Annotated in this window: 66 protein-coding genes, 1 pseudogene and 1 riboswitch (1 of these 68 running past the window's edge); of the genes and pseudogenes, 9 read left to right on the top strand and 58 right to left on the bottom strand. The window is 39.4% G+C overall.

Annotated features, from left to right (window positions below):
• From DESACI_RS23340 to DESACI_RS22790, 15 genes are all read right to left on the bottom strand, one after another.
• On the bottom strand, positions 1–477 hold the 5' portion of the coding sequence (locus DESACI_RS23340; RefSeq protein WP_014825131.1) for a pentapeptide repeat-containing protein. The gene continues 411 nt to the left of window position 1, outside the view; only the first 477 of its 888 coding nucleotides appear in the window; the start codon lies at positions 475–477; its stop codon lies beyond the left edge, outside the window.
• A gap of 827 nt (positions 478–1,304) precedes the next feature.
• A complete protein-coding gene (locus DESACI_RS22855; RefSeq protein WP_207643923.1) occupies positions 1,305–2,201 on the bottom strand; it encodes a replication-relaxation family protein in 897 nt (298 codons plus the stop codon).
• A 7-nt stretch (positions 2,202–2,208) separates the two neighbouring features.
• Positions 2,209–5,349, bottom strand: coding sequence for a DNA translocase FtsK (locus tag DESACI_RS22850; protein WP_014825129.1), 3,141 nt, complete (start codon positions 5,347–5,349; stop codon positions 2,209–2,211).
• Between the two features lie 14 nt (positions 5,350–5,363).
• Positions 5,364–6,287 (bottom strand): transglycosylase SLT domain-containing protein, encoded by a 924-nt coding sequence (locus DESACI_RS23335; RefSeq protein WP_014825128.1) that lies wholly within the window; start codon positions 6,285–6,287, stop codon positions 5,364–5,366.
• On the bottom strand, positions 6,247–6,501 hold the full coding sequence (locus DESACI_RS22840; RefSeq protein WP_014825127.1) for a hypothetical protein: 255 nt from the start codon (positions 6,499–6,501) through the stop codon (positions 6,247–6,249). Before DESACI_RS22840 ends, DESACI_RS23335 begins: the two co-directional genes overlap by 41 nt.
• A 30-nt stretch (positions 6,502–6,531) precedes the next feature.
• Complete coding sequence (locus DESACI_RS22835) at positions 6,532–8,373, bottom strand: VirB4 family type IV secretion system protein (RefSeq protein WP_148271450.1); 1,842 nt, start codon at positions 8,371–8,373, stop codon at positions 6,532–6,534.
• A 22-nt stretch (positions 8,374–8,395) separates the two neighbouring features.
• A complete protein-coding gene (locus DESACI_RS22830) occupies positions 8,396–9,037 on the bottom strand; it encodes a hypothetical protein (protein ID WP_014825125.1) in 642 nt (213 codons plus the stop codon).
• A complete protein-coding gene (locus DESACI_RS22825; RefSeq protein WP_014825124.1) occupies positions 9,015–9,377 on the bottom strand; it encodes a hypothetical protein in 363 nt (120 codons plus the stop codon). Before DESACI_RS22825 ends, DESACI_RS22830 begins: the two co-directional genes overlap by 23 nt.
• A gap of 9 nt (positions 9,378–9,386) precedes the next feature.
• Positions 9,387–9,650 carry a hypothetical protein gene (locus DESACI_RS22820; protein WP_148271449.1) on the bottom strand — a complete coding sequence of 88 codons (264 nt, stop codon included), beginning with the start codon at positions 9,648–9,650 and terminating at the stop codon, positions 9,387–9,389.
• A gap of 8 nt (positions 9,651–9,658) precedes the next feature.
• Positions 9,659–11,080: a hypothetical protein gene (locus tag DESACI_RS22815; protein ID WP_014825122.1), complete on the bottom strand. Its 1,422-nt coding sequence runs from the start codon at positions 11,078–11,080 to the stop codon at positions 9,659–9,661.
• A 53-nt stretch (positions 11,081–11,133) separates the two neighbouring features.
• Positions 11,134–11,484, bottom strand: coding sequence for a hypothetical protein (locus tag DESACI_RS22810; protein WP_014825121.1), 351 nt, complete (start codon positions 11,482–11,484; stop codon positions 11,134–11,136).
• A gap of 279 nt (positions 11,485–11,763) precedes the next feature.
• On the bottom strand, positions 11,764–12,117 hold the full coding sequence (locus DESACI_RS22805) for a hypothetical protein (RefSeq protein ID WP_014825120.1): 354 nt from the start codon (positions 12,115–12,117) through the stop codon (positions 11,764–11,766).
• Between the two features lie 68 nt (positions 12,118–12,185).
• Complete coding sequence (locus DESACI_RS22800) at positions 12,186–12,548, bottom strand: HU family DNA-binding protein (protein WP_014825119.1); 363 nt, start codon at positions 12,546–12,548, stop codon at positions 12,186–12,188.
• Positions 12,549–13,178: 630 nt separating this feature from the next.
• Positions 13,179–13,538, bottom strand: a complete 360-nt coding sequence (locus tag DESACI_RS22795) for a hypothetical protein (protein ID WP_014825118.1) — start codon at positions 13,536–13,538, stop codon at positions 13,179–13,181.
• Between the two features lie 228 nt (positions 13,539–13,766).
• Positions 13,767–14,159 (bottom strand): hypothetical protein, encoded by a 393-nt coding sequence (locus DESACI_RS22790; protein WP_014825117.1) that lies wholly within the window; start codon positions 14,157–14,159, stop codon positions 13,767–13,769.
• 57 nt (positions 14,160–14,216) lie between these two features.
• Positions 14,217–14,301, bottom strand: a riboswitch (cyclic di-GMP riboswitch).
• Between the two features lie 359 nt (positions 14,302–14,660).
• On the opposite strand from DESACI_RS22790, the gene DESACI_RS22785 reads away from it, so the two are divergent.
• On the top strand, positions 14,661–14,867 hold the full coding sequence (locus DESACI_RS22785) for a helix-turn-helix transcriptional regulator (RefSeq protein ID WP_014825116.1): 207 nt from the start codon (positions 14,661–14,663) through the stop codon (positions 14,865–14,867).
• Between the two features lie 59 nt (positions 14,868–14,926).
• Here DESACI_RS22785 and DESACI_RS22780 read toward each other — a convergent pair whose 3' ends face one another.
• From DESACI_RS22780 to DESACI_RS22730, 10 genes and pseudogenes are all read right to left on the bottom strand, one after another.
• Entirely contained in the window at positions 14,927–15,601 is a 675-nt protein-coding gene (locus DESACI_RS22780) for a hypothetical protein (protein ID WP_014825115.1), read from the bottom strand.
• 2 nt (positions 15,602–15,603) lie between these two features.
• Complete coding sequence (locus tag DESACI_RS22775) at positions 15,604–15,915, bottom strand: hypothetical protein (protein WP_014825114.1); 312 nt, start codon at positions 15,913–15,915, stop codon at positions 15,604–15,606.
• On the bottom strand, positions 15,912–16,115 hold the full coding sequence (locus DESACI_RS22770) for a YgiT-type zinc finger protein (protein WP_014825113.1): 204 nt from the start codon (positions 16,113–16,115) through the stop codon (positions 15,912–15,914). The genes DESACI_RS22775 and DESACI_RS22770 overlap by 4 nt, the downstream gene beginning before the upstream one ends.
• 114 nt (positions 16,116–16,229) lie before the next feature.
• The gene (locus tag DESACI_RS22765) at positions 16,230–16,601 is read right to left on the bottom strand and encodes a DUF6075 family protein (protein WP_014825112.1); all 372 of its coding nucleotides are present in this window, start codon (positions 16,599–16,601) and stop codon (positions 16,230–16,232) included.
• Between the two features lie 333 nt (positions 16,602–16,934).
• Positions 16,935–17,828, bottom strand: coding sequence for a hypothetical protein (locus DESACI_RS23330; RefSeq protein ID WP_014825111.1), 894 nt, complete (start codon positions 17,826–17,828; stop codon positions 16,935–16,937).
• Positions 17,829–17,901: 73 nt separating this feature from the next.
• Positions 17,902–18,090: a hypothetical protein gene (locus DESACI_RS22755; RefSeq protein ID WP_014825110.1), complete on the bottom strand. Its 189-nt coding sequence runs from the start codon at positions 18,088–18,090 to the stop codon at positions 17,902–17,904.
• Positions 18,091–18,191: 101 nt separating this feature from the next.
• Positions 18,192–18,708 (bottom strand): annotated as a pseudogene (locus DESACI_RS23950) (DUF932 domain-containing protein).
• Between the two features lie 857 nt (positions 18,709–19,565).
• Entirely contained in the window at positions 19,566–19,796 is a 231-nt protein-coding gene (locus DESACI_RS22745) for a hypothetical protein (protein ID WP_014825109.1), read from the bottom strand.
• Positions 19,797–19,799: 3 nt separating this feature from the next.
• Positions 19,800–20,180, bottom strand: coding sequence for a hypothetical protein (locus DESACI_RS22740; protein ID WP_014825108.1), 381 nt, complete (start codon positions 20,178–20,180; stop codon positions 19,800–19,802).
• Between the two features lie 440 nt (positions 20,181–20,620).
• Complete coding sequence (locus tag DESACI_RS22730; protein WP_014825106.1) at positions 20,621–22,015, bottom strand: primase C-terminal domain-containing protein; 1,395 nt, start codon at positions 22,013–22,015, stop codon at positions 20,621–20,623.
• A gap of 680 nt (positions 22,016–22,695) precedes the next feature.
• Between DESACI_RS22730 and DESACI_RS22725 the strand changes: the two genes are divergently transcribed.
• The 7 genes from DESACI_RS22725 (at position 22,696) to DESACI_RS22695 (ending at position 28,196) form a co-directional block, all read left to right on the top strand.
• Positions 22,696–22,917 carry a helix-turn-helix domain-containing protein gene (locus DESACI_RS22725; RefSeq protein ID WP_014825105.1) on the top strand — a complete coding sequence of 74 codons (222 nt, stop codon included), beginning with the start codon at positions 22,696–22,698 and terminating at the stop codon, positions 22,915–22,917.
• On the top strand, positions 22,917–23,801 hold the full coding sequence (locus DESACI_RS22720) for a ParA family protein (protein ID WP_014825104.1): 885 nt from the start codon (positions 22,917–22,919) through the stop codon (positions 23,799–23,801). The genes DESACI_RS22725 and DESACI_RS22720 overlap by 1 nt, the downstream gene beginning before the upstream one ends.
• Positions 23,774–24,406, top strand: coding sequence for a hypothetical protein (locus DESACI_RS22715; RefSeq protein WP_014825103.1), 633 nt, complete (start codon positions 23,774–23,776; stop codon positions 24,404–24,406). The genes DESACI_RS22720 and DESACI_RS22715 overlap by 28 nt, the downstream gene beginning before the upstream one ends.
• Before the next feature lie 512 nt (positions 24,407–24,918).
• The gene (locus tag DESACI_RS22710; protein ID WP_014825102.1) at positions 24,919–25,662 is read left to right on the top strand and encodes a Cthe_2314 family HEPN domain-containing protein; all 744 of its coding nucleotides are present in this window, start codon (positions 24,919–24,921) and stop codon (positions 25,660–25,662) included.
• A 241-nt stretch (positions 25,663–25,903) separates the two neighbouring features.
• Positions 25,904–26,593 (top strand): hypothetical protein, encoded by a 690-nt coding sequence (locus tag DESACI_RS22705; RefSeq protein ID WP_014825101.1) that lies wholly within the window; start codon positions 25,904–25,906, stop codon positions 26,591–26,593.
• 266 nt (positions 26,594–26,859) lie between these two features.
• Complete coding sequence (locus tag DESACI_RS22700) at positions 26,860–27,114, top strand: hypothetical protein (protein ID WP_014825100.1); 255 nt, start codon at positions 26,860–26,862, stop codon at positions 27,112–27,114.
• 377 nt (positions 27,115–27,491) lie between these two features.
• Entirely contained in the window at positions 27,492–28,196 is a 705-nt protein-coding gene (locus DESACI_RS22695; protein WP_014825099.1) for a tyrosine-type recombinase/integrase, read from the top strand.
• A 132-nt stretch (positions 28,197–28,328) separates the two neighbouring features.
• Here DESACI_RS22695 and DESACI_RS22690 read toward each other — a convergent pair whose 3' ends face one another.
• From DESACI_RS22690 to DESACI_RS22680, 3 genes are read right to left on the bottom strand one after another with little or no spacing between them, the layout of a single operon-like run.
• Positions 28,329–29,114 (bottom strand): adenylate/guanylate cyclase domain-containing protein, encoded by a 786-nt coding sequence (locus tag DESACI_RS22690; RefSeq protein ID WP_014825098.1) that lies wholly within the window; start codon positions 29,112–29,114, stop codon positions 28,329–28,331.
• A 42-nt stretch (positions 29,115–29,156) separates the two neighbouring features.
• Positions 29,157–29,759, bottom strand: coding sequence for a Pycsar system effector family protein (locus tag DESACI_RS22685; RefSeq protein WP_014825097.1), 603 nt, complete (start codon positions 29,757–29,759; stop codon positions 29,157–29,159).
• Positions 29,760–29,773: 14 nt separating this feature from the next.
• Positions 29,774–30,493: an adenylate/guanylate cyclase domain-containing protein gene (locus DESACI_RS22680; protein ID WP_014825096.1), complete on the bottom strand. Its 720-nt coding sequence runs from the start codon at positions 30,491–30,493 to the stop codon at positions 29,774–29,776.
• 178 nt (positions 30,494–30,671) lie between these two features.
• Here DESACI_RS22680 and DESACI_RS22675 point away from each other — a divergent pair, with 178 nt between their 5' ends.
• Entirely contained in the window at positions 30,672–31,541 is an 870-nt protein-coding gene (locus tag DESACI_RS22675) for an ATP-dependent DNA ligase (RefSeq protein WP_014825095.1), read from the top strand.
• Positions 31,542–31,904: 363 nt separating this feature from the next.
• On the opposite strand, the gene DESACI_RS22670 is transcribed toward DESACI_RS22675, so the two are convergent.
• From DESACI_RS22670 to DESACI_RS22535, 30 genes are all read right to left on the bottom strand, one after another.
• Positions 31,905–32,669, bottom strand: a complete 765-nt coding sequence (locus tag DESACI_RS22670; protein WP_014825094.1) for a type II toxin-antitoxin system PemK/MazF family toxin — start codon at positions 32,667–32,669, stop codon at positions 31,905–31,907.
• Positions 32,670–32,777: 108 nt separating this feature from the next.
• Positions 32,778–33,002 (bottom strand): MerR family transcriptional regulator, encoded by a 225-nt coding sequence (locus tag DESACI_RS22665; protein WP_041276761.1) that lies wholly within the window; start codon positions 33,000–33,002, stop codon positions 32,778–32,780.
• Positions 33,003–33,253: 251 nt separating this feature from the next.
• Positions 33,254–33,412 (bottom strand): hypothetical protein, encoded by a 159-nt coding sequence (locus tag DESACI_RS24675; protein ID WP_014825092.1) that lies wholly within the window; start codon positions 33,410–33,412, stop codon positions 33,254–33,256.
• 888 nt (positions 33,413–34,300) lie between these two features.
• Positions 34,301–34,564 (bottom strand): hypothetical protein, encoded by a 264-nt coding sequence (locus DESACI_RS22660; RefSeq protein WP_014825090.1) that lies wholly within the window; start codon positions 34,562–34,564, stop codon positions 34,301–34,303.
• 57 nt (positions 34,565–34,621) lie between these two features.
• Positions 34,622–35,659: a phospholipase D-like domain-containing protein gene (locus DESACI_RS22655; RefSeq protein WP_014825089.1), complete on the bottom strand. Its 1,038-nt coding sequence runs from the start codon at positions 35,657–35,659 to the stop codon at positions 34,622–34,624.
• A 62-nt stretch (positions 35,660–35,721) separates the two neighbouring features.
• The gene (locus DESACI_RS22650) at positions 35,722–35,988 is read right to left on the bottom strand and encodes a hypothetical protein (RefSeq protein ID WP_014825088.1); all 267 of its coding nucleotides are present in this window, start codon (positions 35,986–35,988) and stop codon (positions 35,722–35,724) included.
• 64 nt (positions 35,989–36,052) lie between these two features.
• Entirely contained in the window at positions 36,053–36,838 is a 786-nt protein-coding gene (locus tag DESACI_RS22645) for a hypothetical protein (protein ID WP_014825087.1), read from the bottom strand.
• A gap of 76 nt (positions 36,839–36,914) precedes the next feature.
• Complete coding sequence (locus tag DESACI_RS22640) at positions 36,915–38,243, bottom strand: FtsZ/tubulin family protein (protein WP_014825086.1); 1,329 nt, start codon at positions 38,241–38,243, stop codon at positions 36,915–36,917.
• Between the two features lie 12 nt (positions 38,244–38,255).
• Positions 38,256–38,552, bottom strand: coding sequence for a hypothetical protein (locus DESACI_RS22635; RefSeq protein WP_014825085.1), 297 nt, complete (start codon positions 38,550–38,552; stop codon positions 38,256–38,258).
• Positions 38,553–38,814: 262 nt separating this feature from the next.
• Positions 38,815–39,528, bottom strand: a complete 714-nt coding sequence (locus tag DESACI_RS22630; protein ID WP_014825084.1) for a hypothetical protein — start codon at positions 39,526–39,528, stop codon at positions 38,815–38,817.
• Between the two features lie 198 nt (positions 39,529–39,726).
• Positions 39,727–45,459 carry an RCC1 domain-containing protein gene (locus DESACI_RS22625; protein WP_014825083.1) on the bottom strand — a complete coding sequence of 1,911 codons (5,733 nt, stop codon included), beginning with the start codon at positions 45,457–45,459 and terminating at the stop codon, positions 39,727–39,729.
• A gap of 16 nt (positions 45,460–45,475) precedes the next feature.
• Positions 45,476–46,300, bottom strand: coding sequence for a hypothetical protein (locus tag DESACI_RS22620; RefSeq protein WP_014825082.1), 825 nt, complete (start codon positions 46,298–46,300; stop codon positions 45,476–45,478).
• A 14-nt stretch (positions 46,301–46,314) separates the two neighbouring features.
• Positions 46,315–47,397 (bottom strand): cell wall-binding repeat-containing protein, encoded by a 1,083-nt coding sequence (locus DESACI_RS22615; RefSeq protein WP_014825081.1) that lies wholly within the window; start codon positions 47,395–47,397, stop codon positions 46,315–46,317.
• A 16-nt stretch (positions 47,398–47,413) separates the two neighbouring features.
• Positions 47,414–48,202 (bottom strand): SurA N-terminal domain-containing protein, encoded by a 789-nt coding sequence (locus DESACI_RS22610; RefSeq protein WP_041276760.1) that lies wholly within the window; start codon positions 48,200–48,202, stop codon positions 47,414–47,416.
• 176 nt (positions 48,203–48,378) lie between these two features.
• Complete coding sequence (locus DESACI_RS22605; RefSeq protein WP_014825079.1) at positions 48,379–48,783, bottom strand: single-stranded DNA-binding protein; 405 nt, start codon at positions 48,781–48,783, stop codon at positions 48,379–48,381.
• A gap of 49 nt (positions 48,784–48,832) precedes the next feature.
• Entirely contained in the window at positions 48,833–49,060 is a 228-nt protein-coding gene (locus DESACI_RS22600; protein WP_041276759.1) for a hypothetical protein, read from the bottom strand.
• A 71-nt stretch (positions 49,061–49,131) separates the two neighbouring features.
• A complete protein-coding gene (locus DESACI_RS22595; protein WP_014825077.1) occupies positions 49,132–49,539 on the bottom strand; it encodes a hypothetical protein in 408 nt (135 codons plus the stop codon).
• A gap of 12 nt (positions 49,540–49,551) precedes the next feature.
• On the bottom strand, positions 49,552–49,782 hold the full coding sequence (locus DESACI_RS22590; RefSeq protein ID WP_014825076.1) for a hypothetical protein: 231 nt from the start codon (positions 49,780–49,782) through the stop codon (positions 49,552–49,554).
• 112 nt (positions 49,783–49,894) lie between these two features.
• A complete protein-coding gene (locus DESACI_RS22585; protein WP_014825075.1) occupies positions 49,895–50,221 on the bottom strand; it encodes a DUF4258 domain-containing protein in 327 nt (108 codons plus the stop codon).
• A gap of 567 nt (positions 50,222–50,788) precedes the next feature.
• On the bottom strand, positions 50,789–51,247 hold the full coding sequence (locus DESACI_RS22580; protein WP_014825074.1) for a prepilin peptidase: 459 nt from the start codon (positions 51,245–51,247) through the stop codon (positions 50,789–50,791).
• A 24-nt stretch (positions 51,248–51,271) separates the two neighbouring features.
• Complete coding sequence (locus DESACI_RS22575) at positions 51,272–51,772, bottom strand: hypothetical protein (RefSeq protein WP_041276758.1); 501 nt, start codon at positions 51,770–51,772, stop codon at positions 51,272–51,274.
• Positions 51,747–52,172 carry a hypothetical protein gene (locus DESACI_RS24390; protein ID WP_148271446.1) on the bottom strand — a complete coding sequence of 142 codons (426 nt, stop codon included), beginning with the start codon at positions 52,170–52,172 and terminating at the stop codon, positions 51,747–51,749. The genes DESACI_RS22575 and DESACI_RS24390 overlap by 26 nt, the downstream gene beginning before the upstream one ends.
• 3 nt (positions 52,173–52,175) lie before the next feature.
• Positions 52,176–52,388 carry a pilus assembly FimT family protein gene (locus tag DESACI_RS22565; RefSeq protein WP_014825072.1) on the bottom strand — a complete coding sequence of 71 codons (213 nt, stop codon included), beginning with the start codon at positions 52,386–52,388 and terminating at the stop codon, positions 52,176–52,178.
• A 19-nt stretch (positions 52,389–52,407) separates the two neighbouring features.
• Positions 52,408–52,641: a hypothetical protein gene (locus DESACI_RS22560; protein WP_014825071.1), complete on the bottom strand. Its 234-nt coding sequence runs from the start codon at positions 52,639–52,641 to the stop codon at positions 52,408–52,410.
• Positions 52,642–52,688: 47 nt separating this feature from the next.
• Positions 52,689–52,817, bottom strand: coding sequence for a hypothetical protein (locus DESACI_RS25620; protein ID WP_014825070.1), 129 nt, complete (start codon positions 52,815–52,817; stop codon positions 52,689–52,691).
• 25 nt (positions 52,818–52,842) lie between these two features.
• Positions 52,843–53,712, bottom strand: coding sequence for a hypothetical protein (locus DESACI_RS22555; protein WP_014825069.1), 870 nt, complete (start codon positions 53,710–53,712; stop codon positions 52,843–52,845).
• 11 nt (positions 53,713–53,723) lie between these two features.
• Positions 53,724–54,782: a hypothetical protein gene (locus DESACI_RS22550; protein WP_014825068.1), complete on the bottom strand. Its 1,059-nt coding sequence runs from the start codon at positions 54,780–54,782 to the stop codon at positions 53,724–53,726.
• Complete coding sequence (locus DESACI_RS22545; RefSeq protein WP_014825067.1) at positions 54,770–56,062, bottom strand: ATPase, T2SS/T4P/T4SS family; 1,293 nt, start codon at positions 56,060–56,062, stop codon at positions 54,770–54,772. The genes DESACI_RS22550 and DESACI_RS22545 overlap by 13 nt, the downstream gene beginning before the upstream one ends.
• Entirely contained in the window at positions 56,008–56,841 is an 834-nt protein-coding gene (locus DESACI_RS22540; protein WP_014825066.1) for a CpaE/TadZ family protein, read from the bottom strand. Before DESACI_RS22540 ends, DESACI_RS22545 begins: the two co-directional genes overlap by 55 nt.
• Positions 56,798–57,505 (bottom strand): hypothetical protein, encoded by a 708-nt coding sequence (locus tag DESACI_RS22535; RefSeq protein ID WP_041276756.1) that lies wholly within the window; start codon positions 57,503–57,505, stop codon positions 56,798–56,800. The genes DESACI_RS22540 and DESACI_RS22535 overlap by 44 nt, the downstream gene beginning before the upstream one ends.
• Between the last annotated feature and the right edge of the window lie 166 nt (positions 57,506–57,671).

Genomic DNA, 57,671 nt, shown 5'->3' with positions numbered 1-57,671 from the left:
GCAACGGTTAAAAGTACATTTCTCGAAAAGTACATTGTCAAAAAAAGCCTTATAGAAATAAACACGATCAAATGTGACATTCAGAAACGTCACATTATCAAAGCATGCGTTTTCAAAATGACTGTTAGTTATAGTTAAATCCTTAATCACTATTTCACTGACTATCTCATAAATCATTGAATTCCTATCAGAAAAATACATCCCTGGACAACAAAGGTTTTCAAATTTCACAGGTTTTCCTTCATGACTTTCAAGAAACTTTTTAAACAATTCTCCCTGGCCGGATGGAAGAAAGAATAGCCACTTATACTTGTTGTCCGAAGACAACTCAGCCACTTTCCTGTTCAGAAGATCTCTTTCATTAGCCACTTCTTGAAGTCCGCCCTCAGTATGAATTAGCTTATCTCGTAATCGCTCTAATTCCTCTTTCAGCTCGTTACGCTCTTGACGCATGGTTATTCGATTAAATATATTCACGGACTCAGACCTCCTATGTGATTATAAGTACTCCACTCCCGTTGACAGAATGGGTAAAGCCTGGAGGATTTAGTCCGAAGGACCGAGGCGACTAGCCGAGTCCGAAAGGGTTTCTGCTTGCTCACTCAAATACGTAACCTGCCCCCGTCGTTCCTGCTCTCGTCGTTCCTGCTCTCGTCGTTCCTGCTCCCGTCGTTCCTGCCCCCGTCGTTCTTGCCCCCGTCGTTCCTACCCCTCGTCGTTCTTGCTCCCGTCGTTCTTGCCCCCGTCGTTCCTGCCCCCGTCGTTCCTGCCCCTGTCGTTCCTGCCCCCGTCGTTCCTGCCCCTGTCGTTCCTGCCCCTGTCGTTCCTGCCCCTGTCGTTCCTGCCCCTGTTCTCCTACCCCCTACCCCCGTTCTCCTACCCCCGTTCTCCTACCCCCGTCTTCCTACCCCCGTCTTCCTACCCCCGTCTTCCTACTGTTCTTGCTCATCTTTGTCCTGGGTTCTGGGTCTCCCCTTCGCCGCCCCCGTGATCTTGGTCACTGTTTTCTAATTGGTATATATTGGTATCTTATTACTGCCCGTCCCTCATCCTGCTTAAATTAGCGGTCGAGGAAGGGGGGTTCCAGTTGGCACAAGTGGAACCCCCCTTCCTCGACCGCCGCCCCCGTTGGATGAGGGATGGGCCGACCCCAGTCATACCAAGGGATTCAGCGTTTAAACGGGGGCGGCGAAGGGGTCCAACGCAAAATCTTAAATGTCCGTTCATTTATAAAAGACTTATCTTAAGAGGACTAAACTAAAAGGACATAACATAATCGGACTAATCATAAACGGACATGGCGGTCAACCGCCATGTTTAAGTAAAAAAGTAGCAGCATCCATTGGAGAAGCCTGAAAGTCGGTACTTGATCTATCGGGAACCCCAATAAACTTTATAAAGTCTAATAAAGCACTATCTTTCACAAGTAGTCGTGCAAGTGGTAGTAACGATCTTTCATCTCGATCAGGATAAGTATCACTTATACGTCCGACCATGACTACAAACTCTTTTCCTAAACGACCATCATTTTTGGCTATCAGCCGTAATGACCTCCAAACGTTCATTTTTTCACGAAAACGTCTTTGATTCGCTGAACGTTCTAATTCCAGGAGCCAAGTAATTTTTTCACCTTCCTGACTTGGCCAATCTAAAACTGCATCCGGATAATAAAATCGTGATTTTGAATCCGATAATTTTACATCAAGAGCAGCAATAGCTTCCCCTTCAAAAAACCACTCCCCCCCATTGCTTAAACAACGACTTCCAAATTCTGCTACCAAAATAGAATGCTGCATGGTCAACTGACTGGGAAGATGAATATTGGTTTCGTCAAACTTATCCTTTTTTAGCCGGTCCATGTAAATAGGTAATCGCGTATGCTCTAAAATCTGAACTCCCCTGGAAGTTACTGCCCAAATCCAGGGGAGACTTCCCATTTTCGCTTTAGCCCTGGGCCTTATCCGCGCTAGAAGACCATAATCCCACAGAGTGTTTAGTCTCCTTCTACAAGCCCGATCAGCGTCTTCACTCTTCCGATCAGTGTTTTGCCAAAAACATGCCGCAAGCTGCTGAGTCGTAATAAATCTAGCCCCCAATATCGTTGCAAGCATCTGTGCATCCCTAATCTGTAAATTTACAGGGGACTTGTCTTTATCCAATATGTTGATAATCGGAGTATTCGCGTTAGGACTATCAGACATATAAAGTTTAGGAATTAGCCAATTGTTCCATAGACTCGTGCTGAAGTTCATCGTCACTACCTACCTTGCTTGTTTTGGGTTTGACACTTTCACAACGTGATTGGAAATACGCGAGAGGATCAACTAACGTTTCTCTCTTAGCTTTCCATATAACCTTTTTAACTGCTGCCTTAACCGTTTCCTCCCCGTACTTTTCAACGCAACTTAAATAGTCTTTGTCAGTAATGCCAAGATGAGATAAATCATTAGTGTCGGATTGTATTATAGTTTCGCCTGACCCTTCAACTAATTCTGTTGAATGAGTTTCTTCGATTTTATCTGTTATCAAATCATTTTCTTGTCTTACTGCTTCAGGTGGGAAGTTTTCAAAGAAGATTTGGCGCGGTATGGCACCTTGATTGGGTCCAACAAAGCCGTGTTCTTCAAGTTTTTCCATAAGTTTAGTAGCTGCAGTATAACCAAGCTTTAATTTGCGCTGGAATAAGCTAATGCTGGCCATCTTCTCAACTCTAAGAATCTGGACAGCATCTGGAAGGAGATCGTTAATTTTATTGTCGTTATCATTAGGTTCTTGTTCTGAATTTTGTTGCGGTTCAAATGCTTGAGCTATCGATGTCGTTGCAACTCTCATGATCTCTCTCGTAGTGGCTGGTTTTGTGGTATGTGCTTTAGCATCAACTAACCATTCAGGAGGACAAGTCCCCCATGGTAATTTTGCATCTCTATCTTCTTCGGAAGTCTCTGGTAAAGGAATTGTCTCTCCAATAAACGCTGGTTTTGGTGCCCCGTTACTAAGAATACGGCATATAACTCTATAATCCGGAAGGTTGAATCGATCATCTGGACCAATACTTAGTTTATCTTGCATCTCAGCATCCGGTGAAATTAAGTTTGAGTAAATCCTCGCTAAAAGTTTCGCATAATCCTCAGTCTCCTCTATCTGATTAGATCTGAATATGAAGAGATTTTGGATCAGTTCTACCATGGACTCCCTCAGTTTTTCATTTTCAACTTGTTTAAGAAATTGTAGACCAACTGATGATTGTAAACCATAAGATCGACCTTCTGCCATAGCTACAGATATAGCTTCACAGACCATTCGGTGAATCTCATCCACAAGAACAGATGTTTTTAACAGCCCGGCCAAAGATCCATTACGTCTAATTGTATCCCATACCGCAGTAATCAAAAATGTACCAATGAGGTTGGACTCCATTTCATGGAGATATGCACCAGGTTCTAAGTTAACAATAAGAATACCCTTATCTCTGATCAGGCGACCAAGATCCAAGGATTTGCTTGGTGCTAAATTTTGCCTAACAATGTCATAGTCATTAAACTCATTCAACTTGTTGAGTGGTGCCGAAAGGTGTTCAACAATAGCCCTGGCGTTCTCTTCATAGTCGTTAGCTTTAGACCTTAGCCAATCGGAAAGAGGTCCGTTAACCATATCTGCATAACGGCCCCAAAGTGCCGGATTTTGGAGAAAAGAAACAACTGCCGAGAATCCTTCTGCTGCCTGGTTTGTGTCTAAAATAAAACGCATAGCGTGGCGAAGGTAATCTGATGAACGCGGCCCTATGGCCTCTTTTCCCCATCGTTGAATCATCCCATCGAGAATACCTGAAATTTGAACGTTCTTATCTACTTCCTGAAGAAATGGATTCCATCCCCAATCATTATTAGGTCTCGCAAGTTTCCACGTTGCTACCTTTCTTCCTTCTGGTACAAAATCTCTCATTTCATCAGCGAATAAACCTTTGGGATCAATAAGAATTACTGCTTTATCCTGTGTGAAATCATATTTGGCAACTTGCTTAAGGACGGTTGTTTTTCCTGTTCCTTGTTGTCCTATAACCAGGATGTTGTTTTTTCGGTCTTGTTCTAACAGTTCTATAGGTCCATAATCATCCTTTAGTGGAGTACAACCATTGGAATTCCTTGTTAAGCCTACTATGCCCGGAGCTCTGCGAATGGGGGACCTGGTTAATCCTTGAGCCCTAAGTCGAGCTGAAGGTAGCTGCCATATGGTCGATAAAAAAGTACCATTAAGAAAAAACCTCAGTGCGAAAGGCATGAAACCAGGCATCCCGGATTTAATGAGATTAAGAACCCATTTCTTTCTGACGATAACCATATGATAAAGCCATTGGTTTTCGGCATCTGATGATGATAGCGCACCCCAAAGCGATTTGAGATCATCCGTCGAAGGAGCAGCAATGCGGATATCTACTCTCCACCAGCTGCGGCCAGCCTGCTTTATAACACCCTGGAGTTGAGCCTGGTCTCCTATGCTCAAAGTCGGATCGGCACGATCGATACCAGCAAGGGCATTCAAGCTACGTTGGTGTTTACGCTGAATTTCCATTACTTTATCGGAATATCGATCCGGAAGAGGTTTTAATGCTAAGTCCAAAATAACCGGCTCATGAAAATTATCCATTTGGCTTAATAAATCTTCTGTTACTGAATCTGTATAATCCCGATAACTCCTGAATGCAAAAAGATCCGTTCGCTTGCGTGGACGCACCACGGCTACGACTGGTTGATCGGGAAAGACAATTGTAGAGTCATATGGCTCGACACGAACGGAGGTCCATGTTGCTTGAAGGCTTGCCGTAATATTTTGAAAGTATTTATCTGATGTACGTAATAGTAGAATTAACTCACCGTCTGGTTGTCTATAAAGCGCAAGGTTCATAAGATTATTTCCAAGGATATACCGAAGATAACGGGTACTCAGAATTTTCGCTGCAGTATCAAAAAAAGCCCCTACTTTTAGAGGGGTTGCTAGGTCATCCCTGGAAAGTAGAATACGGTAAGTCCTCATTTGTTTCCTTTGCCGTTGCCGCCAATAGAAACGCCAGATTAGATAAATTGTTAACAACGTTAGCATATAGGGAATCATCTTAATAACTGCATGTAAATATGGTATGTTCAAAGAACCTATACTCATTGTAGGAATATGTGGATGAAAAGGCGGTAAAGGCTTGCTGTTCATTAATGATTGAACAAAAAGGAATGTATTAAACTTAGGATCTAAGTAATGGGGTAAAAACACAAGCAAAAAAAATAAAGCAATAATAATTAAATACTTTTTCTCTTGATGATCCAAAAAAGGACTATGCGGTTTTGGTAAATCCGACAAAACTTTACCCCCCTTTATTTAAGATAAAGTGATGTTTCATCTCCCCCTGATGAAGTAATAAGGACACTATCATTTGTAGATAACTCAAATCCCAAAGTATCAACATGATAAACAAGCGATTCTTTAGGTAATCCTGCAATATCACCTGATTGAGGATAAACTGTGACAGGGCCAAAGCTCCCATGGGAACCTTTTATTGTGACATTTATAGAGGATGGATTATCCTCTCCTATTCGATCTCCCTTTATAACGATTGTTGTAGAATGTACCCCACCACCATTGTCAATCGCATACATCGTCCTTGTTTGAGTTTGATAAGTTGCCTCACCTACCGATAATGTCAAAGAATTACTGTCAAACTGAACAAGATGAGCTAACAAAGGATTAATATCTAACATATTATAAATATTAGTTACTCGTTCAAAATAAGTTGGGTTGTATTTCATTCCATTCTCTGGAGTTCCACCATTATAAGCGTACAAGGCAGCACCAATATCATGATATTTTTCATAATTGGCTCCTAAAATTTGTGTTCCTACTGTGATATTTCTAACTGCATCATATGGATTGTCTGAAAGTCCATATGCAGGCCAGTTATTTGAATTGATTTGACATAAACCAGCATCGATTGTTCCATCGCTATTCTGATTTGAGGCTAACCAATTCCCTTTACTTTCCCATGCTATATCCGATATAACCCATAAAGGAGGAAGCCCATGAGCTTGACTTTGAGCGTTAATTATTGGCAAATACGCCATAGTATTCCCAATATTATCAGTAGGATCTGTTGAATCGCTAGAATTACCTCCAAAAATGACTACTACAAGAATGATAAGGCTAAATAGGAGTACAAAAGGAAGTGTAAGGATGATTCCTATGAGCTTGCCAATAGGAATATTATCTGACGACAGTTCCTTCACTCCCTCTTCGATATTCACTGTCTAGATCAATTATCATTGGATTTACTGATTTATTTTCTTCCTGGCAAGACTCAAGTCTTAATTGATCCTTACAAAAACAGTTCATTCCCCTCCCTGCTTTAGCGACAATAGCCCAGTTTTGATTATCACGAGGTTCAAATTTATGAAACATAACCTCTTTATCTCCACTTGATAACCCTCCACATCCTAGAAAAACACCATCATTACCCATCCTTTTCATCCTCTCTTTAATAAAACCTAATTAGTCCTCCTCAGCATCATCATCCGTTTTTACCGCCGCCTCTAATTCTGGCGGGAAGAACGATTTAAAATGAAATACTTGTCCATCCTCTAATAAACAAAGAATATGACCAACCGGAAAATTAGCTGCCGGTACCAATAGTTGAGGGTCAATCCCCACGTTTAAAGCTGCCTCTCTCAAATCAACAGCCGGTTGGCTTAAGAAAAACTTAGCAGAAGAGTTATTCCAGATAGGCCGCGTATTCTCATGCAAGGCATCCATGGCACTCTGCGATATTGCCGTAACACCAACATGAGCTTTCCGGGCTTCACGATATTCCCGAACAACCCACATTGACATTACCGGATCATTAAAAAGATTATGTGCCTCATCAATAAATAAAGATTTCTCCTTGATGTTTCTATAAGCCCCAAAGAGAGTTATGCAATAGTCCATAACAATAGCATAGGCAGCTCGTGCAAAGGGGCCAGGAACCGACACCAAATGATTAATACCAAATCCTACTACAGGATTATTAACGTTAATCGTAGTTTGGCCGTCAAACATATTACTGGTGCCGCCTTCAATATACGGTTCCAATGCCTCTGCAAATTCCGAAAATCCCTTATTAATAAATTCTTTGTGAAGATCCGATAATATCGGCCATTTGTGGTTCGGTACCCATTTTATACCGTACAATTCATCCTCTTCCGAGTGGTAAACTGATGCCCAATTATCCTTCGTAAAACCACAATGCCCATACACAGAAATAAGACACTTCTCTATTCTGGCCTCGGCCACAGCATCATTCGTTGAAATCCCTAAAAACGTTTTAATAATTGGCTTCAAAATACTGATTCTCAGAGCTAACGGTCTTCCTTTGGCTTGAGTAGGGTCTTTTTTCTTTCGTAATTGCCTTGGATCAGGAGGAATTACAAAAGGATTTATTTTAACGTCAACCCCTGCGCCAAGCGTCATATAATTGCCGTCTAATTGATTAACAATAGTTCGATACTCTTCACTTGGAGAAGGATCAAGATAAATCAAAGGTCGCCCTAGTATATGTTCTTGAGGGGAATATTCTTTGATAAATAGACTTTTTCCAGCTCCCGAATCCGCAGATACATACCAATGTTGATTTTTATGTTTCCAACGGTTAATTGAGAAGGGATTTTTTGTCCTTTGATTAATTCCTAGGGGAATACCGCCTTCCTCAAAGTGATCTAAATTTGTAAATGGAAAAAGAGAAGCTAAAGAATTCGTCTCTAAAAGCCTCATGGCAAAAAGAGGTCTGCCACCAGGCATACCTCCGCGATACGTGTCTGCTTGTTCCCAATCAGGAGATATCATTTCGGCCGATTTTTCTCTCGCTTTTCTCTTGACTTCTGCTTTAACAGAAGGAAGTTTAGAACGTTCAACATCTTGAGTATAAGTGAGCAAACTTACTGAGACCCTAAAAAATTTAGTAGCTCCTCTATTAACAGCTTCACGAAGATTTTCTGCGTCTTGAATCCGTCTTTCTAATTCCGGATCTCCCACACCTTTCTTTTTACTTTCTCTATAAGATGAATTTTGAAGCCTTATTGATTTTCCTAACTGTTTAAGCGTTTCAGTCGTCTGCTGTGGAACTGCCTGAATTACCAAAGAAGAAGAATGTTCCGGTAAAAGTTGATCTGTAAATCCCGGCACCCCCATTGGAGGCCAAAACCCTAATTCAAACGGTTGGATGATATTATCGCCTATTTCAATATCATTAGGATTTATGCTTACACCATCTACTACAAACGGATCTCCCCGACGACTTAAAGGCAAATTGGTTTTTACTTCATACTTCGATTCTTTTGCTTTTTTAAAGTTTCGCAAAAGATTAACGCGGGATATCAAGTTAATCCACCTCCCAAGGTAACTTCTTATCTGCTTCAACTTGCGGTCTCCGCATTTCCCCAATGGCCAAAAAGGAAAGAAATGCGGCAAGGTCGTCTCCTTCTAACCTTTCACCACCTAAGCGAAGTTCTGAGGCTGCCTGAGAAATATTGCTAATAGCACTGTCCAAAATAGAAAAGGCATCCAGTTCTCCCAATGTTTCGTTTTTCTTTCGATTTTTTGATTTCGGCGGTCTTACAGTGACAACAATCCCACCCCATCGCTGAAACAAATTTCCTTTAAATAGATCCGAATAATAGTTATACCACCACCAAGCTACATCAGAAGTATTCAATCGCCCTGCATTAGCCTGTGTTTCCGCAGCACGATTATAGCGGTCAATAAGTTCTTTAAAATCTGATGGATATTGCAACAAAACAAATTGAAGAGTCAGTGAAGGATCAGGATCACCGGCGAACGTTCCATTTAAAAGTGTTGCAAAGTTTACTATCAGCTTAGCTGCTTGATCCTCAGACAAAGAATGAGATGGATAAAGCGCCGCATTAACGACGCTTGTCCATGAATTTGGGCCAGTTTGATATACATCCGATCTCGATGTTGGAGACAATTGAATAAATTTATTACCGTAAGTCTTTTTTGCCAACCCTCACCAACTCCATATATTCTTTTTCCGTAGAATACCAGGTAGATCTATATTGTTTTTTTAACAAAAACTGATAATTCAGTCTGGCTAAAAGTCGCTGCCATCCTCTCCGAGCATTCACAGGTGTTTTCCACACCAGCCAGTAGGATGCGATAACTCCCGGGAGCGCAAATAGAACAGCAATTTTGGGACTTCCCGTATGAAGACGCAAAAACAAAATTCCTGGTGAAATTAACACCAGGAAAGCAACTAAATCATTCATTTCAACACTCGCCGGGAGTCCAGGAAGAATCGGAGCTTTGGAAGCATCCGAAGGAATAGGAACAGGAGGTAATTTCATTAATTTTTCCTACCTCCTTTTACCAAAATAAAAATCTTTCAGATGTTGAGGACCTGTAAAATGTTCTGTCTCTTTCTTACCAAAATAATGATCATTTAAGTGAGCTGGACCAACAACTTTTGTACCACCTTGTACAATAAGTTCTGTTGGCGATAAACGAATGACATTAGAATCTACCCCTTCGTCAACTCGACCATAACGAAGAGATTCGTCCCCATAACTAGAATAGCCACTTTGATAATCTTCCCAGTCTTTATCCTTGAAGCCCATCATATTACCCCCTATTTCTTAATATACGGATTAGGGATACTTGAAGACCTTAAAACAGGGCTAGTGGAAGTAGAAGAACTTGCTTCAGTAGAATTATTAGTTTGATTTGTTTCATATTCTCTACCATAACCAAAAGACCGGTAGGTATCAGAAACATTCTGAAACGCATTATCTAATATCTTTGTATCAACTGTAGAAATATTACGTGCAGCTCTTGTAAAGTCTGTCGTAGCTGAACGTGTTAATCCTTTAGCCGCCAAATACGAAGGATTTTGGTTTATGGCAATTTCATTTGCTATTGCTGAACCAACTCTAGCTTGTGCAGTATACGGATTCTGAGCCATTGCCTTCTCACTTAATGCCTGTGCTTCTCCTATTTGATTAATTATACCTTGACTTTCCATTCTTCCCAAGACCCTATTTGCTTCATTTGCAACTTGCAAAGCCCTACCAGCCTTGGAAAATTCCCCAAATCCCAATTCACCGGCAAATTGTTTGGCTGCCAGCTGCATTCCGGGCGGTACTACGTTAGCCCCCAAACTCTTCCCTACAAACATTCCCATACCGGCTGCAAGTGCAGAATGATCCGACGTAACTTGATATCCGTTAATCATGCCCCTCAAATATGTATGGGCTTTGGTACTGAGGAAGAGAATGACAACACCTGTCGCAAAATTGATAATCGCCATATCAGGAGAGTCAAAAATATTGGGATTCCATATATCAGTACCCGCCTGATTACCCCCACCAGTCATTACAAAAAACCCAAGGTAAACAAACAAGGCCATAATGGATTGTGAAAAAATAACACTTCCCATTTCTTGAATTAACCAACTTATACTAACCATTCTTTTGTTGAATACAGGCAACATAAATGCTACAGGAGTAAGCACAATCATACCGGCTAACTCACCATTACGACGCAGCCAAACAACAATAGCTATAATGACCGCTATTAAAAAGACTACAGCAAATACAACCAGTCCCATTAAAGGACCTAAATTTGAGGCTGTCACTACTAGAACTGTAGGCAACGTCCAAGCTCCAGCTGTACTTGGAGAGATATTGTTAAATTCTCCGATGATCGCACTTACAATCATATTGTTAAGTGGGACAAGGACATCCATAAAAACATACCAGCCGAAATAGCCCATAACAATAGCGATAAAGGCTCGACCTACAATATCTTGGACTGAATCATCATTATAAGCAGTTAGTCCGGAACCAGACAGCTTGATAAAAGCCCATATGCTACCAACTGTAACAAACGTGACCGATACATTCGCAACTTTATCGTAAATTTGATGCAGACTTTGGGGCAATTGAGCCGGAGCCAATATTAAGTTTGTCAACACCCAAGATACGAAATGAAAAAATGGGTTTAAAATCGCCGACGAAATTTGATAAATAAGTGTTGCGATGATTGAAAGCAATGGTTTACCTCCTTTCGAGGAAAGGCTTATTGCCCTTCCTCTTCAGGTTCGTATTAATGGCCTAATGGTGATGTAAAAATACTTATGATACTTCCACCCAGAAAAGCAGAAACGGTCCCTTTTAGAGCCCTTTTTTGCCATTTTTTCGCTGTTTCCTGGGCTTCCACTTCATCAGCATGTGAATGCCAAATAGACGCAGCAATCCATGCGGCTCCACCAACAGGCGTTGCAATAGTCAAAAGCTTACTGCCTAATTGATTACCATAATTAACAATATCACTGGCACCATCAGCCAGGGCTAAACATGGTGTTGACAATAAATATCCAGCCACAAAGGCCGCAACATATAAGGAAACTTCGCTTAACAATCGACCAAAACGCTTTCTAAATTGAGCCTTCTTCATTAAGAATCTCCCTTTCATGTATACTTTTATTTAATAAAAAGCTTTCCTCCTTCTTGAATTGCTTTAAATACTTGTGGAAGTGATTCCAACATCCTTTGAATAACATCGGGCTTCAAATGAAATAGAACCTCAAAAAACACTACTACAAGAAGCGCAATAATTTATAACACCACCTCTTTCAAAGAACTTAAAAAAGTTTCAAATATCACCTCCCTAATAAAGTTAAATAAAGGCATTCATTAAGAACAAATTGTCCTAATGAATGCCTTGTAGCAAGCGTTATAGGCAAGGAAAACGCAAACCATGTTTGTCATTTATTCTTGCATTTTCCCTACTTGCTCTACTTTCAGTTAAACGCTGCCCTCCTATTCTTTTCGCCCATGCATCATTGCATTTCGCTAAACCACTCAGCTTAGCAGCTTTAAAAGGCACTTGAGGCATCGGGGAATCTCGGCCAGTAAAGATGGGATCTCTATAATCAATATATTTCTGTTTTGGCTTAACTACCGATACATTATGCTTACTCGCTAAATTACGAATATGACCAGGAGTTTTTCTATAGGTCTTAGCTACTTCATCTACAGAGCAGCCGGCTTTCAAGTCACGTAAAATAAAAAAAGTCTCCCCATTCACAATAACCCCTCCCCTTTGGGCTTTTACCCAAAGGGAAAAAAAACCCCCGCTGCAGAAGCAGCGGGGGTTTAATCCTGACTTTCTTTTTCTTTAATTAGGCGCTCTATAAGCATCGGTGCACGAGGATCTTCATTAATCAATGCTTTCCAAGGTTTCGAAAAAAAAGCCACAGCTCTTAATTTTGGTTCAATTATAAATTCTGAATCAGACAATTTCGTAGTTAGGCGTTGAGGATCAGTACGTGTAATACTAGCATATACATATCCCATTGCACCTGGTAGAGGTATCTTTTTACCATCCATAAATCCGTTCTTCGCTATTTGCTCATAAGCATCTAAAAACTTACGGACCTCATTAATAGTAAAGCCTGTGACCTCGGCGATATCGGATATTAATTGAGATTGTTGAAGGGCACGAGGCCTTTTTGCCATGCTTTATCCTCCAAATATTCTGAATTTATTTCTGCGTTTCTATATTAGGATATCACGAAAATATATGTTAGCCAATAAAAAACACCTCCGCTTGAGAGGCATATTGTGGAATATTATGTCGAAAACTATTATAACTAACCTTTCCGGACATGCCAAATGGGGCGGCTGCTAATAGTCAGACGTCCACCGTTCTTAAGACATAAGTATTTTAAAATTCGTTTAGATTTAACTGACGAAATTTCAGAAGTCTCAATAAACTGTCAAAAGCAATAATCAATTGATTACCAGTCATTAATACCTCCTTTAAATCATCCAATTTATGTAAATTAAACATATTACTTATAATATTACTTATAATATCATTATAATATATGTAATATGTTTATTCAAGACTTTTCAAAAAAATAGCGTGCAAAACAATTCAATAACAATATCGCTAGTGGAATGAATGCTAAGAAGTTATTAGAAACTCTTCGTTGAATCGGATTATCCGATAGACCATAATAGTAATACCACCTTGTATTAACAAGGTGGTAATTCTGATAAAAGGGTAACCGTCCTATCTATAGTATCCCGTAAAAAACTGTGAGTATATTTATCGAAAAAACCCCATCGTCTTTTCGATGGGGTTTACTCTTTGAATTCCTCTAGTAAGGTTTCTATTAATTTAATGGTTCTAGGATCATTATGTATCAGTTTTTTCCACGGATCTGAAAATGTTGCCATTGTCTTAACTTTCGGGAGAAACTGTACTTCACCATTAATTAACGGGGAATTTTGAATCCTTGGTTTACTAGTAGTTAAAGTAGGATAAATATAACCAGCTCCACCTGGTAAGGGAACTTCCTTATTATTAAGAAATTCATTGCCTGCAACTTTGTACCAGGTTTTAAATATCTTACGAATTGTAGCTATAGGTATCTCACTTTCTTTAGCTATATCCGATACCATTTGGGCCTCTGTATAAACTTTACGTGATTTTTTTGTCATTCAGAAAGCTCTCCATTATATCGATTAATCAAAGAATTAATTAAATATAGTAATATTATAACCATTAACACATCTAAAATGATATATCTTTTTGAAAAGAACAAGATATATTTTTGTCGAAATCAGTGAAAAAATGCTAGAAATAGAAGAAAGTGTCCTTTAAATATTCGGACACTTGATGACATGCGAAAATAATTGGCTTTTGCCAATCATGATAAATGTATAAATTTATTGGCCTATTAAAGATTTAAGGCCATATTTTATTTGAATCCTCTTACCTTCGGTTACGGAGGATCTTTTATTTCCTTGGTTAAGTTGCCATGTCATATTTAAGGAGCTAAGAGGCCCGAACTTGCCAGCAGCTATAGGGACTCTTAGAAGTGCAATATCATTGCTTCCACATTTAAATAATTTAACCTTTTCGTACCGCCTAGCATCAAGTGTTTGTTTTCTGCGTTTTTTTTCATCTTCACTTAGAAGTTTGCGTTTAGGTAATCCAATTCCATGTCGCGTAGCTAATTTATGTACCGAACTTTCTCTCTTATTAAATTTTTTTGCAGTCTCTTCTATAGATGCACCATTTTCTAGATCACGTAATATTAAACACGTTTGACCATTCACACAGCATCCCTCCAATAAAGTAAGGAGTGGGTGCCAATGCATAAAATATTAGTTCCTTTTGGCAACCCGACTATCTTAGCATAAAAACCTTAGACTCGTAGTTTTGCGTCCTTATCTTTCGATAAGTTTGCCCTTTTCAATTCTTTGAACTTAAGTCAAAATTCAATTTTTCATTATATATAGTATATTATAATTATATCCTATTGTATATAGTTGATAGTATTTTTTGTGAACCATATTCATTTTGCAGTTTTTGCGACAATATTATAAATTAATTGGACCTAGATATTTTGTGACAAATCCCCCTGTTGAAACAGGGGGACTTAGTATTCCTTTATTATTTTAATACTCGGAAGGGACAATATTTTGTTTATCACTCTCGGCAATATCAGGACCATTATAATTCTCGCATTATTATTCGTCAACTATTATTCGCTATTTTTCGTGTATTTATCCTTATAAAATAATATCCAAAATAGTTGAAATAATGGATGGTGTAATTTGATTAATAATATTAAAGATATAAGAACAAAAAAAGGTAAAACGCAAGAAGAACTCGCGAGACAGCTAAATATCTCCTTGCGTTCTTACCAGTATATAGAAAATTCCAAACAACTTCCAAATGTACTTACTGCTTTAAAATTAGCTAAATTATTAAATACACGAGCTGAAAATTTATACACGATAGAACAGTGTGATTGGATTTAACAACATAGCCAAATAATTTTAACTACTTAACCTTCCTCAAAATATAAAAGTGCCTTATTTCAAAAAGCACTTTTACTTATATCAATAGAATTTAAGTAATCTTGAAATTCCTGTGGTTGCTCAAAGAAAACGTCCTTGCTCATATTCAAAGCATCACTTACAAGTTCAAGAACCTTTTCTATATTACCTCCAGCGCCCCTTTCGATGAACGCATACTGTGAATAACTTACTAAAGGTCTCTCATCAATAACAATATATTTATTATAAAAATCTTGTTGAGAACCTATTAAATTTCTCAGAGTTCTAAGGTTTTTAGCAGCTCTTTTATAGTCCTTAAAAACCGATTCTTTTAAATATCCACCTTCAATAAGAGCCGGCTCCACATAACGACGGATTGCCTCTTGAGTAAAAATCGAACGGTTAATCTTCTTAATACCCTTCCGTTTCTCATTGCTAATAACCTCATCAACCTGATTCGTCAAATCCGGATTCATATTTAATTCGAATCTTCGCTGCTTTTGATTTTCTGTAGCAACTAATCCTGTTTCGCTTTCTTTATCGTAAACAGGATTTACACTTATAGAAAAGTCACCGCTGGACAGCATTGACCCCCATATATCCTCGATAATCTTGTAAACATCTTTGTCATTGGCAGCTGCATACTGAACAATCGCGTCTTTTAGTTGCTTTGAATGCAACGAAATAGGAACTCGTACAAATATACTTTTGGCCACAATTATTCACGCCCTTGCTCAAGATCATTAACTAACTGTTTCGCCTCAACGTAGAGCTTTAGCCTCTGTTCTTTTAGATCCGGATCTTTTTCCCTCTGAAAATCCATGTAAGCTTCTCTCTTGAATTTTTTAAGTTCTTTCAGCCTTTTCTCAAAAACACGTTTCGGCTCTAAAATATCTGCAATTTCCTCGTCCAACTTTAAAAGCTGTGCTTCAGAAATTTTTACTTCAAAAACACTTTCGTTGAGTTTCACAGACAATATTATACCATTCGCATTGTTAAGCGAAAGATCTTCTGCAACCGGTACAGTCATCCTAACTCACTCCAGTCAACCTCTTTTTTGTGCTTTAGGCGATTTACATACCCCATCATTTTTTTAAGATCATCTTCAGCCACGTAGATTTCTCCGCAACCACAACGCTGAACAGGAACATTCGTTATTATACAGTCCTTTAGAGGATAACTGGTCCTTGCAGAAACTAATGAATTCGACCGGCAGCTTGGGCATTCCATAAATTGGCCTCCCTTCTATGCCATATTATAACATTGTGTAAACTATATAACAACGCGTTTAAAACTTCAATAAGGATATGAAAACCAGGTCTTCAAGGACCTGGTGACTTACATTTAAATAAACCATCGTAATTTTAGCGCAAAGATGGACGTTCGCTTTAATTTCTCATCCATTGAGTATGATCGATCCATTGTATCAACTATGCTGCCGTCTTCTTTGACCCACGAATTACCGGCCCACAAACTAAATGCCCAATACAAGGCAGCATAGTGACCACTTCCAAAATCGGTATCAAAGATTTTTTGCCATCTAATTTCGCGTCGTTCGGGTTCGACGTGTACCATAGCCTTAGCGCGTAACTCAGCGTCAGAGGTAATAATGTAAATGGGGGCTATCCATTCCTGATCCGTTTGCAATTTACCAGGACAAAGTGAAATAAAAGCCTTCTCGTGTTCTTGGTCATTAAACACTTTTGCATTACTCATAATTATCCCTCCTAATCTGTGCTTACTCTTTCTAAGCTATAACATTCCCGACGAATACCATTAAACACATCGACTAGATTCCAATACCTTTGAACTTTTTGCGACTCGTTAAGCTCTTTAGAAAGCATCACTCTGGAAATACATTCTTCCAAAAATAGCGTTTATACGGGCTGCTTTAGAATCAATTTCATAAACTGGAAGAGAAAGATCATTAAAACCAGCATCTATACTTAACGCTCGAAACAATTTGTTCATTATTCAGTGCTATAAATTGACTATCATTCATGTGAGATATGCCAAGGTGATTAATCATCCACAGTCCCCCTAAAACCCTTACTTACGAACTCGAACTAAGTGACCTTCCCCAATATAAATAGCTTCATCCCCACTATGAATCGAGACTTTACTCTTAGGGTCAAAGCTCCACTCATAACGACCGTTAATCCAACCATCACCAAACTTTACCTGGATGGCACTACCGGCATGAACCGGCACGCCCTGAACATAATGCCTATAGTTTCCCGGTCCCTCATGGCCGAGAATAATATTTCCTTCCACCCAACCCTCCGGAAGCGACGTTTCCTGAACCATTGGATCTTTCTCCTTAGTCCAAGTACGGCACTTTAAATTCATATCACCGGGAATAGGTTCAACCCAATCCGCCGCATAATAATCCCTACCAACCCAGTTAGATAACTGCTCTTTTGAAAAAAGAATCCGGACATTATCCATATAAGGAGCTCGCTCATACTCATTATTTGCTGTATGCCATCGTTCAATCTGATAGGCCCAAACAGCAGTTATAAAATCGTCCACACTCATATAGTTGACTACAGGCAAAGACTTAGCAAACTGCGCTCTCTTTTTCCCAACAGCTCCCTCTGTCAAATCTTCCTCCATCCGATCCTCATGACGATAATCACGATAAAGCAGGAACATGCACAAGTGATAAGAGAATATATTGATTTTGCCGGACATATGTTGATCAATTATGTATTTTAGTAAAAAGAGTCTGTCAGACTTCTTTTCCCTATCGAATCCTAAACTATAATCACGAAGCAAGCTTTTAAAAAAGGCAATCGGATAAATATATTCATCGTTTTTTTCATAACGAAAACTCTTCCGTACAATAACCGGCCAAACCGTTCCATAATAATTTCTTTTAGAGTTGACTTCTTCTAAAACTTTATCCAATTGAGCGATTCTATCCTCAATGACCATTTCCATCTTTAAACCTCCTTTGTGAATACATTATAGCATTTACAAGTGTCAAAATTCTGAAACAAAAGCTCAAAACTTCTTAAAACCCGGAACGCCTAAAAGCAAGCTTACAAAACGTTGTAAGAGATTCCGAAACCTGGGCAGCTGTCCGGTATTTTTTTATTTGAAGAGCCCTATCCAGCTCAAATTGATAAACCCTGATCTCATTTTTAAGCTCCTCAAGAGTCATTATTCTAGGATCTTTATAATACAGAACTTTCCCTTTCATCCAAACCCCTTCTTTCCCTGTACTCAACAAGAACTGGGCTAAAGATAACACTTTCCTCCCAGGAGGGGTCCGGGGCGTTAGCCCCGGACTTTACTGTCTATTTATGATTTCAATTTAGCCATTTCATCAGCCAAAATCCATAAAGCTCTATTTAACTTGACGTTGTTATCAATAGATTGTACAGGCCGTGTCGTAACTCTTTTACCTGACGCAGCTCTACCACGTTGCCCCCCTCTCATCAAATTTTCTTGTACTACGTTAAAATTCGTCCAAAGGTCCTTTTTATCGTCTTCATAACGCTTCGGAACAAGGAGCTGCCGAGACTGAATCGGCTTCTTGGGCCATGATTTGTGACATCTGGCGAAACCGTATCATATGCTTGGTAAACTCGCTTTTACCTTCAATTCGGCTTTTCGACTGACACGCAAAGAACGGCATGAACCCTTCGGATCTCAACCCCTCAACAACCTGTATCGTAGGAATATAAGCATATCTCTGCGACCTGGAAACGTGCTTATCTACCGCAAAAATACTTGGAGCTACCCTAATAAGTTGATCATTTGTCAAAGGCTTATCCTGGTTGATCCTCGTCACATTACCAAACTTTGTAGCTAACATTTAAAAATTCCTCCTTTATTCGTTTGAATCTAATACTATTATAATATTGTGTACATAATTTGTCAATAGTTTAAAGGCATAAAAAAATATATTTTCTTCAAACCCCGACCCAAACAAATGTTTACATCTTGCATCTCCGAGCCGGTCGTTTCCCCCGGCCAGGGTCGGACCAGTATTACGCATACATCAAGCCGGGATATAAATTTGAGCGACCCCATAGAATCGCTCCTTTATGCTCCCGGCTGCTGAACAGTCCGTCTTGAAGTAGACAGGGTCCCCGTGTGGTAAAATGAACCGCCGGTGAGGGGCGCAGACCCCATATTGTCACACCTTAGCAGAGCCCCTCACCGGTGATTAACCCCAAATACACGGGGTGGCTACTTCAAGATTGCCCTGGCCCCTGCAAAGCCCTACTTGATCGTTCTTTTCCCACAACCATTTCCCCAATATGCGGTCTGCAACGATTAGGAGCTGTCCGCATTTTAATTCGTAGCCGCAATCTTTCTGCCATACCCGCTAGGAACAATGGTTGTGGCTACACCTTTTTCAAAAGCACACTACTCCTTCCTACACGCCCTCTCTCCCATCCCCTTATAAGCGATATACGTCTGCAGGAGCCTGAATACTACGCCCCAAAGATAAGCATCAACCTTTCAGCTGCAGCCCTATGAGATTTCATCCAGGATACTACGACATAAACATCCGATAGACAAGCAAAAATAATACCCATGTGCAACAACACATGAGTAACATCCCTAATACAGAATGGGTAAAGCCTGGAGGATTTAGTCCGTAGGACCGAGGCGAATAGCCGAGTCCGGAAGGGTTTCTGCTTCCTCACTCAAAGGAATAAAGCGTTACTTCCCCTCAAGCCTATACATAAGATCCTGCTCATTACCAAGGTACCTCTCAGTAAAATCTTCTAAAGCCATAGTATTCAAATCATCCGGAGTAATCCGGTACCCATTCGTAAGCAAAAAATTAATACGTTTACAAAGACTCATAAAATCCCAAAAGACATCATTGGGAAGATCCAACTTTACAGTCGTTTGAGACTTATAAAAAATAAGATGTGGTCGAGCTTTCATATCCTAACCACGCTCCCAGGAACGAACAATCACCAGCTGGTCCCGATCCGGATACTTAGACATAATACGCTTAACGATATCCTCATCATCAAGAGCAGCTGCTATAAGATCACATAGAGTTTCGTTCAAAGACGGACCAGAAGAATCTATCCCCTTACAATTCAGATTTAAATCAAAAACCCTACCCCAAAGAACTTTTATCACACGTAATGGATACTGATGTTTCTCACCAGCGTTTTTAACCTTAACAATACTCTTAGAATCTAAAACAACCGAATTACTGACCGGACGATTACCTGATAATTCAACAGCCGGCAAAGGCTCAGTCTTAACCTTTCTTTGTATCTGCCCTAACGTTCGAAAACGCCTAACAGCACCCCCCACGGTAAAAACCTCCCACCTGATATCATGAAATCATAGTCATTTTTATGCCCAAAAAAGGACAAACATGATTAATTCCATAAAAAGGAGGAAAAGATAACAATAGAGATTAAATACACAAGGAAGGAAAACCATGAACACTAAAACAAAGTGCGAGATCAAAAAAAGACTTGAAGAAATGGGAGAACCCACTGATGAGCAAATAAAAATACTCTCAGAACGGATCAAAAGACACAAAGAAACCTATGGAACACTTAACTATCAAGGATGCTTTCAAAGGCTAACAAACCTCTTCCGGAAACCCCTCTCTCTCAAAAAATAATAACCAACCAAAAATAAAGCTAAATAACCCGATATCATGATATCAATAATCACCTAAAATCCCGCTAGGGGAGAGGAAAACTAAAAGAAAAGCCTGAAAGCAGAGAAACCCCTTCTATCGATTAACTTCCCCGGAAAGAACCGTCGGTGCTGTCGTCATTTGGCTTACGCCAAACTCCTCCAGACCCACTGATCATGTTTTTGGGAAACAATAACGAAGAATCGCAACAAGAGGAAGTACCCGCAAGACCCCCCTTCCCCAGGGATGGACAAGTACCCCCTAGGGATGAATGGGCTTTATGCACTATTGGTAGTCCCTTAGAAAAGTCCTCAGAACCCACCGCAACTTGATACTGAGACTCTTCTAAGGACTTCAAAAAAGCATCGGAAAGACAATATGAAGATGAAGCATACCGCCCATGGCCAACGGTGGCAGTGACTATACCCTCCTCACGAAGGGCAGCAAGCATAAGTTTAAAAGAACGCAAAGCAACTCCTAAACGAGAAGACCACGCTCTTTGTGTCTCAGCAACCGTACCATACCGCAAAAGATCCGAAATGATATCATCTTTAACTTCAAAAAGATGATCTCGGCGACGATTACGAGGTTTTGCCCATTTGTACCAACCTTTTATACGAGCAGAAAGTCCCGTAATAGATTCTAGGACTCGTGAAGATGCATGATGTCTTCCACTCATAACCGAACGAAAAATAGTTTCAATATCGGATAAAGGCAACGGCTCTTTAATGGCTCTATTCCAAGAATGGAGCTTATTACGAATATCAGAGGCCAAGATACCGGCATCATAAAGACAAAGCCCTAAACCATAGGCCCATTTATTCCGGCAGCCTCGTTCAGCAGCTGCATCTTGAATACGTTTACCTGCCGGTGTTGCAAGAACGGTACCCACAAAGACCACTTTCTTAGGCGCAGAAGCAGCCCTAGAAGGTCGTTGAGCATCATACCAGGTGCATAATTCATCCCATGAGGTTCGAGAATAATGATCATAATAAACAATGTTTTCTTCGGAAGGTCTACGGACCCAACGTTCCGGCCCAATAGCGTTAAGGTCTGCCCCTAGAGCTTTAACCATTGCTTCATGGACCTTATATTCCTTGGCCAAGAGAAGTTCATGTTTTATACGCAAAGGAACGTCAAAAACATTCCACGCTTGATAGTGACCAGGTGTGGCCGTAGCGATAATCAATTCCGGTAAAGGCAAGTGTGCAGTGTAGTAACGACCTAATATATCATCAAACGTTGTTCCTGGTTCACTATCAAAGTCACAGACAATGGCCATAACATGACGAACGTATCTCCTCTGTCTACGACGGCCAAAAAACGTTGAAGACGTTATGTAAGTCTTCTCACTTTCTAGTAGATCCGGAAGCGTCCAAACGAGACGAGCGTCAGATTTAACATCTGCAGAGAATAAAACGCCGGTATCCTTGTGTAATTTTTCAATTTTATAGCGACTTATAAACGGTAAAACAGGATCAAAAATCTCATGCAGCATTAAACCACTCCTTTCCGGGAAAAATAAAAAGGATTCAAACGCAAATACGTCTAAATCCTTAAACTTCCAGAAAAAAATAGCTTAAATACAGTAAAGTAACCCTCAAAGACTTGTCAAGAATACCGTACAAATGGTATAATTATGACATGTCTGAGAGATAACTCAGCTAAATTTCTCCGCAAGTACGGGTGAAACGCTTTTGCGGATGTTTTTAGAAAAAAGTCCTTTTGGCGAAGGGCTTTTTCTTTTTATTCACTTTTACTTAATGGAAAATTTCATATATTGAAATTAGAAACTCGGGAGCTTTCTCTACAGGAGGGTACCTATGGGTTTCTTTTTTCTTTTTAGTGAACCCATTTATAATTTTATCTTATCCTGCCTATCCGTCTATCTATTGCCGCAGGAAGGATTCTAAAACATTCGACAGGAAATATGTAAATCCTTCTATTGTTGGTACATTATTACCAATTTGTATAAGTTGCTGGAAGCTCTGCCTATACAGTACCACCAGTCTATTTCATTCGTCAAATTTTTGTAACACGGTAAAACCGTGTTACAGTTAAACAGTTTTACCGTTAAACCATAAAACTGTTTAACAAAAATATTATTTGAGAAGATTATACGATATATTGTAAAAGTAGTAAATGGATTATATAATCTATTTTAAGGGGGTGTAGGAATTGGATGATAAGAGAGTTAGTCCTTTGGATCTTGAAGATGTTATGAAAATTAGTGAGATTGCTAAAAAGGTAAAGGTGAATAGCAATACTGTCACTCGCTGGTGTAATAAAGGTTATTTCCCAAATGCCTTCAGAGTAGGTAGTTCGTGGCGCATACCTCGTGCTGATGTTGAAAATTACATTAGACAACAGACAGAAAAAGAAATTAGGGAGGGGAGCTAATGGCCGGTATCAGCATTTTAAACAGTTTTGTTAAAAAAGATCGCAAGGCTTACAAACTTAAACCAAAATGCCGGGTCATAGCTCCCCTATCACAAAAAGGCGGCGCCACAAAATCTACAAGTTGTGTTAACATAGCTTCTGTTCTATGTGAAATGGGTTATAGAGTCCTAGTTATTGATCTCGATCAACAGGGCCATTCTACTATGGGTCTAGGTGGAGACAACTTAGAATGGGAATATACGATGGCTAATGTCCTTGATTATGAAAAAATCATTGAAGATTTTGATCCAATTCCCATTGAAAAAGCTCTAATGAAAACTCTTTTTGAATCCAAAACAGACGGTTCACTCTGGCTTATAGGCGCGAATATTACGAATGAGGAGTATAGCGCAGCTCATTATAACGACCCCAGTAAGAAGATGTTACTTAGTGAAGAATTAGACAAAATTAAAGATAAATTTGATTTTATAATTATTGACTCTCCCCCAGGACTTGATTTCTGGAACTGGTCGGCTATATTTGCCCTTGATTACATAATCGTACCATTAGAGCCTGGCCACGGTGAGATGAGAAGCTATAATGACTTTATGGAAACTCTTTTGCAAATTAAAGAAGTTAATCCTAAGCTGAAACATCTTGGAACTTTCTTAACAAAGGCAAATCCTCAAACAAATTTATACAAGGACTTTAAGCAGAACTTCGAAGTTAATACTCCTGGAATTCTATTCGAATCCGAAATACCACAGGATACAAAAATTAAGGAATCACTTGGATATGGAATACCTGTAACCCTTTATGCTTCAAGTTCAAAAAGTTCTAAATCATATTGGTCACTTACGGAGGAGGTGTTGAAAAGGTGTCAGTTAATAGAAGCCAAAGGGTAAAGAATATGTTCGCAGCTCCTAAGACAGTAAATTTACCCACGGATAATCCAGCAACACCGACAAGTAACTCTCCAAATATAGATCCCTTAATTAGTTCTTCATTACCCATTAATCCGATTGATGAAACGGAAGAAAAGAATGATCCTCTAGTAACCCAAGGTACAAATAACCCGTCTAATGAAAAACTTGAACAATTATCTAATGAGCAGGAAATTGATAATGTTGCTATGGACAAACCTTCTTCAGTACCGCCTAAAAATGAGGTCACTCAAAAGAAGAAAACTACTACTGATATGCCCGAAAGTAAAGAAACTAAAGGTTATATAGGATTTAAAGTGAACAGTAAAATAAAAGAAGATTTGGAAGAACTGGCTAAAGATTTCGCATATCTGGCCAGGAAACAATACGGACTTAAAATTAAGGATGATTCTTCCTCTATCCTACGTGCCTTTCTTATTCTTGGAATGAGTTGTTTTACTGAAAAAGTTAGACATAAGACTCTTCAAGAATATGATCCTGAATCAACAGTCGAAGATGAAATATCGCAACAACTACTAGCAATAATGAGAATTCATAAGGTTGAAATTGATGAAATAGACTTCTAGGCCCCATAACTTTGAAGGACCGAAAATCGGGTGATTTCCGGTCCTTTTTAATTTTATTGTTTATAGGGATAGTGCAGATGCTTCATGAAACATGATCGTCTCATTTTACCGTTATCCCGTTAAACCATTTCACTGTTAAACAGTTAATCGATTTTACCATTAAATAGTTTTACGGTTTAACTATTTTATGGTTTAACCGTAAAACCTTATTACTGTTTGATCGTTTTCCCGTTTTACCGTTTTGCTATTAAACTGTTTTTAAGTTTACTATTGAATGGTTTTACGGCTTAATTATTTTATGGTTTAACCGATAAAGAAGAAAATAGATTGAAGCTTACAAGCCGGTATATAACCGGCTTGTTGTTTAATCAAGAAAGTAAAGTTGGATCTTCATAAAATACTGTTTCGTTATCGGAGTCAAAAGGAAAATAATTCAAATTACTCAAAGGAGAAATTGCATTGGATAACGAAAATAACAAAGTAAGAAAATGTAAATATAAGGAGGCTAGATCATGTCAAGTATATTTGATTCAGCTCAATATCCAACCCCTATGGATTGGGATAAAATTTATGAAGAGAAAAAAGTATCATGGGATAAAATACAACTTACTCAAACCGGGGGGACCTTTAACTTTCTGGATTTTCAAGGGATTGAGTTGAGTTATTGGCTAAAGGAATTTAATAATCGGGTTTTTGATTTAGTATGTAGTTATGTGTTAATGATGAATTACTATAATTTAGGAATTCCAGATAAAGAATGGTTTATATCTCCGGGAAGGAATGGGGAGAGCGTAGAGTATTTTCCTCATTTCGAAAGCAAGCATCACCATTATTTGTATTGGTTTGGCTTTTATATGGACAGCTATTATTCACGATATTCTGGCATTCTAGATACGATATACCACTTGATCAACATCAAGTATGATTTTAATGTGGAAAGTATCTTAGGTTTTAGAAGAGAAATTTTAAAACAACTAAAGACTAGCGATAAAGAACTTTTTAAGTTTTTAGATTCTATAAAGGCTAATACTGTGTACTTAAGAGTGAACGAATTTAGAAATAATATTACTCATAATTTTAGGCCAAACCAAATTGATTCGGGCATTAATCAGAAGAAACAAGGTGGCGGTATAACAATAACGACTATGTCAGTTGGAAATTACACTCCGACGAATGAATTTGTTGCAAATATAAATGAGAGTATAGATTTATTAGCATTCATTGTGGAAAATGTAAGAGATAAAATAGAGGCTTAAATACCCTCTTAATAATACAGCCCCTTGTTCTCATTATGGACGTGGGGCTGTTTAACGCAGCATTCATTATAGGACCATACCTAAAGAAACTTGAAAAATAATGAGAACTGCCAAAGTGTAACGGCAGCTCTTTTCATAATCTTTGTTATAGTGGACTCAAGCAGGAGTTTGTCTCTATTCAATTGAATATATAAATTGTTTAAAGAAGGAATTTATATATTCATAAGAGAGGGATTTCCAGATGTTAAAGCGGGATAAAAACGGATTTCTTCAAATTTTAATGGAGTTAGGATTTGATACAGAACAATTTGAAGCATTTGAAGAAGAGAGGGATGATTCACCAGCGTTCGTAATTAGGCTCAAAGAATCACCTATTGCATTTTGGACTAGAAATAGTATTAATAGCTATAGCGAATATGATTGTGCATATATATTGTTTGGACCAACCTATTCGTCTTCAGGGTATTTTCCTGACCAAAGGTGGTCTGAGGATATAAATGATGTCTATAACGAATTCAGAGAATGGCTTACCCGTCACGTGAAACCATATTTAGAAGAATTATCGGTTCCGGATTTATGGAGTCAAGTAGAGGATCAACAGGACGTTTTTGGTATGTTGTTAACTGAAAATGAGGATTTCTCAATGTTTACGAACGAAGAGAGAGTTCAATTGGGAGATGCAGTTCGAATATTTCGATATAGGATACAAGAAGTGTTTGAACCTACTCAAAATCAATTAAAGCAAATTGATTATAAACTTAATTACCTTTTAGAAGCGGCTAATAAATTAAATAAATTTGATTGGAAAAGCGTTCTGCTTTCCACCCTAATTGGAATTGCTACTACAATGTCATTAGATACTAATTCAGGTCGAACCCTCTTTTATATTGCTAAACAAGTGTTCACAGAGACAATAAAACTTCTTCATTAGATCAGGTAAATAAGCTTTAGGTAATTTGTGACAGAGCCATATGTTTGATTGTACTTTTAAGGGGGAGCATCATCTTGGCAGAGTATCGTACTAGCAGTAACATCGTTCTCTCTTGGAATCGTGAATCTGAAAGGGGAGCGTCATATGATTAATATGCTGATAGATGTTGTAAACTTTTTAAAGGGCATTAGCCCGCAGCTTGTAGAGATGCTCCCCGCTTAAGGGTACAATCGAATGAAGAGTAAGCTAACGAAAGGAGAAAAAATATGGGGTCTTTTGATTTAAAAAAAACTGATTTATCAAAATATAACAAGGCTGAAAACCCTTGGATTACAATTGATGACAACGGAAAAGTTGATATTGGCAATAAAATTGGTGATATTGAAAAAATAAGTTTAGAAAAACGAACTATAATTAGATTTATTAATCAGTATTTAAGAGATTGTAGTCATGAACTATCTGGCGATGATAAAAAGAACATATTATCCAGTTTGAATCTCTCAGAGGGTAAAGACGCATAACTTGGATATCTAATCTAAAGGAACTCTCCGCTTAATTTTGGAGATGTTCCTTTTATTTTCATAGGTGGAGTACTGCTTTCCGTAATCCATTATAGGACTCAATGCTTGTAGAATTAGCCATCTAGTTTGCCCCTTGTCACTTCGCTGGTACTACCCCTAATAGTTGTTCAAGGCATTCTATAGCCTAAATAGTTAAATGTTTCTTAGTACCAATGATATCATAAAGTTCCGAAAAATAATTTGTAAATGGCACTTTCTACTATAGCAAACAATATTCGCTTTAAATATTGGCTTCCTGTATACTAAATTTTAACATAAAGTTCCGATACTCACCATTTTAGGAACTTTACATTGGTTAGTAGAAAGGGGAGCTCAGCATAGAAAAGCGGACATCAGCAAAAAAGAAAGCTAAGGAATTAGCCAAGTATCTGAGAGGGGAACGTCCTGATTACGCTTACCTCAAAATTCTGTTTCAGCACTTAAGAGCCGAATTGGAAGTTGAAATACCTAGATCAAATAAAAAGCTACCTTATGTACCCACAGAAGAGGATCTAAAGAAATATTATGATATTGTTTGGAAGTCTAGAAACTTCCAGGACATGATGATAATTAAAACACTTCTTTATACCGGCGCAAGAGTAAGTGAGTTGATCAACGTTAAGCTAACCGATATTGATTTTAACTACTGCCAAATTCGTATAAATAAAGGAAAAGGAAACAAGGACCGTATTGTCCCGTTTCCCCAAACATTTAAAGAAATGCTGGCCATGCACGCTGATTCTATGCGAAATAAATCTGCGGTCTATCTGTTTGAATCATCTTGGAAGAAAAAATATACGGATCGGGGAATTCGGAAGATTTTATGTAAGTATTCAGAAGAGGCCGGGCTAGAACAAAACTTATCGCCTCATAAGCTGCGTCACTTTCTGTTGACCTGGTTGAAAAAGCAAGGGATTGATGATGCACTTATTCAACCGTATTCAGGCCATGAAAGTAGAAAATCTCTTGAAATTTACTCAAGATTGGCTATCACTGATGCCCAGCGGGAATATGACGAAGTTATTAATAAGTTTCCTATATAATATTTTAAATTTATGGATTGGTTTACATATTATAAAATAACGAAAACGATAAATCCAATAAGACCATTGATATTTAATCAATGGTCTTTGTTTTTTATGATTTTTAAAGTTGTTATATTAGAAAATGCGCTTTCATCCTACGTTTCTCTCGATTTCTGATTTTTTTGTTACGATATAACCGTCAAATTTATCAAAACTTCTTTTTGTAAAGCGTAATTGTCCCTTTTTAGATTTTGGCCAAATATGTTTAAGATACTCGTGCAATATAATCTCATTTCTCCCTTTTGAACATTTACTAGCAAAATAAATACACTCGCCAATCACCTTTACTTGTGTATGTGGAGGTAAGCCGAAATGGCTAATTATAGCGTCGCTAAAAGCTAAACCAATGCCTATTTCGATTTTAGGCAAACCAAATCTTTCATTCAAGATTGGGTTAACTACCTGATTTAAAGCTTCCAAGCAGGTATTGGCCGCATTAATTACATTATGAAGAACCTCTGCTTGTTCTTCCTTTTGTTTAGGAAGTTGAAATAATGCCAACAGACCATCTCCCAAATATTCGGTTACTGATCCCTTATATTCACGGATTATCTTTGTCATTGCTGGAAGAAGCGCTGATACTTCATAAAATACTCTTTGCATCTCACTTACACTGGCTATACGTGCACTAATGGCCTGTCTAAGATGTTTGGTTGAATCTCTCATATCTAACATAAAAGCCACAAACACATCAGACTTATATTCACTCTCACCAAGAAAAGGATGGCCAGGTATATTTGTATCCATTGCGTATGTTTCTAAAAGGGCCTTTATAAGTTCATTTTTACCGAGAGTATTGTCCCATTGCAATTCACATCGGTCAAGAATTCTATTAACGATATCATTTAATTCTTGTTTTAAACGTTCAGAAAGCATTCATAAACATCTCTTTTCCAAACCTTAGATTCAAAAAAAGGACTAAATCCACTGTATTGAATGTAACATTATTGATGAGATAAATAACGTGATAAATCCCAATGCAAAAAACACAAAAGCCATATTAACTCTATATATTTTCTTCTCACGAATATAAGATACCTTACAAACTTCCAGTACGAGGCTTTTAGTAATTTCTTCAGAGTTTTGATCCTTCATAAGGCTTTCAAAAATTTCATTTGAACTATGATCAAGTTTACTGTTATTCCTTTCAGATAAGCAATCCCACAAACTAGGCTCTGGATCTATTTTATAAAGATAAAAAGGAACTTTCGTCGTTAACCCGTCCATAAAAATATGTCTAACAGGTGAAGACATCGGGTTAATAGCTTTTATAGTTATCAATAAAGTGAACAAAAAGCTTACCAAACAAATAATAGCTACGACGAATGTAACTAAGGAATAAAACGTTAGTGGATTTTTAATATTATCAATTAATGATCTCCCCAAAGGTACAAGATAGGCCGATAAGACGCCGGAGGCTACGATGATTATCCCAGCTTTAGTATCAGTAAAACGTATTGTGTTTTGTGCATCTTCCAAAGCTTTATATAAATACTCTAATTGCGGTTTACTTTCTGACATACTGAAACCTCCTTTTAGTCTGAACGATCGTTCAACGCGTATCCCATTAATTCGCCAATAGAAAGCCTTTTAAAACCCATTTTCCCCCATTTTGAGGATGGCCATAATTTTTGAACTTCATCACTTACAACAACCTGATTATCTGATTTTGACAATTTGCTTGCTATATTTACACAGTCACCGAACACCTTAACATCGTAGTTATTTTTGGTACCTATTTTCGTCACAATTACAGAACCATAATCTATACCAACACCGCAACCGAACTCCCATATTTTATCTATTCTTAACAAAGGATTTATGACCGTATTTACTACTTTTAAAAGACTCAATCCACATAGTCCAGCCTGTTGACTAGAATAACTTTTGTTCACTCCTGATTCTTTTCCGCCAAACAAGGCCATTATCCCATCACCCATAAAGTCTATAACATAGCCTCCATATTGCTCGATCACATTACATACGCCCGGAAAGAAAGCGTGCATAGAAATAAACGTTCTCTCTGGCCCAATTACCATAGCCCTCTTAGTAGAGCTACGAATATCTATAAATAAAGGGCTGAAATTATCCTGTATGAAATCGCCAAATTCCATTCGCTTAGCTTCGTATCCCGGAATAACATCAGAAATAGGTTGAGCGCTATCCATTGCAAACTTTCTTAGTGAAATCGATTGCTTCGCTTGGTTAAAATTTTCAATAACAACCTTACGTGTGAGCTCGATATCAAAACTCAAGCTATCATCTCCTCCAATATGCAATCTATGACTCATAAAAAAACGATTTTGCGATTGACACTTGTACATTAACGAAATTCTTTATTCTTATATAATACTAAAAAGGGATAAACCCATCAATTCCCAATGGAGTGATTGTTACATTTTATGCTAAAATAGGTACAAGGAGGCTGACACCATGTATGTTGCACCTATGCTCCTTAACCCTATTGAGGAAATTCCGGAATATAACGGCTTATCAATCGTCGAGCTAAAGTATGATGGCTTCAGGACAATTCTCTCAGATATGGATGATGGAATTAAACTATTTACGAGACATCAAACAAATATAACGGATATATTCCCCGAATTACGTAACCCCAAGTTACCTTCGGGGATAGTGCTGGATGGGGAAACAATACAGGCCGATCCGGAAGGTCGGCCAATTTTCGAAGATGTAATGAGTCGCTTTCACATGCGTAATGCCTCAAAAATAAAGCACTTGGCCATATCAAATCCAGTAACATTTTGTGTATTCGATATCCTTTATTATAGAGGAAAGAGCGTCATGTCCTTACCACTACTACAAAGGAAAACAATTTTAGATGAAGTTTTGCCAAGTAATGAAAAATCCGTTATTAAGGTTCAATATATGGAGGGTTCCAAGGCAGTAGCTCTCTTTAAAGCTTGTAAGGAACGTGACTTAGAGGGCATTGTCATAAAGCAAAATAAACCCTATGTACCGGGTAGAAGACCAAAAGGATATTGGGATAAATTAATTTGCTATACCGAGACCAAGGTAAATATAATTGGCATCCGGAAGGGAAAGTTCGGGTGGCTTGTAGAATATCCAGACGGACGCTTTGCCGGTGTGATCGAATTAGCTGTACCGTTAGCGGCCAAACAAATACTCTTGGACTTTGCTAGAAAATATGGGCGAAATACCGATAAAAATATGTATTTACCTGAAGGTATACCGTGCAAGGTTCGTTATCGTTCTCTTACTAAAAATGGACTTTTACGACTTGCCGAGTTTCAGGAATTTGTTAATCCTCGGCAAATAGCATAGTGTGAAAGATCTTAAGCTCCCTTTATGAGTTACAATATTCTCAAATTAATCTTATAAGGATGTTTGCTATTGATAAAAGGTAAAAGAAAAGCTTAGGTTTGATTTAAAAATAAAATAAAATACCCGTGTCTAACGCGGGTATGGTAATCATTACCACAGAAACTTTTGCCTATTTAAAGCAACATTAAAGTGAAATGTAATAACTGCATACCTTTCGAGTATGCAGTTTCTTAAAATCCTGGTGCATGTACTATCGAAAGTACAAGACCTCTCTTCAATATAATGGCGTTTATGTCACGTTATGCGACATAATGCCTCTCTTACTCTGTAGTATAATCACTTATGTGTTAGATTTCAAGGCTTTTACGCCAGTTTAGCACTACTTTTTTCAAGCTTTTCTTTTAGTATTGCAAGTTCTTCTGTCATTTTATACATGTCATTTTGCAAAGAAAGATTTTTTTCTTCCAACTCGGCGATTTTCTTAGCCTGATCTTGTGTGAGCTGATCTAATTTATTAAACAGTCTGAATTTATGTGGGAGTACATTCTCTAGTAGAATATTATCAATTCGGTTTAACAGGTCAGTCCTAAGTTTAAAGCTCACCTTCTTTACTGCACGGTATTTACTTACCCTTCGAATCTGATCAACCTGGATAACGGAATCTTTTGTAAAGAAGAATTCCTTAGGATTCTTGGACCGCCTAAATTGCTTAGGCACATAAATCTCAAAGGGTTCATGAACAACGACATCTCCATTAGAATCAAAAGATGCTTGAGTGATGGGAGCACCTATCACCCAATCTTCTTTATTATCATATAAGACGACAAAGGGATGAGGATATCTAATTTCTGTTCCAATATTTACTGTTCCGTAGTCTAATGTCCGAATAATATCTCCTCGTGAATAGTTATAGAATCCTTGAAGTTGATTATGCTCATTTTCAAGCCATAGGTTTTCCTCCAAGATCCAATTACACGTCTTTTCGAGTTCGGCAGCTTTAAGATGTTGATCTAGTAATGCCATAAGTTTTGTAAGTTCTATAGTAACTTTTTGATTTGTAGAAGTAACATTTTTCTTTTGTTGATTTCCGCTACATATACGGACGGTTAAGTTATCAACCCCCTGCATTATACCCGCCTCGTTTCCTCTCTTTATCTCTCTCTAATTAGGGGTCTATTTCGTTGGCCAAACGAGAATGTAAGAATAACTTATACTTCCGTATGGCCTTACTGATTCCTAATCTTGATCTCGGCCTAAAGACTCGATCCTCTTAACCAAATCCTCTTTAAAAAATAACTTGATTGCTTTCTTCTCCTTTATAGGGATAAGCTTCCCCCTTTGAACTACCGCATTAAGAGCCTGCCTGGTAATTCCCAAATACTCCATAGCTTCAGAAGAGGTGAAAATTTCATCTCGAATAAACTTTTCTAGATCTTCCCGTGATTCAAAGTGGAAAGCCATAAGTTCACCTTCCCCGTTTAAAAGCAAATTTAACCTGGGATAACCTTAATACAACAGCAATTAAGAGCAGCACGTCTGCGACCGTCTGAAGAGTTCCCCCAAACGGCCAACTACGAGTCAATAGATATAAAACAATAAATACCGAAAATAGTAAGTTCGAACGAAAATTCATTGTAAGTTTATTCATAAAATGCTAGGAAAGTGGTATACTATGAGTGGAAGGGGAGGTTTCCCTCCCCTAGGGTGGCGCATTATCGTCTGTGCTTTGGCGGCTTTTGACGATGATGGGCCTTTCGCTTTGCCCGTGATTCGTATTTCTCAATGTAACTTAAAATTCTGTCCAGTATGTTGAGAATTGCAACGATAATGCTTAGAATCACGAGCAAAGTCTGAAGTTTTACCGTTTCCACTTTCCTTAATCACCTCCTTAATTATAGTATAGCAGAACCGTTGACTTAAGTCAACACTTTGATATAAAAAACCGAATCTTCCTGCCATGGCAACAGGAAACTAACCACCACTCCCTTACCTACTTCCCCCTTGATGACACGTTACCCAAGACCCAAAAGGAATACCTTTGTCAAGGGTTCCAAATTAAAAAAAATTTACGTTTTTTTAATCCCTTGACAAAATGAGCAGGGTATAATCTTCATCAGGGGGGAGGTAAACCCTAAACGTTCTCTTCCCCCCGTCGTTCCTGGACCCGAAATCCTCCTCCGGAATGCGGTCTGCGACGACCAGGAGCTGTCCGCATTTTGAATCGTAGCCACAATCGTTGTGCCTTAACTCGTTAGGCACAATGGTTGCGGCTACACCTCATTAAAGGCCCTAAAAGCCTCCTAAAAACGTCCCTCTACGTTCCCTCCTCGACAAGCGACAACAAGGCAGGAGCTTGTCCATACGCTCTATAACGGGGGATAAGCACACCGATAGCAGCATAGCGCAAGCCTCCCCCAAAGAGGGACCGCAAAAAATAACCCCTGTGAAAACACAGGGGTTTCGTCGACAAGACCCAGAGGTAAAGCCTGGAGGATTTAGTCCGAAGGACCGAGGCGACTAGCCGAGTCCGGAAGGGTTTCTGCTTCCTCACTCAAATGCGTAACCAAGCTCCCGTAAATCTGCTCTATCATCAAAGAATAACCGGCCAGAAAATAAAACTAAACATCAGAATCCCTCATGAAATCAACTTGATAATAGCCTTTCGATGAAAAATAATGGCATACGCTAACAGAAAAATCGAAACCGATATTAAAATTGATAAAAGCATAACTGAACATTCCTTCTTTCTCAAAAGACACCTAAAACTTAAAAATGTACCACTTACAAGCGCTGCAGTCATACTTCAACTCAATCGGACGCGACAAGCCATTAACGTCGCACTGACACCTATATAGAAAAAACTTTTGCTTGGCAACCGACTCAACCGATTTAGTAAAAATCTGTTTAATAGAAATTACAATCGGTTCACCATCATCATCCGAAGTCCTCAATCTCAACGGATGAGGTAAATCATCAGGAACAAAATGCGCGATCATATCAACAGGCTTCATAAGAATTTTCATATCACAAAGCCTCCTCAATAAAAAGATTATCATGAGTGTAAAAAAATAACAAATAAATTACTGACTCGAATTCCAAAACTCTTGAAATGTAGACTTAGCATGAGAAAGCAACACCTGATCAGACGTAAAAAGATCAAGCTCATGATTAAACGTACCGGACGAAGAAAAGGCCGAAAAACTCCAATTCGCGCTACCAATAACCAGCGTGTGATCGGCAATCAACATCTTAGCATGAAGCACCTGGCCCTTCGGATACATACGGACCTGAACACCGGCAGCACGCAACGAATCAACGACCGACCGATTCTGAGCAGACTCTAACTGAGAATCAAGAACCACTTGCACGTTGGCCCCTGCTTTAGCACATGCTTTAAGCTTATCAAGCAAAGAACGATTGGAAAGCTCAAACAACGATGCCTGAATAAAAGAAGAAGAATCTAACGTTACAAGCAGCTTACTAAGTAACGTTTGGCCAGAAAAAATCGACTGCCCCATATTCGTTTCCTTGACAACACCTGCAGGTATAGATCCGCCGATCGAAGACCAGTCCTTTTCAAAAATGGCCTGAGCTTCTTGTGCTGCAGAACCCTTTAAGAAAACATCTGCATCGGCATTCTTATAACTCCCTTTACCCCAATTCATACCACCAATTAAAAGCTGAGAATCATCAATAACCAACAATTTAGCGTGTTGAATCCCTCTGCCGCCAATTAAGGGATCACGAGCTACTAAAACCGAAACATGATGGGCTTTCAATTCAGCCACAGAGCGTTTGCTCTGTGGTTCCTGGGCATCCAGAAGAACCAGGACCGGAATCCCTTTGTCCCCATCATCTTCAAGGAGCTGCAGCTCTGAAGGGCTTCCTAACTCATACATTTCGAGCAAAACAGAGGACTTCGCAGAACGAAGCATCAAATCAGCCTGGGAAAAAATTTGATCCCCCTCTAAAAACAAAGACGAACTGTTTTGCGAAGTATCAACCTTAGACTGAGAAACAGCCGTAACCGGCTGTGATGATTGAAAGGAACAACCAGTAAGTATCATGCATAGCATAAGCGTAGTAAGAGGGACTAATAAACGATGTTTTAAAAACATTACATAAAACCTCTCTATTAAAGATAATTCTTTAAAGAAATTTAATTGACTCTGAATACTGACTAATCATTCTGAAGTACTATTTTCAAAAGGATATACTCAATAATCCAAGCAATAAGAGCAAACAAACAAGCTATTGCTGATAAGGTTAGCAAAAGAGACAGAACGCCAGTAGCTATAAAAGCTAATCCTTGAATTTTAATCATATGAACGACTAATTTACAGCCTACATAAAAAATAATACTTATAAAGAAAAAGATAACGAAAGCAAACCGTGCTAATTGCTTATGTTTTTTATGCTTTTCAATTTCATAATTGTCATAGATCACTATGAATCCCCCTTAAAAATTTCATAGTATATTAAACATTTCTCTATCATATATTGTTCTTTACTTATGCCGTATAACTGCTCACAGTTTTTTTGCTTAATCTTTTATAAATCTTAGAGAATGCTAGAATAGCAAATTTATATACTAACAAAGAACTAAAACATAATAGCATTGCTATCCAAATGCCTTGACTTCTATGATCTGAAAAGTAAGACCAGTGGCCTATAGCACTGATAATATCTGCAATGTAATGACCAATGATAACAGGATAAATGTTTCTAAACAAAAAGAACAATAATACTGTAGGAATTGCAGAAAACATTGTGGGATAGAATGCAGTACTAGGATAAAAAAAGGTGTGAATGTAACCAAAAAATGCTATAGTTGCTAGAAATGAAACAATAAAATTCAATATTCTATTGAACGGCAAAACCTTTAACAACGTTAAGGCAATTAACGATTTAAGAAATTCCTCATTCATAGCAACTAATGGTAAATTGAAGACAGAGTCAATAAAATCCGGTGTACTTGTAACCTTATGTAATATCCCTTGAGGATCATTAGTATTACTCAATAACGTTCCTAAATGAGAAAAAAATCCAATCAAGATAAAACATAAGATGCCTAAGAAAATGGCAGGTAATTCATCCTTTTTCTTCAAGGTAAAATACGGTCCATAGTCCAGGCGACCTAAAGTTAAACCTATGATAATACCTAACCATGGAAGAGACCACTCAAAGAAATAGATATGAGATCTATTATTGTAAGCAACCTTCAAGAGAGCAGGAACTAGAACCAAAAGCGATAAATAAACACTATACCGGAACTGTTTATTTTTGATAAGATTCATATTCAATTCAACTCCTCTTTGTAAATAGGCACATCTCAGAAAATATTTGAGATGTGCCCCACTGTATAGTGACCTATTAATCCGCAAAATTGAGACCTTTTCTTTTTTTCTTAGGCTTACTGCTGGAAAATAGGGGGGAAAGTAATAAAGAATCATTCTCCTCTGACGGAGCATCTTCCTCCTCAGCGAGACTAAGAATACTGAAACTTTCCGTATTAGTCTTTTTAATTACTGGTTGTCCAACCAGTGCCCGCCGATCTAGCCCCTCTAAGAAATTAGGCGTATCATCAACAACCGTCTTTGAACCCTGCTCAAAGCGCTCTCGAATCTCACTAATGCGCTCCATCGGATAAGGTAGGCCGGTTACAATGGTAATAATTCGAATCTTATCAACTAAGCTTTCATCCGTCACAAACCCTCTTTGGCTTCGAACATTGGGAAGAAGATCTGTAAGCTCGGCATAAAACCGTTCGAAAAGAGCCTGGTGCTTGCTAAACATAATCGGCGCGCAAGCAACCAGGAGACCAAAGCCATAGGTATATTTATTATCAATATGCTGCTCCGGATTTGAAAACTCGTCCGGGTAAAAATGATGCTCATTCGACCAGGATTTCAGGACAAACTCCCTCAACATTTCTGCCGAAGTAGCCTTTGATTCCGGAACTTCAATTTCGTAAATAGCCCCGCAGCGCCCCATACGTATGAGTCTTTCAAAATCCTCTACATCCATGGTCGCTGTTGATTTCTTACCAACATAACTAAGCGTATGCTGCAGAGGTTTCCAGACAAGCTCATTGACAGCTGCCAAAGTCGTTTTTTCATTCAGTCGCTTATAAATCTTGTTATTGTCAACGAGAAATAACGTATCAAAGGTTCGGCTAGAACTGATTTCTTGCAGACCAACTAAAACGTTTCGAGAGCTTAAGGGATCAAGAAAACTATCTTCAGGAAGAGTCATGAGTCCGAGAATTGGTTGGTCTGTAGCTTGTCGCAACGTTCTAGCCAATAATGGAGCGATACCGTTTCCGGAACCACCACCCATAGCAGCTGTTATCATATAGGGACTATCTGCCGAATTACGGCCAAAGATCAGCCCTAAACGTGGCCTAACTACATCTTGTAAACTATCTCGAAAAAGTTCTGCGCCCTTGGTAGCGTCTTTACCAGCACCCCGTTTAGGGTTATCCGGATTAAGACAATGAATCTGATTGCTTTCCGGAAGCGCCATTTCATCACTGGTCGTAGTATTTATACCGGCACAATTTTCAAACAGTCCTAACTTATCACCGGCAGCTAACATATTGGAACCACATTGACCACAACCAATACCAAGAAGAGGAACATTGATTTCAGGTTTCTTATAAGCCATTGTCATATGAAGAACTCCTTTCTTTTTGTGAGCCATAAAAGAACCTCCTTAAATAATCTTCAGCACATTTTCAGCAAAATCACTGCCAAAGTCCGTAATCTGATAAAGCTTGGCTTGTCCAGATTGAGTAAAACTAATAAGCTGCAAAGCCTCAAGAGCAGCCAAACTGGTATTAGTTTTTTGTCGATCCTTCTTAGTTTCAAAAGTGAGGGAAATAACTGTCATCGGAGACGTAGCCTTAGCTAAAGTTTTAAAGGCAATTTTGGTTTCTTCCGGAAATGCAAGCCAGGACGCTTTCACAAATCTTATCAAATTGTTTTGGCAACACTCATTGAGCTCATCCATAAAAACAACCCCCTTAATTTTTTAGCGTGTATATAGAAATGTGTGAATAAATAAATGAGTGAATGGATGTATTTAACTTCCTATTATAAATGCTATCATGGCCAAAAAAGGTTGAGAAGAAGTTGACTTCCAAATTGAAAAAAAATTACGGCAGGGTTTCCCCTGCCGTAATTGAATAAGAAATGGCCTATTAATGTGACTCTCTTCTGTATGTTCTAAACTATTATCTGAATCGGTAAACCCGTCGTGCAACCATTCTACCCTAAAAAATGAAACCATTAATAGACGTTTGACGCTTATTATAATCTCTCCACACAAGCCCTGATATAATCCCGCTACAAATTAATGCAAATGTGATTAGTCTAAAGGAAAAATGATAATAGTTAATACACAATATTATCCACCAGATAATAATTGCAATTTGAGAAAGAGTTCTTGTATATCGACTGGAAACTAATTTATTGGAAAATAGATCGGGAAGGTTTTTTTTATTACAGAACGTTTCAATTAACAGAGATAAAAAAACCACTCCATCTTGTGAAATTGGAAGTAAATTTGTAACTCCAAAACCAATAAAAGCAAATCCAAGCAAAAACACAAGAATAATTCTTATCAGAAGTATAAGATTGAAAATGAAAATCATCGATGGAAAATGATAATGGATAATAAAATAAATTGTCTTAAAAAAATCATCCTTTATTGTTAATCCAGGATATATTAGTTTAGTCATATTAAGTAATAGAACACCAAAAGCAATATTAAAAAAACTTGGTGCCGTAACAGCAATAATTTGATTGCCCAAAGACAACTCCGTTTTAAATGACTCCAAAAAATTACAATGATTCTTTTTTACCCTTTCAGCTGTCCCTTTAGAAAAATAAATATGCAGATTTTCATGAATTTCAACTTCATAAAAATAAAAGAAAACTAATAATCCAATTATGATCATAATGTTAACAGCAGCATAAAAATACATTCTTTTAACCTCCGTCTCAGTCCAAGCTATCAAGCAGACTTATAGGCACTCTCTATTAAAGATACACTTAATTAATAAATATTGAAATATGAACATTAAAAAATTATATTAGATTAGAGGTGATTTTGTTTTCAGTTCTTAGTTTTCTTTGCTCCGTAAAAAAAGAAACGCGACGGAAACCCGTCGCGTAATTCATAATCAGTGTGTGATAACTACTATTGGTGGTTTGGCATGAAAGACCGTTACATAATGAGGGGTAATTGTCGGACCGCTAGGATTCCCTCCAGAATCTTTAGCCTGAAACGTAAAGGTAAGCTGCGTTTGATCCGGTGTACTTGGATCGACAACGTATGAGCCCTGCCAATTTACTAACCCTGGTGCCGATCCTGATGTAGCCGCCATGGTCCCTGAAGGCAGGATCACGGACGGACCGCCGTTTACAGACAAGCTCACTTGAACACCGGATACCTGACCTGTCGTCTGTGTATAGAGTGTTATTGTTCGATCTGCTTCAGTAGCCGGTAGATTAATAGTATATGGGTTCAAACTCGCTGAAAAGATAGATGGCAACCCACCGATATTCAAATCAATATAATCTAGATTTGATTGAGGTTGGTTCACAAAGGCAGTTGTGTTTGTGGCCCATACTGGGATCTCAAATATCTGACTTGGCGTGCCTTGAGGTACCGTATAGGTGCCGGTAAAGGTATTTGAGTAAGGAATTGTCCCAGTGACGGTTGAACCAACCTGAATTGTAGTTCCTGAGATTGTCTTGGCCCAAGCCTGAGTTGCGTAGCCAGTTGTTTTAACAGTGATTGTAACCGTCGCTGGACCTGCTGAGACATTGATCACAGGATTAGCTAACTGTTGAGCCGTAGTGACAATCGTATTGGCAATCGGAAGCGTTGCTGTACCTGTTACCGTCTGATAGCCCCCTGTTGACTGTTCAATATAAGGCGTTTGAGCTCTTATATTCAGATACGTAGGAATCACATTGCTCACATCCGCATTTGCCGGTACTGTAAGCCCCTTAATCGTCCACTGTCTCGTTCCTTTACTATCAATATCAATGTAACTTGTCGCTGGAATAGAATAGGATGTGTCCCAACTCACATTGAGGGAATTGATCCATCCTGAAGTGAGTACAATTGCATCCACGGTCCCTGTTGGTGCCCCTGTAGTAGCTCCAGCATAGGGATAGGTTTGGTTAAATGTTGTCGAAATAATTTGAGGGTTATTTACAACTAGAATTGTTTTTTGATCCGGATTCCCTGTAAACGCAGTTCCATTATTAACGTCTTTTGGGGTATATGTTAAGGTAATTGACTGTCCGATCCTTGCACTTGGCGGGATAGTATAGCTGCCTGTCCACATGTTTCCAGCAGACGTAATTGAGCCAATAGGATTAAGGGAAACACTCGAACTTGAGAAATTATCCTGAACTGTAACAGAGCTTGCATAACCATTGGTTGTCGCATCTATAGGAACTACTTGACCTGGGGATGCAGTTTGTGTACTGACATGTCCAAATACGTCTAAATGACGAGCTACGGTAACAGCCGTATAAACTGGCCCGTAAGATACGCCAGAGGGGGAAACCGCTGTTAAAGCAAATGTGAGAGGGCTTCCGTCTGGTACATTATCTGGTACCTGATAGGTGATATACCAATTGGTTTTATTACTACTGAGCATATTCGGAAGTGCAATAGAATAGGGATTGATTACACCGTTTGTTTGTGCTTGTCCGGATACCGAAATATTAATATGATCAGTTGAACCGGATGTCGTTGCGTAAACAGTAACAATATTTTGGTTGGAAAGGTATAACTGTCCATTGGCAAATGAAATGTTATTCCAATTTCCCGAAGGCGGCAGCGTGTCTAAAGCCCTTAGCGTTGTCTCACCTGAGTTTATTGTAAATGATGCTGTGGCCTGTTTTATACCGTTCCCTAGATTAGTAACCGTTGCCGGGACAGCTACCCATCGAGGACCGGTCCAAAATACGATTTGTATATCCGAATTATCGGTACCATCTGTTTTATACAAAAACGATTCAGTGTATGTTTGTCCAGCTGTAACCGAATACTGATTAGACATTAAAATCTCAGAATTTGTGTTACCTGATCTACTTACTCTTGGCACTTGCCAAAATCCATCCGATTGTTGAACACCTACTGATTGCCAACCATCTGAAGAATTCCATGTAGAGAAGGTACTTAGATCAGTAGCATTAATCAAATTGAGATTTGATCGATGCGACCAAACTGGATCAGTCGCGCTTACACTTGTTATTTCTAATGGTGGAGAACCTACTGTAACATTTAAGTAGAGTGGTACACTATTAGGCTGATTAATAAATACATTGTTGTATCCTACTAACCAAATAGTATAGGCTCCCGTTGGTGCATTTGAAGGAATGGTGAAATTAACCCACCACGTATTATCCTTGGGGATCGTCGCGACCGCCGTATTAGCATTCATATTGAAAGCTATTGGATTACTCGGATTAGATGGATTTGTCCCGTAAGCAACAACACCTAACGCATAACCTGTAGATGCCGTGGATACTGTAATTGTTTGTCCAGGAGATACATGAGTTGCCGAAGTACTTGCATTCGATAACTTTATTGTATTTTTGATATTTAACACAATTGAAGTAGATACTGATTGGTGTTTAGAGTCACTAGTATTAAGCCAAGGTGACTGCGAGGTCACATTAACAATTACCTGTGAATTAATTGGTGCATTGATGGGTATTTGTAAACTCGCTGTCCAGGAATTTGATTGAGGATAGGAGTAATCACTAGGAGTAAAGTTTATTGTTATTGGCGTGTATGATGATGTTGAACCTATTGAGTATGTTATAGAATTATTTGCAAATAAATTTACTGATGCGATAGTTCCATTGGTTGGGATAAACGAGAGTTCGCCATTAACATTTTCACACAATTTAAATATATTATTTGGGATTGTAGTATAAGAGGAGCTGTTTAAAGCGTATATGCCATATGGTAATATTGTTGAAGTGCTGACAGGTGGATAGGTTAAACTTGCGTGGCCAGAGGAGTCTGTAAACCACCCCCATCGCCAACCATTACCGTTACCATCTATAGCGTATAGGGTCCATTCGCCAATATATAAATATTTTATATTAGATAATCCAGATACTAATGAAGGCGTACTTGAACCATAGACCTCCACCCCATGAATAGTGTCCCATATCCCACCCCAGTGATAGACCGTTCCATCGGATTTTAAAGCTAGGACATTATTGCTGTTGTCTGCTATATCTATTATTCCTGATAGTCCTGGTATTTGCACAGCATTTGAAGTTGGTGATGCTCCACCTAAACCACCATTACCAGACGAGTCAGTGCCGTAAGACCACACAGTTCCATCAGATTTTAACATTGTAACCATTCCGTATAAAGACGTAGAAGCTTTTATTATATTAGCTGTACCAGGTATTACATTACCATTGATATCACAGACAGTACCATCTTTTTTTACAAAATACAAAGCCCCATTTCCGGTTGAAATTGACGCTATATTATTGAGAGCAGTTACTTGTACCGGTGGCCCCTCACCTTCAAACGTTTGATTGCGTCCCCACCCTACATAAATTTCAGAGCACTGCCCCCAAGCCCACACAGTCCCATCAGATTTTACACCATACGTATTGTAGGTATAACCTCCTCCAGGCATGGCTATATCTACCATACCTGTAGTTACCTCTGTAGGTGTCCATATGTCTGTACCGTTACTACCTGCTATTCCAAGCTGATATTCTCCATTATTCCCCCATGCCCATACTGATCCGTCAGATTTTAGCAGCATCGAATACTGGTCATTTTGCTGATTAACAGACAATGCCTTAGCTATATTTTTCGTTGAAGCATAATCTGTTGGCGTATTACTATTGACCGTATTCATATCGCCATACTGTCCATAGGCATTTTGTCCCCATACATGCGCCGAATAATCTGCCGTAATTGCTAATACTGTTCTGCAATCATAGGGTCCTGACGCAATTCTTAATGTGTTTATTAATCCTGTACTCACAAATGTATATGATGTGTTATTTGTGCCATTTCCTAATTGACCGTCTCCGCCGTAACCTGTGGAGTACACCGTATTGTCGTTACCTATAATTGTAGTACTGTAACCGCAGGCTACAATTGATTGACCTGACCATCCTACCATTCCAGCTGGTACATATGAATCTCCGTTATCCCCTTTGCCCAGTTGCCCATATGCGTTCCATCCCCAGCCATAAAATGACCCGTCAGTGCTCTGTAGTACTGAGTGATACATACCTCCAGATACAAACTTTGCATTCGTGATTCCTATAACTTGTACTGGTATACTTCTATTTGTGGTTGTTCCGTCACCTAATTGACCGTAATTGTTGTAACCCCATGACCAACAGGTTCCATCATATGCCACAGCTAAACAGTGATAAGCACCAGCACCTATACAGGTTATTTTTGGTAAGTTTTGTACTTGTAATGGCGTTGCACTACACGAATAAGTATTATTTCCAAGTTCTCCGTTATATCCATAACCCCATACAAATACAGCCCCATCTTTTCGAAGTGCCATACAATGGTATCCACCACAGCTAATTGATACTATGTTGGATAGCCCTGGGACCTGTACCGGTGTCGAGCTATTTGAATATGTTCCGTTACCTAATTGCCCTTCGGTACCTCTACCCCAAACGAATACAATACCATCTGATCTAAGTGCCATACTAGTTGAATCTCCGGCACTTACTCCTACTATGCTCGATAGACCTGATACTTGTACCGGGGTGCTGCTATTAGCGGTAGAATTATTACCTAGTTGCCCGAAAGTATTACTTCCTGCTGACCATACTGTAGAATCTGAACGTACTGCTAATGTATGACCTGAACCAGCTGCTATAGTTGATTTAGTTGCGTCTATTTGTACAGGCTGCGCCAAAGCCGTAACTTTATTTGAAAAACCAGTGGTGTTTGCTGATAAAGAAGTCCATTCTGTCGGAGCCAATGTTTTTGGATTAGCCGTTGCAGTCACAGTCATGTTATTTTCTACAAAAGTGTAATCCGTATTACCCATTATGTTATCGATCCATTGGTTTGAAGCGTAGAAGGTAAAGGTTATTGTATCTCCGATCTTCATATTAGATGGCACGGTATAGCTGAAATTGCCTGTGCTAGTTATTTGAACTGTGTTTCCCATATTATCTACTGCTCGCCCCGAAGTTGTTGCACTCCCTAATGTAGCCTTAAGAGTCAATACCTGCCCAGGGTAGGCATCGTGACTGCTTACTGAACCGACTATTGAGGGTCTCGGAGGAAAGAACGGTGGTGGAGCAACATAAACCGGAACTGTTGGAAATTTATAATTTAAAAGGCCGCCAGTTGTGTTTCCTGGGGCTGTACTTGTCAGAAGAGTTTGGCCATAGTTATAGGCCGTGATAGAAGTACCCGTCCATGAGCCGCCAGGTTGAGAAGCATATCCGTAGGTCGAGGCATTTGAGTTGGGTGTTTGATTTCCAGTGCCATTACCTGGAACGCTCACTGTCTGCTTAGAGGTGTACTGCTGCATCATCGTATATGTCTGATCGCTGGCTATCCCTGCGACAACCGTAATAGACCCCCCATTAGGCTTAACCTGGCTCATCACGCTCTGGATCATGGAAGACGTGACCGACCCACCTGTACCACCCGCAATGATGATATGCTCACCGTTGTTGAGGGCAGTAACCATCTGGTTGACAGCCTGATTCGCTTGAGCAAGGCCATCAATTGGTACGACCGTATAGTTACTCCCTACATCAGGGACATCCCCACTTGCTCCGAAAATAGTATCTGCATAAACTGCAGAACAAGCAAAAAGAAAGAGAATTACAATGGACGAAAAAATAATGCTTAATCTTTTAAGCATTAAAAAAACCTCCCCTCTAACTATATATATCTGAGATTTTCCACTTGCCCATTTCGAAAACGAATTTGATTTTCAGAGGTGGAATTGATTTCATGTCTTTACCTATGGATTGATTCAAGAGTACCGTGGCCAACGCTTCCTGATCAGTGGAGCTATTCACTAACAAACCGCAATTCACCAGGGTCAACTTTAAGTTATTTTGGGCTAAATACTCTTTCTCATCTTTGAAAAGTTTCTCATACTTTGGTAAATTCGACTTCTCGGAAAACAAAGCTTCATACTCTTGTAAATTTCCCTGCATTCTGGAATCGAGTAACTGATTTAAATCGTTCAAGAGAAGACTATACCGAGCAACTTGATTTTGTCTTTCAATATCTCCGTTGGCCGGGATCGGTCGGTCAGATCGGTTCATGAAGTGAGCATCTTGAACCTTCCACCCACCGGCCTCCTTGAAAAGGACTAGATTTAACTGCCCTAACGTAGGATAATTCACACCCTCTGGATGCCCAGTATAGTAGATGCATACTTCCAATGCGTTTTTCCTACGATCGACGAAAAGGATCTTATCTATTTTGGGATTTAGCTTTTTGCGGTTTTTAAAGGAATCATTCAAACTCGAAAGGTTTCTCTTTACGAAATCATCCGTGGATATACTTTTTATCGTTGCATCAAAGTTCTCAAGCGAAACACATGTATCTAAACTATTCAAATACTGCGTTGCAACAGATTTAATTTCATGATTTTCATATGCGTCATGGCCAAAATAACCAGCTAAACCTAAAATAACGATAGAAAAGACAGTAGCCATGACAGCTACTGTCCTTTTCTTGAAACTCTTCATATTATTTTTCTCCTTTACCAGTTGTCATTATACTCCCAATTACTAGCTAATATCTGACGGATGCTTGTCACTACACTGTCCGATACAGCACCCGGACCACCGAAAACCACTAAATTAGGATAAAAGCTTTTCGTGCCTCTCCATACAGGATCATGTTCTTCATAGGCCAGGTCCTTCAATGCTACTTCGGTTTCAGGCAACACCGAGTTAGGATCTGTCAGAATAATATATCCTTTATGTCTTGCAGCCAAAACTGCACCCGCAAGACCATCCATAAACTTTTCTCCTTGAACCACATAAACTATAGAATCACTGTAATGACGTTGAGTTCTTTTAGCGTTTGTATCATATACATTTGTTCCTTTAAATGTCACAAAATTTTTGTCTCCAGCATATTCCGTCTTCAGTGATACCGTATCTGATATGTTTCCGAAGGCCATTCTGATGTTGAATTTTGACGCAAAATCTGATTGATCTTTTGAAAGTCCATTATCGTCAACAAGTAAAATCGGATAACCCCAATATGCCGAATCTGCGGCACAGCTCAGCGCGTCCCCAAAATTATTCAAACCCGCGAAATACACTTCATACATATTGTTTGGATACTGTTGTGCAACCAGTAACGATGTTTCCGGTGCATCTTTTCCACCTATTCGATGAATATTTGTATAGCCCATAGAAGCAAGTTTTTCCTCGAAGGTCGTAGGCACCACCACAGTCCCGCCGAGAATGTAAATGTCTTTATCCGTTGCTAAGTGCTTGGACATATAATCTAACGTTTTTTGGCTTGTAGCCATGTCCGGCGAACTATCCACTAGAAGGATTGGTGCTTTCTTATATTCAGCTAAAGGAGCGCCCACGATAGCATCCTCCCAACTGTTTCCTGATGCCAGAACAATACCGTCGAATTGCCCTCCGTTGTTCCATTCGGACGTGCTTCCTAGCCTATCAGCGATTGCTATAGCCGTATCATATTGATCATTTCCGTAGATCCGTTCATAAGGAACTTTTGAGATGTCCGGAGCTGTATCAGCCAAGGCAATTGAAGGAACCGCCAGGGTCAGAGCAACCAAAAATATAGCGATAAGCTTTTTCATGAATATTCCCCTCTCTTTAGTCTGTCTTGATATTGGCGTTTGATTTAAGTTGAGTCAATAAATCCTGGACTTTTGTAGATTCTGTCTGAGATCTAAACGCCTGTTCAACTTGATTTTTAACTTCTTCTAATGTTTGATTTCCGGTAGCCGTTATTTTTAAGACTTCGTAAGCTTTATCATTGAGTTTGAAAGTTTGTAGTTGGTTCAAAACCAGTTTATTTACCTGTATTTCTTGTTGAATCTGAAGAGGCAGCTCCGAGTAGCCTAGGGATACTTCTTTTACGGAACTCAGCTTTTCTCTGGCCTCTGCCTCGGTTTTACCCTCAGCTTTTAAAGCCGTGTATGTGGTGTACTCATAGGAATGGGATTTAAAAAAATTCGTCAGCTCTTCGTCGGTAACAGTAACAAGCGAATCAGAAAGGGCTTGAATAAGAAGTTGGTTTTTAACCATATCCTTCATATTTTCCAGAGTATACCCTTGAGCTTTCAGAGATTTTTGCATTTCTCCACTAGCATTCCAACTTTTCAGAGTTTCGGAATAATTTTTCTCCACTTCGCTGTCAGACACTTTAATCCCTCTTTTTTGGGCCTCCTGGATCAAAAGGTTCTGATTTACAACATTATTGATTACATCTAGTCGTAACGCTTTCTCCTGATCATTCGATACCTTACCCATTAGCTGCTCTTGAGCCTTTACAATAGCGTCAATTTGGCTATTGGGGATTGATACATTATTCACGGTTACAGCTCCACCACAGCCAGTTAATAAAAATATAACTCCGATAGAACATAATTTCTTTATCAAAAATAGTTCCTCCCTTACCATACCCCAAAGCTTCTTTGGAGTATCGAAACGAATAACTCGATTAGCACCCTTCCCAACCTTATAAAACATTTCAATAAATCCGCAACACAAACCATTTTATTTAATATTAGCTCCGAAGAAAGTCCGACCAAAATCGGACCTTCTTCGGAAACAGCCTAAAACGGAATATCATCATCAAGATTAACCTCATGTCCAAACGATTGGTTCCCCCCAGGAACGTCCTCTACTTGACCGCCACTATCCTTCGGACTCAACAGGTGAACATTTTCACCTATAACCTCTGTAACCCAACGTTTTGAACCATCCTGTGCGCTATAAGAACGTACCTGTATTCGCCCATCAACGGCAGCCATTTTTCCCTTTGCTAAATAATTCGCGACAAACTCGGCGAGTTGTCTGTAGACAACGCAAGGAATAAAGTCTGTGTCCCGTTCTCCCTGTGCATTCTTAAAATTACGATCAATCGCTAACGTAAAATTTGTAACGGCCACTCCGGTCGGTGTATAGCGCAATTCGGGGTCCTTCGTCAATCTCCCAATAAGAATCGTTTTATTAAGCATTAAAAATCATCCTTTCCAAAATAATTTAATTTGTGATTTACCCAATTTTTTAACCAGCTATCTGAATTACAAGCCCCCCTTCCGTAAGGTCAAATAACAAATTGGTCTCTCCAACAGTGAATTCACAGCAGCATTCTGCACAATAAAAGCGATTAATGCCAATAGCCCCCGTAAAATGGCCTCTACACTTCGGACAAGGAACCAGACTCCTAGGAGTCGGTACCCGGCGCGGTTTATGGATCTGTACCTGTTTTTTAACCATCGTCTTAATCGACATACGCTGCCCCCCTAAAATAAAGATTTTAGAAAAAGACGGTCTGGCCTGGACCAGACCCATGAGGAAGAGGATTAACACTCATGGCCAAAATGCTCCTGTAAAAAAGCAAACTGACCGTCATAAGAAAGCTCTGCAAAATCCAAGGCTTTAGGTAAATACATACTTTTTTTAATAACAAACGACTGTCCACAGCTAGGGCAAGTAATCAACTCTTCCCCCTCGGCAGAATCCCGTCCTGGATCATACTCAACCCAGAGTTCTGAACAGGAAGACTCTGCAAGAAAACGTCTCACGGCAGCCCGAAACAACTCTTCATCAAAGGTCGGATCAACGAGCCTCGCTTCCGGTTCCGCCACAAAAAGGAATGCCTTTCCGGAAGGTAGCCTAACTTCAGCGGCAAACGATTCAGCCGGCTGACCAAAATCCCAAAAAATCAAAACTTCCCCAGAAATCGAAGTGCCCGCCAGAACGCTGCCCATAAGCTCATCTCCTCACTTTTCCAAACTATAAGAATTAGCACGTTCCCAAGCCTCGCGCTCCGTCCAACCGGAACCCTTGCGCCCATCGGTCAGCTCAACACCTACACACTCCAGATTCGCGGTCATGGACCACTTGTTCCCATATACATCAATTCCATGATAAGGACAAAACCCCAACGTCCCCGGATTATCTTTCTTCCACTTGACATCAGGTTTCTTCAGTTTTTCAATCATCTCAGACATGGTGCAACTCCCTTCCACTCACGAATGACAAGGACTCCAACCGCAGACCGGACAATAAATACAACCACTAGCAGGAACAAGACGATTACCACATTCTTCGCAAACAACTAATTTATCCATGACGCTTTCCCCTCTCCTTAGCAATTTTGACTCTCTTCTGTATCCTGACATCATCCATCACCGTGATAACCACCGCGACAGACTTTCCCTCATATGTACTAATAGCTACTGCAAATCCACAATAGCCCTTATCTTTAATTTCACCATCAATCCGGAGAGTGTCCGGATGGCCTTCATATTCAGCCCAACACACAGGATGCTTTAGAAGACGACGAATATCCTCCGGAGAAATTGAGCGCTGCGCCATTCTCCGCGCCGCATGAGCTGAAAAGAACACCTTATTCCGAAAAGCCTTGCGAACCTCTCCAATCGTTATCATCAACCATCCCTCCCTCTGTAACTATTATAACATTGTGTACATACGTTGTCAATAGTTACGAAGAAAGTAAGGCATTTCCCTACCCAAAAGCCCGACCCAAACAAATGTTTACATCTTGCATCTCCGAGCCGGTCGTTTCCCCCGGCCAGGGTCGGACCAGTATTACGCATACATCAGGCCGGGATATAAAGTTGAGCGACCCCAGAGAATCACTTCTTTATGCTCCAGGCTGCTGAACAGTCCGTCTTGAAGTAGACAGGGTCCCCGTGTGGTAAAATGAATCGCCGGTGAGGGGCGCTGACCCCATATCGTCACACCTTAGCAGAGCCCCTCACCGGTGATTAACCCCAAATACACGGGGTGGCTACTTCAAGATTGCCCTGGCCGCTGCAAAGAGCTGCTTGTACGTTCCGGGACGGAATAAGCTGCCCGTAAGGAACCCAATAATTTGACATACACAGACCCAAGCGACCCAGAGGTGAGGGCGTGAGACAGCCCGCCTATACACATGCAAGGCGGGCTGCCCCCATAATAAATCTTGGTAACTGTACAGAATAGAAAATTATTCTACAAAGGCAACTTAACATTCCACAAATAAACGGCCAGAGAACATAAACTCAAATAAGGACCAAACGGAAACTGGCGGTCAATCGGAAGAGAATCCTCTTTACGTCTCACCCAGCGATAGACACCAACAAACAAACTTAACATACATGCTGAAAAAATGACTAAAAGGATAGAAGGACCTAAAAATGAAGTAAGAGCAGTAATAAACTTCGTATCCCCCTGACCTAGACCATGGGGATAAACCATGGCAATAAGCCAGAAGAAACTACCCACAAAAAGCGCTGACCCTAAATTATTAATAAAAACCAATTTGCCATAAAGCAACGAATTAATCATACCGATACCCAATAAAGGAATCGTTAACTTATCCGGAAGACGCATTGTAAAATAATCAACCACGGCCAAGAGACTGGTGATAATAACGAATAGTCCCCCTAAAAAGAAATGTAAATAAGTCAACGCTCATCCCCCAATCCTTTAAAACTAAGAAGGTTCCTTTTCGGATACCCTGGCAAAATCCGTAATAGTATAAGGAGACCCCTCATAAAGCCCCCCCATAGCTTGCTTAACTGTCGTTGTCACAACCGCCTCAAGACTATACGTACTCACGGTATCTCCCGTAATAGGATCAGTCGTAGGAACCGTGTTCAAAACATTGAACTGCAAAATCTTCAGCTGGGAAGCTAACGGAGAAGAAGGCAGCGGATTATTATTGCTATCCAGTTGAAGATTTTTCTGCATATAAAGATTAAAGTTAGAAAGTGCGGTCGTTGGATCAATTGGAGCATAACCGTTTTGAGAAACCGAAATCGAGGCAGCTGCTTGCAAGGAAACCTCAATCGTATTATGAAGATCAGACTTTGTTAAATAACCTTGAGGCGTATCAAAATGAAACCCTAAGGCAATGACTACCGCAAGAGCAAAGCACAATAAATAAACCGTAGCACCTCGTTCCGGATCACGGGGAGTATTGCGAAACGACAAAGCCTTTTGCTTGCAGCGTGTCTGTCGATTGATTGGGCTTACCTGACGAATCAACCCCAGTCGTCGGATTCGAAGTAACGGCAATATCAATTTCTATCATCCCTCCATAAGGCACCGGTGTTGTTTGAGGACTTGAGACCGTAATCTTTGACGGATCGGCATTCGCCAACTCTAACGTACTTATCACTTGCTGAGTAATCGCCGAAGTAAGCCCGCCAGAAAGTTGCGCTTGCTGAAGCGCATTTTTTTTCGCGACAATTAATTGAGTCTCTAAATTCGTTTTTACGCTATCATGAAAGGAAACTAAAAGTAATGCGGCGAAAACCATTGTAAACGCAACAACTTCAAGTGTTGTAAAGCCTCCTTGAGACTTATTAACTGCCATGTTATCACCCCGCAACCCCTAAAATCCAAGAGAATCTACTTTACTTCCTGCTCTATTAAACAACGACCCAAAATGGCCTAATAAACTTGGTATTGAAATTCCTAGGAAAACTACCAGTGCACCAATTACAATAGCTATCTCCAATGTCGTGTATCCTCTTTCGTCACTTTTTAAAGACCGCATATGATCTTTGAGACGTAAATAAAAGAGGTTAAGCTTAAAAAAAGGCATAAAAAAAAACCCCCTCTATTTAGTTAATAGTGATTCCACCTACTTTTGTCATGGTGGTATTATAATTCGAGTCTATCGCAGTTCCACTATCTGAAGAAACTGTACCTACATGGGTTGAGTACGCATAAACAGCCAGGCCCGTAATAATGACTATACCTCCAATAATGATCGCTGCTTCGACCGTTAAATAACCTTTATCATTGTTCTTAAATTTACCCAGGAACGCCTTGATATTGATTAAAATATTTCTCACAGTTAATCCCCCTCAAATTTAATAAAAAGTAATTCATCCTAATAAATTCAATAGGATACCATATGAATTTGCGCTGCAGCGGAAGCTCCATGATAGAGAGATTGAGCAGCAAGATAGATAACACTTCCAAAACCGGCGAAGGCTGCTGCCCAAAAAGCATATTCAAGAGTCCTCATGTTACCCCTCCTTTCTTAGTGTTTTTTACCAGGTAATATGTGTTAACGCATCGGAGACGTGGGAAAAAGTAGTCGATAGGGTAATGGCAATCGCCAAACCTGCCGGAATCATCACAAGCAGAGCATAAAGCTTCTCGCGCTGTTTCTCCTTGTGCTCCTTCGCCTGAATTATCATGCTGTGTTTCGTGTGGTTCAAAGCTTGAATGTAATCCATCAAATTTTGACGATCTCGATATTCAAAACCATTGCTGATAATAGCGATAAACTGCTCTGTCTCCGGGATGGGAATTTCAAGCATAAGAGCATCACAGGCAGCTGTTAAGTTTTGATTCAGATATCGTTTTAAAAACCGGTTTAAAGCATCGTCAATAATTGTTACGAATGACCGGCCTTCATCAATCGCCTTGTACATATCTTTTTGTGAGCCTTGAAGTGCGTCCGAAATGTAATTAGCCACAATCATGTACTCTTTAGCTATTTCAGAATGATGCCTGCTGCGAAGATAGATCAGAACAAGATGCGGCAAAAAAAAGGAAAAACAAGCCGCAAGGATACTAATTCGAACACTGCTCAATAAGCTCGAACCCGAGAAATAGAAAAATGCAAATGTGACCATCAGAAAGAACAAAAAAATTGAACGTACCAGGGAATCAAATAAACCCAATTGATTTTCATAGCCGAGTTCGACTAAAAGTTTAAGCAACCATTGACGATAAGAATTCCAGAAAGACCGGTGCTTGGTTTCTTCTTCATCTATAAAGGAGAACAACCGATCCACCCGTTTTAACTGAGATTTTGACAGCCTTTCATAATTCGCCGTAAGCAAGGGATAAATACTAACAGCTATGAGGGCAATTGCCGCAAATGGTAAGTAACTTATCACAAGCTCTAACATCCCAAAACCTCCTATACCTGATAGTAAAGCCAAGTGAATATTGATATCTCAACGAGAACAGCAAGATACACTAACGATAAGAGAATCTTGCCCCAAGGAGTTATAAACAGGTAAATTCCAACATCGGGATTTTTATAAATAACCTGGTACAGCTGAAAAAATAAAATTCCAAAGGCCACAAGTGATAGAATCACTTGAAATTTGATACCCTTTCTTTCGTCATCACGCTTATTCAATAGCTCTTGCGCTCTCGTCGTCAGTGAAGAAATCTTCATAATCATATCTTTTAACCCCGCACTGGAAGCTGTGGCCGCATAAGATGCAAATTCTTCCCAAGATTCGTGACTAGACTGTTTCGATATCCAATAAAATACCTCTGTAAATGATGTAAAATCTCGACGTTTCCAATGGTCCAATGCTTGCGTGAATAACCATTTAGTATATTTAGGCATATAGGGTGTCGCCTCATAGGTCGCGATTTCTAAATTTGGATGGCGTCGGATCGCAGACGACAAACGAAAAAAAGCTTTCGGCGCTTCGTTTTGGTATTTATACCGGGATTTAACTCTTCCCATAAAAAACAACCAGCGAGGTACCAAAAAGCCGATAAAAAACGCCTGAACCATGGCCGGAATATTAAACTCCAATCGTTTTATATACGTCACTTTGGCACCACTAAAATTCGATAGAGAGGTAGGCTGACTAGGGATCGAAAGATATCGGGTTGTAATTAATAGAGCGATACCCGTCGAAATAAAAGCACACAACAATGAAAGCAACACCACATGATAGAAGGTCAAATGCTGTCCTTTCCATCGCAACCGGCTTAATTCAAGATCCGTCTTTAATGCCGATTGATCCGATACCAACAGAGGATTTTTATCAATTTGCTCCTGCGTAAACGCTCTCAATTGGGAACGAAGTCTCACCGGCAAGCCCCGCAGCTTATCAGAAAAGACTATAAAGAATTCGTGGCGGGTAAAGACGATAAGAAAGAGACCCAAAGCTATCATAAGAATGGCTAAGTATGGAAAAATGGAAAGATAACGGGTAACCATTAAGTTTCCCACGGCAAAAAATCCTCCTCAAATACAGCATTTGTAGCCAAAAGATTTTTCTTGAAAAAATCCGGTATACCCAGATATTCCTCATGCGCTTGATCATTCTTGTCAAACCATCGCTTAATCATTGGTTCAATCAAGGGCTCCTTCCGCTTTTTATCCCAACTTATAGCCGAAATGTTCCCCATATAACGCTTTCCGGTCTGTGAAAACCGAATTTCTGGAATAAAGTCGATGGCATCACAGACGAGTTTTAAGGCATGATCATAACTAGTGCTAGGCATGGCTTCATGATACCGATTGGCTAGACGGATAATCCCTTCTTCCGCATTACCGGCATGAGTACAAACACCACTACCTTTTTGACCGGTGAGCATATTATCAATAGCGCGGTAATAGCTCTGAGACTCCCGCAGTTCGCCCCAAAAAATTACGGTCGCTGCCGTTCGGAGGCTCATGACTCCGACCTTCTCCCAAGTTAACGAGAAATCCCCATTATGAACATAAAGCTCGCTGACAATTAACTCCGGGTTCCTTTGTGAAAGGAAAAATTCTGCAATGTCTTCAATTGTAAGGATATTCCAAGTTTTAGGTAGTTTGGCTAAATAGGCCCCCATCGTTGTTGTCTTTCCGGAATTTTGCGGCCCCACCCAGGCACTGTTTCCTTTGGATCGCATCGAGAATGTTACCAGAGAGTCTTGTCTCTCTGAAATAGAATCTAGCCTTCTAAGTTCTTCTGAAGAAAATAACTCCTTGTCCTTAACACGAATGGAGATATAATAAGTCGGTCTCGTATTAGGTGCTCGGAAAATTGTCACTCGTTCACCCGTGGGCAAACTTGTCTTATCCGTAAAGCCATTCAAATCTGAAGTCTGAACGTCAGAATAAGCCTCAATTTTATTGACAAGACGCGCCAGGTCTTCTTCACTCCGGAAAGCAATCGGCAGACGTACCCAACCATTCGGTTTTTGAACTGATATATCATAGGGACCGTAAATCCTAACCTCAGAAATCCCTTGATTCGTTCCACTGACAACTAAAGGAGTTACAGGACCATAGAGCAAAATGTCATTAAATAATTTTTCAATAGTTTCCTCGTTATTAAAACTGATGGGGATTTTATTAGAGTGAGTAATAAAATGATGAATTGCTGACCGGCAATTTTTCAAGGCCGTTTGATAATCCCCCGATTTACCATTGAGAGCCTTTGTGTAATCTTCATTGTGATTCTTAGTTAAGTATTCTGTGACTTCCTTATGAATTTTCTCGTAGTTAATAAAGTCTTCCATACAGGTTTTTTAACCTCCTGAACTTTTGGAACTTCCGCCATTTTATCAAGAAAGCCCATCAACGACTTCGTATAAGGATGCTTGTCGTTCTTAGCTATCAACTGAGCATCAAGAAATTGTTTCTGGTATTCCCTATCGGAAACATTCGGTATGATCGTATGAACAGGTATGGGCAGCAGCTTAGAAATGTAATCAAGCGTAATCGCTGATTCCGGTCTATACCTCAACAACACTAAACGAAGATCCTCAAGTCTTCCCTGACTGATCAAGGAATGAATCAGCGACCTCGTATGCAGTAATGCTAAAGGGTCGGGTTCCGTGCAAATAAAAAGAAGATCGCTTTCAGCGATCAAAAACTGTAAGGCAGAATGATGAACATTTCGGCCAGCTTCAAAGAGAATAACCTCTGAAGTGTCACGAAGTTGTTTGAAGAACTTAAACCATAAATCTCTTGAAACATTCTCAAAAGGATTCATAGCCTCCAGGTCCCCAGGAAGAATCCTTAAATTCGGTAAATCATTAAAAGGGATTGTCAAAAAATCCTCCAGAACAATCGTCTGATACCCCAATAAAAGGTTATACAAATCTACGAGAGTTTTAGTTCCCGAAGATTCTACAGAGAAATCAAGGAAAGCAGCTAAGTCCGGCTTTAAGAAATTAAAATCGACGGCAAGAACCTGTTTTTCTGGCGACATCTTCGCCATTAAATACGCCAGATTGAGTTGAAACGCTGTCTTACCTGGGCTGACTGGACTCAGGATTGACCACAGTTTGGGCACTTGTCTCACCTCCATTCGCTAACATCTGAGGTCTTGGAGCCATTTTCAACTGAGGCGTTTTCATTTGATCTAATATTAAGGACTGTTGAAAGGTCATTAACATAATTAAAGAATCCGGAGGCGCAGCATTCGGAGAAGAAAGGGCTGAGGAAATCGGATTGCCTCCGGATGAATCATTTTGTAACGCCGGTAAGAGCTCAAGGATGTTTCCTGATTTATCGGCCTTGCCTAAGACCAAAACATCGGAGAGAGATTTATCGCCCTCACTGATCGCCACCTTGTCACCCGGCTTGAGATAACTCAATAACCCAGAATTAGTAAACGAGTGACTTAAAATCACCTGATCTTTATTCATTGTGAAAACCGGCTTATCTGTAATTTTGTTTATTGTTAACGGATCGGTCGGATCAATGGTATGAACAGCTCTCCAAGTCTTAAGCTTCAATAAATCCGGAGAAATATAATTTTTCGGAAGATCCGGCAGCAGTTTCGGTTCTAGAACAACATCTTTATTAGGGTCAATAATCGCACCTTCGCCAATGGTTTTATTCAAATACGGTACAAGTTGAGTCCTATGGTAATAAAACCATGTCCAGGTTAACAATGAAATGCCTACTATACTGACTAATAACCCGATCCAAAAACTCAATTTCAATCTTCTCAAATCATCTACAACTCCCTGATAAATTCTTGCTAATTAATTACTTCCAGTCCGACCAAACCAAAAGGCAGTGATCCTATAAAAAATGGGAAATCACCTAATAACTATTGCTCCTATAATCAAGCAAACTCTGCTACAAAAAGTCTCAATAAAAATTCAAGGACAGATA

The organism is Desulfosporosinus acidiphilus SJ4, from assembly GCF_000255115.2.
GTDB lineage: Bacteria > Bacillota > Desulfitobacteriia > Desulfitobacteriales > Desulfitobacteriaceae > Desulfosporosinus > Desulfosporosinus acidiphilus.
The sequence above is the reverse complement of the archived record's forward strand: the minus strand, read 5'-3'. Positions and strand labels throughout refer to the sequence as shown.

Excerpts from the sequence above, each read along its gene's own strand:
- DESACI_RS22855 (WP_207643923.1), bottom strand. The coding sequence starts at position 2,201 with ATGTCTGATAGTCCTAACGCGAATACTCCGATTATCAACATATTGGAT.
- DESACI_RS22840 (WP_014825127.1), bottom strand. The coding sequence starts at position 6,501 with ATGGGTAATGATGGTGTTTTTCTAGGATGTGGAGGGTTATCAAGTGGA.
- DESACI_RS22825 (WP_014825124.1), bottom strand. The coding sequence starts at position 9,377 with ATGAAATTACCTCCTGTTCCTATTCCTTCGGATGCTTCCAAAGCTCCG.
- DESACI_RS22820 (WP_148271449.1), bottom strand. The coding sequence starts at position 9,650 with ATGATGGGCTTCAAGGATAAAGACTGGGAAGATTATCAAAGTGGCTAT.
- DESACI_RS22810 (WP_014825121.1), bottom strand. The coding sequence starts at position 11,484 with ATGAAGAAGGCTCAATTTAGAAAGCGTTTTGGTCGATTGTTAAGCGAA.
- DESACI_RS22800 (WP_014825119.1), bottom strand. The coding sequence starts at position 12,548 with ATGGCAAAAAGGCCTCGTGCCCTTCAACAATCTCAATTAATATCCGAT.
- DESACI_RS22795 (WP_014825118.1), bottom strand. The coding sequence starts at position 13,538 with ATGACAAAAAAATCACGTAAAGTTTATACAGAGGCCCAAATGGTATCG.
- DESACI_RS22775 (WP_014825114.1), bottom strand. The coding sequence starts at position 15,915 with ATGACTGTACCGGTTGCAGAAGATCTTTCGCTTAACAATGCGAATGGT.
- DESACI_RS22770 (WP_014825113.1), bottom strand. The coding sequence starts at position 16,115 with ATGGAATGCCCAAGCTGCCGGTCGAATTCATTAGTTTCTGCAAGGACC.
- DESACI_RS22765 (WP_014825112.1), bottom strand. The coding sequence starts at position 16,601 with ATGAGTAATGCAAAAGTGTTTAATGACCAAGAACACGAGAAGGCTTTT.
- DESACI_RS23330 (WP_014825111.1), bottom strand. The coding sequence starts at position 17,828 with ATGGAAATGGTCATTGAGGATAGAATCGCTCAATTGGATAAAGTTTTA.
- DESACI_RS22755 (WP_014825110.1), bottom strand. The coding sequence starts at position 18,090 with ATGAAAGGGAAAGTTCTGTATTATAAAGATCCTAGAATAATGACTCTT.
- DESACI_RS22745 (WP_014825109.1), bottom strand. The coding sequence starts at position 19,796 with ATGAAAGCTCGACCACATCTTATTTTTTATAAGTCTCAAACGACTGTA.
- DESACI_RS22730 (WP_014825106.1), bottom strand. The coding sequence starts at position 22,015 with ATGCTGCATGAGATTTTTGATCCTGTTTTACCGTTTATAAGTCGCTAT.
- DESACI_RS22720 (WP_014825104.1), top strand. The coding sequence starts at position 22,917 with ATGGCCGGTATCAGCATTTTAAACAGTTTTGTTAAAAAAGATCGCAAG.
- DESACI_RS22710 (WP_014825102.1), top strand. The coding sequence starts at position 24,919 with ATGTCAAGTATATTTGATTCAGCTCAATATCCAACCCCTATGGATTGG.
- DESACI_RS22705 (WP_014825101.1), top strand. The coding sequence starts at position 25,904 with ATGTTAAAGCGGGATAAAAACGGATTTCTTCAAATTTTAATGGAGTTA.
- DESACI_RS22700 (WP_014825100.1), top strand. The coding sequence starts at position 26,860 with ATGGGGTCTTTTGATTTAAAAAAAACTGATTTATCAAAATATAACAAG.
- DESACI_RS22690 (WP_014825098.1), bottom strand. The coding sequence starts at position 29,114 with ATGCTTTCTGAACGTTTAAAACAAGAATTAAATGATATCGTTAATAGA.
- DESACI_RS22685 (WP_014825097.1), bottom strand. The coding sequence starts at position 29,759 with ATGTCAGAAAGTAAACCGCAATTAGAGTATTTATATAAAGCTTTGGAA.
- DESACI_RS22675 (WP_014825095.1), top strand. The coding sequence starts at position 30,672 with ATGTATGTTGCACCTATGCTCCTTAACCCTATTGAGGAAATTCCGGAA.
- DESACI_RS22670 (WP_014825094.1), bottom strand. The coding sequence starts at position 32,669 with ATGCAGGGGGTTGATAACTTAACCGTCCGTATATGTAGCGGAAATCAA.
- DESACI_RS22665 (WP_041276761.1), bottom strand. The coding sequence starts at position 33,002 with ATGGCTTTCCACTTTGAATCACGGGAAGATCTAGAAAAGTTTATTCGA.
- DESACI_RS22660 (WP_014825090.1), bottom strand. The coding sequence starts at position 34,564 with ATGAAAATTCTTATGAAGCCTGTTGATATGATCGCGCATTTTGTTCCT.
- DESACI_RS22655 (WP_014825089.1), bottom strand. The coding sequence starts at position 35,659 with ATGTTTTTAAAACATCGTTTATTAGTCCCTCTTACTACGCTTATGCTA.
- DESACI_RS22645 (WP_014825087.1), bottom strand. The coding sequence starts at position 36,838 with ATGAATCTTATCAAAAATAAACAGTTCCGGTATAGTGTTTATTTATCG.
- DESACI_RS22640 (WP_014825086.1), bottom strand. The coding sequence starts at position 38,243 with ATGGCTCACAAAAAGAAAGGAGTTCTTCATATGACAATGGCTTATAAG.
- DESACI_RS22635 (WP_014825085.1), bottom strand. The coding sequence starts at position 38,552 with ATGGATGAGCTCAATGAGTGTTGCCAAAACAATTTGATAAGATTTGTG.
- DESACI_RS22630 (WP_014825084.1), bottom strand. The coding sequence starts at position 39,528 with ATGTATTTTTATGCTGCTGTTAACATTATGATCATAATTGGATTATTA.
- DESACI_RS22625 (WP_014825083.1), bottom strand. The coding sequence starts at position 45,459 with ATGCTTAAAAGATTAAGCATTATTTTTTCGTCCATTGTAATTCTCTTT.
- DESACI_RS22620 (WP_014825082.1), bottom strand. The coding sequence starts at position 46,300 with ATGAAGAGTTTCAAGAAAAGGACAGTAGCTGTCATGGCTACTGTCTTT.
- DESACI_RS22615 (WP_014825081.1), bottom strand. The coding sequence starts at position 47,397 with ATGAAAAAGCTTATCGCTATATTTTTGGTTGCTCTGACCCTGGCGGTT.
- DESACI_RS22605 (WP_014825079.1), bottom strand. The coding sequence starts at position 48,783 with ATGCTTAATAAAACGATTCTTATTGGGAGATTGACGAAGGACCCCGAA.
- DESACI_RS22600 (WP_041276759.1), bottom strand. The coding sequence starts at position 49,060 with ATGTCGATTAAGACGATGGTTAAAAAACAGGTACAGATCCATAAACCG.
- DESACI_RS22595 (WP_014825077.1), bottom strand. The coding sequence starts at position 49,539 with ATGGGCAGCGTTCTGGCGGGCACTTCGATTTCTGGGGAAGTTTTGATT.
- DESACI_RS22590 (WP_014825076.1), bottom strand. The coding sequence starts at position 49,782 with ATGTCTGAGATGATTGAAAAACTGAAGAAACCTGATGTCAAGTGGAAG.
- DESACI_RS22585 (WP_014825075.1), bottom strand. The coding sequence starts at position 50,221 with ATGATAACGATTGGAGAGGTTCGCAAGGCTTTTCGGAATAAGGTGTTC.
- DESACI_RS22565 (WP_014825072.1), bottom strand. The coding sequence starts at position 52,388 with ATGCCTTTTTTTAAGCTTAACCTCTTTTATTTACGTCTCAAAGATCAT.
- DESACI_RS25620 (WP_014825070.1), bottom strand. The coding sequence starts at position 52,817 with ATGAGGACTCTTGAATATGCTTTTTGGGCAGCAGCCTTCGCCGGTTTT.
- DESACI_RS22555 (WP_014825069.1), bottom strand. The coding sequence starts at position 53,712 with ATGTTAGAGCTTGTGATAAGTTACTTACCATTTGCGGCAATTGCCCTC.
- DESACI_RS22545 (WP_014825067.1), bottom strand. The coding sequence starts at position 56,062 with ATGGAAGACTTTATTAACTACGAGAAAATTCATAAGGAAGTCACAGAA.